The 57,058-nt window shown below is 53.2% G+C and carries 59 protein-coding genes (1 of these 59 cut by a window edge); 14 read left to right on the plus strand and 45 right to left on the minus strand.

All coding sequences use genetic code 11. The features are described 5' to 3' along the window. Positions 1-2,834 (plus strand): excinuclease ABC subunit UvrA (gene uvrA / locus ABWP27_RS00005; RefSeq protein ID WP_353152141.1); only part of this gene is annotated, 2,834 nt, incomplete at its 5' end. Positions 2,835-2,913: 79 nt separating this feature from the next. Here the strand turns inward: uvrA and ABWP27_RS00010 are convergent. The 5 genes from ABWP27_RS00010 to ABWP27_RS00030 all read right to left on the minus strand — a co-directional run bounded on the left by ABWP27_RS00010 (position 2,914) and on the right by ABWP27_RS00030 (position 9,540). Continuing rightward, entirely contained in the window at positions 2,914-3,834 is a 921-nt protein-coding gene (locus tag ABWP27_RS00010; protein ID WP_353152143.1) for an AEC family transporter, read from the minus strand. Between the two features lie 112 nt (positions 3,835-3,946). Further along, complete coding sequence (locus ABWP27_RS00015) at positions 3,947-5,473, minus strand: glycosyltransferase family 39 protein (protein WP_353152145.1); 1,527 nt, start codon at positions 5,471-5,473, stop codon at positions 3,947-3,949. Between the two features lie 9 nt (positions 5,474-5,482). Further along, positions 5,483-5,860, minus strand: coding sequence for a DMT family transporter (locus ABWP27_RS00020; RefSeq protein WP_353152147.1), 378 nt, complete (start codon positions 5,858-5,860; stop codon positions 5,483-5,485). Continuing rightward, positions 5,857-7,371 carry a UbiA family prenyltransferase gene (locus ABWP27_RS00025; protein WP_353152149.1) on the minus strand — a complete coding sequence of 505 codons (1,515 nt, stop codon included), beginning with the start codon at positions 7,369-7,371 and terminating at the stop codon, positions 5,857-5,859. Before ABWP27_RS00025 ends, ABWP27_RS00020 begins: the two co-directional genes overlap by 4 nt. A 180-nt stretch (positions 7,372-7,551) precedes the next feature. Then, positions 7,552-9,540 carry a monovalent cation:proton antiporter family protein gene (locus ABWP27_RS00030; protein WP_353152151.1) on the minus strand — a complete coding sequence of 663 codons (1,989 nt, stop codon included), beginning with the start codon at positions 9,538-9,540 and terminating at the stop codon, positions 7,552-7,554. Between the two features lie 106 nt (positions 9,541-9,646). Between ABWP27_RS00030 and ABWP27_RS00035 the strand changes: the two genes are divergently transcribed. The 7 genes from ABWP27_RS00035 (at position 9,647) to hpf (ending at position 15,119) form a co-directional block, all read left to right on the plus strand. Then, positions 9,647-10,675: a KpsF/GutQ family sugar-phosphate isomerase gene (locus tag ABWP27_RS00035; RefSeq protein ID WP_353152153.1), complete on the plus strand. Its 1,029-nt coding sequence runs from the start codon at positions 9,647-9,649 to the stop codon at positions 10,673-10,675. Beyond that, positions 10,675-11,241 (plus strand): KdsC family phosphatase, encoded by a 567-nt coding sequence (locus tag ABWP27_RS00040; RefSeq protein WP_353152155.1) that lies wholly within the window; start codon positions 10,675-10,677, stop codon positions 11,239-11,241. The genes ABWP27_RS00035 and ABWP27_RS00040 overlap by 1 nt, the downstream gene beginning before the upstream one ends. Then, complete coding sequence (lptC, locus tag ABWP27_RS00045) at positions 11,238-11,837, plus strand: LPS export ABC transporter periplasmic protein LptC (RefSeq protein WP_353152157.1); 600 nt, start codon at positions 11,238-11,240, stop codon at positions 11,835-11,837. The genes ABWP27_RS00040 and lptC overlap by 4 nt, the downstream gene beginning before the upstream one ends. 45 nt (positions 11,838-11,882) lie before the next feature. Continuing rightward, positions 11,883-12,440, plus strand: a complete 558-nt coding sequence (lptA, locus tag ABWP27_RS00050) for a lipopolysaccharide transport periplasmic protein LptA (protein WP_353152159.1) — start codon at positions 11,883-11,885, stop codon at positions 12,438-12,440. A 1-nt stretch (position 12,441) separates the two neighbouring features. Then, positions 12,442-13,182, plus strand: coding sequence for an LPS export ABC transporter ATP-binding protein (lptB, locus tag ABWP27_RS00055; protein ID WP_353152161.1), 741 nt, complete (start codon positions 12,442-12,444; stop codon positions 13,180-13,182). Positions 13,183-13,205: 23 nt separating this feature from the next. Further along, complete coding sequence (locus tag ABWP27_RS00060) at positions 13,206-14,675, plus strand: RNA polymerase factor sigma-54 (protein ID WP_353152163.1); 1,470 nt, start codon at positions 13,206-13,208, stop codon at positions 14,673-14,675. A gap of 90 nt (positions 14,676-14,765) precedes the next feature. Continuing rightward, positions 14,766-15,119: a ribosome hibernation-promoting factor, HPF/YfiA family gene (hpf, locus tag ABWP27_RS00065; RefSeq protein ID WP_353152165.1), complete on the plus strand. Its 354-nt coding sequence runs from the start codon at positions 14,766-14,768 to the stop codon at positions 15,117-15,119. 102 nt (positions 15,120-15,221) lie between these two features. Here hpf and ABWP27_RS00070 read toward each other — a convergent pair whose 3' ends face one another. The 7 genes from ABWP27_RS00070 to ABWP27_RS00100 form a co-directional block, all read right to left on the minus strand. Beyond that, complete coding sequence (locus ABWP27_RS00070; protein ID WP_353152167.1) at positions 15,222-15,887, minus strand: cell envelope integrity TolA family protein; 666 nt, start codon at positions 15,885-15,887, stop codon at positions 15,222-15,224. 8 nt (positions 15,888-15,895) lie between these two features. Beyond that, on the minus strand, positions 15,896-19,633 hold the full coding sequence (locus tag ABWP27_RS00075) for a pilus assembly protein (protein ID WP_353152169.1): 3,738 nt from the start codon (positions 19,631-19,633) through the stop codon (positions 15,896-15,898). A gap of 73 nt (positions 19,634-19,706) precedes the next feature. Continuing rightward, entirely contained in the window at positions 19,707-20,399 is a 693-nt protein-coding gene (locus ABWP27_RS00080) for a pilus assembly PilX family protein (protein ID WP_353152171.1), read from the minus strand. Continuing rightward, entirely contained in the window at positions 20,396-21,523 is a 1,128-nt protein-coding gene (locus ABWP27_RS00085; protein WP_353152173.1) for a PilW family protein, read from the minus strand. The genes ABWP27_RS00080 and ABWP27_RS00085 overlap by 4 nt, the downstream gene beginning before the upstream one ends. A 15-nt stretch (positions 21,524-21,538) precedes the next feature. Continuing rightward, positions 21,539-21,943: a hypothetical protein gene (locus tag ABWP27_RS00090; RefSeq protein ID WP_353152175.1), complete on the minus strand. Its 405-nt coding sequence runs from the start codon at positions 21,941-21,943 to the stop codon at positions 21,539-21,541. A 43-nt stretch (positions 21,944-21,986) separates the two neighbouring features. After that, complete coding sequence (locus tag ABWP27_RS00095; RefSeq protein WP_353152177.1) at positions 21,987-22,595, minus strand: GspH/FimT family pseudopilin; 609 nt, start codon at positions 22,593-22,595, stop codon at positions 21,987-21,989. After that, a complete protein-coding gene (locus ABWP27_RS00100; protein WP_353152179.1) occupies positions 22,589-23,062 on the minus strand; it encodes a type IV pilin protein in 474 nt (157 codons plus the stop codon). Before ABWP27_RS00100 ends, ABWP27_RS00095 begins: the two co-directional genes overlap by 7 nt. A 161-nt stretch (positions 23,063-23,223) precedes the next feature. Here ABWP27_RS00100 and ABWP27_RS00105 point away from each other — a divergent pair, with 161 nt between their 5' ends. Then, positions 23,224-24,315: an enoyl-CoA hydratase/isomerase family protein gene (locus ABWP27_RS00105; RefSeq protein ID WP_353152181.1), complete on the plus strand. Its 1,092-nt coding sequence runs from the start codon at positions 23,224-23,226 to the stop codon at positions 24,313-24,315. Between the two features lie 65 nt (positions 24,316-24,380). On the opposite strand, the gene ABWP27_RS00110 is transcribed toward ABWP27_RS00105, so the two are convergent. The 7 genes from ABWP27_RS00110 to ABWP27_RS00140 all read right to left on the minus strand — a co-directional run bounded on the left by ABWP27_RS00110 (position 24,381) and on the right by ABWP27_RS00140 (position 32,344). Further along, on the minus strand, positions 24,381-25,529 hold the full coding sequence (locus tag ABWP27_RS00110; protein ID WP_353152310.1) for a deoxyguanosinetriphosphate triphosphohydrolase: 1,149 nt from the start codon (positions 25,527-25,529) through the stop codon (positions 24,381-24,383). Positions 25,530-25,571: 42 nt separating this feature from the next. After that, positions 25,572-27,236, minus strand: a complete 1,665-nt coding sequence (aroKB, locus tag ABWP27_RS00115) for a bifunctional shikimate kinase/3-dehydroquinate synthase AroKB (protein WP_353152183.1) — start codon at positions 27,234-27,236, stop codon at positions 25,572-25,574. Between the two features lie 62 nt (positions 27,237-27,298). Continuing rightward, the gene (locus tag ABWP27_RS00120; RefSeq protein ID WP_353152185.1) at positions 27,299-29,392 is read right to left on the minus strand and encodes a type IV pilus secretin PilQ; all 2,094 of its coding nucleotides are present in this window, start codon (positions 29,390-29,392) and stop codon (positions 27,299-27,301) included. Positions 29,393-29,430: 38 nt separating this feature from the next. Beyond that, positions 29,431-29,970 (minus strand): pilus assembly protein PilP, encoded by a 540-nt coding sequence (locus ABWP27_RS00125; protein WP_353152187.1) that lies wholly within the window; start codon positions 29,968-29,970, stop codon positions 29,431-29,433. After that, entirely contained in the window at positions 29,967-30,626 is a 660-nt protein-coding gene (locus ABWP27_RS00130) for a type IV pilus inner membrane component PilO (protein ID WP_353152189.1), read from the minus strand. The genes ABWP27_RS00125 and ABWP27_RS00130 overlap by 4 nt, the downstream gene beginning before the upstream one ends. 15 nt (positions 30,627-30,641) lie before the next feature. After that, a complete protein-coding gene (locus tag ABWP27_RS00135) occupies positions 30,642-31,265 on the minus strand; it encodes a PilN domain-containing protein (RefSeq protein WP_353152191.1) in 624 nt (207 codons plus the stop codon). Continuing rightward, positions 31,265-32,344: a pilus assembly protein PilM gene (locus ABWP27_RS00140; protein WP_353152193.1), complete on the minus strand. Its 1,080-nt coding sequence runs from the start codon at positions 32,342-32,344 to the stop codon at positions 31,265-31,267. The genes ABWP27_RS00135 and ABWP27_RS00140 overlap by 1 nt, the downstream gene beginning before the upstream one ends. Positions 32,345-32,673: 329 nt before the next feature. On the opposite strand from ABWP27_RS00140, the gene ABWP27_RS00145 reads away from it, so the two are divergent. Continuing rightward, entirely contained in the window at positions 32,674-35,025 is a 2,352-nt protein-coding gene (locus ABWP27_RS00145) for a penicillin-binding protein 1A (RefSeq protein WP_353152195.1), read from the plus strand. A gap of 78 nt (positions 35,026-35,103) precedes the next feature. Here the strand turns inward: ABWP27_RS00145 and cyaY are convergent, their stop codons facing one another. Next, positions 35,104-35,442 carry an iron donor protein CyaY gene (cyaY, locus tag ABWP27_RS00150; protein ID WP_353152197.1) on the minus strand — a complete coding sequence of 113 codons (339 nt, stop codon included), beginning with the start codon at positions 35,440-35,442 and terminating at the stop codon, positions 35,104-35,106. Between the two features lie 40 nt (positions 35,443-35,482). Between cyaY and lptM the strand changes: the two genes are divergently transcribed. Continuing rightward, on the plus strand, positions 35,483-35,704 hold the full coding sequence (gene lptM / locus ABWP27_RS00155; protein WP_353152199.1) for an LPS translocon maturation chaperone LptM: 222 nt from the start codon (positions 35,483-35,485) through the stop codon (positions 35,702-35,704). Positions 35,705-35,712: 8 nt separating this feature from the next. After that, a complete protein-coding gene (lysA, locus tag ABWP27_RS00160; RefSeq protein WP_353152201.1) occupies positions 35,713-36,996 on the plus strand; it encodes a diaminopimelate decarboxylase in 1,284 nt (427 codons plus the stop codon). Positions 36,997-37,022: 26 nt separating this feature from the next. Here the strand turns inward: lysA and msrQ are convergent, their stop codons facing one another. From msrQ to ABWP27_RS00185, 5 genes are all read right to left on the minus strand, one after another. Further along, positions 37,023-37,673 (minus strand): protein-methionine-sulfoxide reductase heme-binding subunit MsrQ, encoded by a 651-nt coding sequence (msrQ, locus tag ABWP27_RS00165; RefSeq protein WP_353152203.1) that lies wholly within the window; start codon positions 37,671-37,673, stop codon positions 37,023-37,025. A 58-nt stretch (positions 37,674-37,731) separates the two neighbouring features. Beyond that, positions 37,732-38,712, minus strand: coding sequence for a protein-methionine-sulfoxide reductase catalytic subunit MsrP (gene msrP, locus ABWP27_RS00170; protein WP_353152205.1), 981 nt, complete (start codon positions 38,710-38,712; stop codon positions 37,732-37,734). 120 nt (positions 38,713-38,832) lie between these two features. Next, a complete protein-coding gene (ccsB, locus tag ABWP27_RS00175; protein WP_353152207.1) occupies positions 38,833-39,984 on the minus strand; it encodes a c-type cytochrome biogenesis protein CcsB in 1,152 nt (383 codons plus the stop codon). Positions 39,985-40,110: 126 nt separating this feature from the next. After that, on the minus strand, positions 40,111-42,234 hold the full coding sequence (locus ABWP27_RS00180; protein ID WP_353152209.1) for a cytochrome c biogenesis protein ResB: 2,124 nt from the start codon (positions 42,232-42,234) through the stop codon (positions 40,111-40,113). Between the two features lie 145 nt (positions 42,235-42,379). Then, positions 42,380-43,036, minus strand: coding sequence for a c-type cytochrome (locus ABWP27_RS00185; RefSeq protein ID WP_353152211.1), 657 nt, complete (start codon positions 43,034-43,036; stop codon positions 42,380-42,382). Between the two features lie 161 nt (positions 43,037-43,197). Between ABWP27_RS00185 and yihA the strand changes: the two genes are divergently transcribed. Together yihA and hemB are read left to right on the plus strand one after the other, a co-directional pair. Further along, positions 43,198-43,917, plus strand: coding sequence for a ribosome biogenesis GTP-binding protein YihA/YsxC (yihA, locus tag ABWP27_RS00190; protein ID WP_353152213.1), 720 nt, complete (start codon positions 43,198-43,200; stop codon positions 43,915-43,917). A 195-nt stretch (positions 43,918-44,112) separates the two neighbouring features. After that, entirely contained in the window at positions 44,113-45,126 is a 1,014-nt protein-coding gene (hemB, locus tag ABWP27_RS00195; RefSeq protein WP_353152215.1) for a porphobilinogen synthase, read from the plus strand. Between the two features lie 99 nt (positions 45,127-45,225). Here the strand turns inward: hemB and ABWP27_RS00200 are convergent, their stop codons facing one another. The 20 genes from ABWP27_RS00200 to rplX all read right to left on the minus strand — a co-directional run. Beyond that, positions 45,226-45,864 carry a peroxiredoxin gene (locus tag ABWP27_RS00200; RefSeq protein ID WP_353152217.1) on the minus strand — a complete coding sequence of 213 codons (639 nt, stop codon included), beginning with the start codon at positions 45,862-45,864 and terminating at the stop codon, positions 45,226-45,228. Positions 45,865-45,998: 134 nt separating this feature from the next. After that, on the minus strand, positions 45,999-47,756 hold the full coding sequence (gene dsbD / locus ABWP27_RS00205; RefSeq protein ID WP_353152312.1) for a protein-disulfide reductase DsbD: 1,758 nt from the start codon (positions 47,754-47,756) through the stop codon (positions 45,999-46,001). 82 nt (positions 47,757-47,838) lie between these two features. Continuing rightward, positions 47,839-48,180, minus strand: coding sequence for a divalent-cation tolerance protein CutA (gene cutA, locus ABWP27_RS00210; protein ID WP_353152219.1), 342 nt, complete (start codon positions 48,178-48,180; stop codon positions 47,839-47,841). Positions 48,181-48,392: 212 nt separating this feature from the next. Further along, complete coding sequence (gene rplQ / locus ABWP27_RS00215) at positions 48,393-48,788, minus strand: 50S ribosomal protein L17 (RefSeq protein ID WP_353152221.1); 396 nt, start codon at positions 48,786-48,788, stop codon at positions 48,393-48,395. Positions 48,789-48,935: 147 nt separating this feature from the next. Beyond that, positions 48,936-49,913, minus strand: a complete 978-nt coding sequence (locus ABWP27_RS00220; RefSeq protein ID WP_011872505.1) for a DNA-directed RNA polymerase subunit alpha — start codon at positions 49,911-49,913, stop codon at positions 48,936-48,938. Positions 49,914-50,007: 94 nt separating this feature from the next. Next, complete coding sequence (rpsD, locus tag ABWP27_RS00225) at positions 50,008-50,631, minus strand: 30S ribosomal protein S4 (RefSeq protein WP_353152223.1); 624 nt, start codon at positions 50,629-50,631, stop codon at positions 50,008-50,010. Between the two features lie 176 nt (positions 50,632-50,807). After that, complete coding sequence (rpsK, locus tag ABWP27_RS00230; protein WP_112990613.1) at positions 50,808-51,212, minus strand: 30S ribosomal protein S11; 405 nt, start codon at positions 51,210-51,212, stop codon at positions 50,808-50,810. 43 nt (positions 51,213-51,255) lie between these two features. Beyond that, on the minus strand, positions 51,256-51,621 hold the full coding sequence (gene rpsM, locus ABWP27_RS00235) for a 30S ribosomal protein S13 (protein ID WP_353152226.1): 366 nt from the start codon (positions 51,619-51,621) through the stop codon (positions 51,256-51,258). Positions 51,622-51,649: 28 nt separating this feature from the next. Continuing rightward, on the minus strand, positions 51,650-51,763 hold the full coding sequence (gene rpmJ, locus ABWP27_RS00240; protein WP_012081231.1) for a 50S ribosomal protein L36: 114 nt from the start codon (positions 51,761-51,763) through the stop codon (positions 51,650-51,652). A gap of 39 nt (positions 51,764-51,802) precedes the next feature. After that, on the minus strand, positions 51,803-52,021 hold the full coding sequence (gene infA / locus ABWP27_RS00245) for a translation initiation factor IF-1 (RefSeq protein ID WP_005663428.1): 219 nt from the start codon (positions 52,019-52,021) through the stop codon (positions 51,803-51,805). A gap of 20 nt (positions 52,022-52,041) precedes the next feature. After that, positions 52,042-53,373: a preprotein translocase subunit SecY gene (gene secY, locus ABWP27_RS00250; protein ID WP_353152229.1), complete on the minus strand. Its 1,332-nt coding sequence runs from the start codon at positions 53,371-53,373 to the stop codon at positions 52,042-52,044. Positions 53,374-53,398: 25 nt separating this feature from the next. Further along, positions 53,399-53,830: a 50S ribosomal protein L15 gene (gene rplO / locus ABWP27_RS00255; RefSeq protein ID WP_011872510.1), complete on the minus strand. Its 432-nt coding sequence runs from the start codon at positions 53,828-53,830 to the stop codon at positions 53,399-53,401. Between the two features lie 26 nt (positions 53,831-53,856). Continuing rightward, positions 53,857-54,036, minus strand: a complete 180-nt coding sequence (gene rpmD / locus ABWP27_RS00260) for a 50S ribosomal protein L30 (RefSeq protein WP_011872511.1) — start codon at positions 54,034-54,036, stop codon at positions 53,857-53,859. A 10-nt stretch (positions 54,037-54,046) separates the two neighbouring features. Further along, complete coding sequence (rpsE, locus tag ABWP27_RS00265; protein ID WP_353152231.1) at positions 54,047-54,565, minus strand: 30S ribosomal protein S5; 519 nt, start codon at positions 54,563-54,565, stop codon at positions 54,047-54,049. A gap of 12 nt (positions 54,566-54,577) precedes the next feature. Next, the gene (gene rplR, locus ABWP27_RS00270) at positions 54,578-54,940 is read right to left on the minus strand and encodes a 50S ribosomal protein L18 (protein ID WP_011872513.1); all 363 of its coding nucleotides are present in this window, start codon (positions 54,938-54,940) and stop codon (positions 54,578-54,580) included. Between the two features lie 9 nt (positions 54,941-54,949). Then, positions 54,950-55,483 carry a 50S ribosomal protein L6 gene (gene rplF / locus ABWP27_RS00275; RefSeq protein ID WP_353152234.1) on the minus strand — a complete coding sequence of 178 codons (534 nt, stop codon included), beginning with the start codon at positions 55,481-55,483 and terminating at the stop codon, positions 54,950-54,952. 10 nt (positions 55,484-55,493) lie between these two features. Continuing rightward, positions 55,494-55,889, minus strand: a complete 396-nt coding sequence (rpsH, locus tag ABWP27_RS00280) for a 30S ribosomal protein S8 (RefSeq protein ID WP_353152236.1) — start codon at positions 55,887-55,889, stop codon at positions 55,494-55,496. 14 nt (positions 55,890-55,903) lie between these two features. After that, complete coding sequence (rpsN, locus tag ABWP27_RS00285; protein ID WP_353152238.1) at positions 55,904-56,209, minus strand: 30S ribosomal protein S14; 306 nt, start codon at positions 56,207-56,209, stop codon at positions 55,904-55,906. 7 nt (positions 56,210-56,216) lie between these two features. Further along, the gene (gene rplE / locus ABWP27_RS00290; RefSeq protein ID WP_353152240.1) at positions 56,217-56,756 is read right to left on the minus strand and encodes a 50S ribosomal protein L5; all 540 of its coding nucleotides are present in this window, start codon (positions 56,754-56,756) and stop codon (positions 56,217-56,219) included. A 6-nt stretch (positions 56,757-56,762) separates the two neighbouring features. Beyond that, positions 56,763-57,058: the 3' portion of a 50S ribosomal protein L24 gene (rplX, locus tag ABWP27_RS00295; protein WP_011872518.1), read on the minus strand. The gene runs 19 nt beyond the window's last position; only the last 296 of its 315 coding nucleotides appear in the window; its start codon lies beyond the right edge, outside the window; it ends in the stop codon at positions 56,763-56,765.

Genomic DNA, 57,058 nt, shown 5'->3' on the forward strand with positions numbered 1-57,058 from the left:
CGCACAACCTCAAAAACATCAATCTTGATTTGCCGCGCAACAAACTGATCGTGATCACCGGCCTGTCGGGTTCCGGCAAGTCTTCGCTCGCCTTCGATACACTGTACGCCGAGGGGCAGCGCCGCTACGTCGAATCGCTATCGGCCTACGCGCGCCAGTTTTTGCAGTTGATGGAAAAGCCCGATGTCGATTTGATCGAAGGTCTGTCGCCGGCCATCTCCATCGAGCAGAAAGCAACCTCGCACAATCCACGCTCTACAGTCGGCACCGTCACTGAAATCCACGATTACCTGCGTTTGCTGTACGCCCGCGTCGGCACGCCGTATTGCCCTGACCATCCGGAAAATCCGCTGGCCGCGCAATCGGTCTCGCAAATGGTCGATGCGGTACTGGCGATGCCGGAAGATACCAAGCTGATGATCATGGCGCCGGTTGTCGCCAATCGCAAAGGCGAGCATGTCGATCTGTTCGAGCAAATGCAGGCGCAGGGTTTCGTGCGCTTCCGCGTGCAGAGCGGCACCGGCAACGCGCATATCTACGATGTGGATGCGTTGCCAAAACTGAAGAAGGCGGAAAAACATACGATCGCGGTCGTCATCGACCGCATCAAGGTCAAGGCCGATATCAAGCAGCGGCTGGCAGAAAGTTTCGAGACCGCGCTGCGTCTGGCCGAAGGCCGCGCACTGGTGCTGGAAATGGATACCGGCGTCGAACATCTGTACTCGAACAAATTCGCCTGCCCTGTCTGCGGCTACTCGCTGCAGGAACTCGAACCGCGTCTGTTCTCGTTCAACAATCCGATGGGCGCCTGCCCGGAATGCGATGGCCTCGGCCATATCGAATTCTTCGATCCGAAGCGCATCGTCGCCTTCCCGAATCTGTCGCTGGCCAGCGGCGCCGTCAAAGGCTGGGACCGACGCAATCAGTTTTACTTCCAGATGCTGTCGAACCTGGCCGAGTTCTACGATTTCGATATCGACCTGCCGTTTGAAAAACTGCCGGAAGTCGCGCAGCAAGCAGTACTGTTCGGCTCCGGCAAGCAGAAAATTCCGTTTACCTACGTCAATGAAAAAGGCCGCACCGTCATTCGCGAACATGAATTCGAAGGCGTCGTGAATAATCTGCAGCGCCGTTATCGCGAAACCGATTCGATGGCCGTGAAGGAAGAACTGGCAAAGTTCATCAACGAAAAAGAATGCCCGAGCTGCCACGGTGCGCGCCTGCGCGTCGAAGCACGCAACGTTCTGGTCGGCAACGGCGAACAGAAGCGCGCCATTTATGAAGTCGCCGCCACGCCTTTGCGCCAAACGCTGGAATTTTTTGAAACGCTGACGCTGACCGGTGCGAAGAAGGAAATCGCCGACCGCATCGTCAAGGAAATCATCTCGCGCCTGAAGTTCCTCAACAACGTCGGTCTTGATTACCTGTCGCTGGAACGCAGCGCCGATACGCTGTCCGGCGGCGAAGCACAGCGCATTCGTCTCGCCTCGCAAATCGGCTCCGGTCTGACCGGCGTCATGTATGTGCTGGATGAACCGTCTATCGGTTTGCATCAGCGCGACAACGACAGATTGATCGAAACGCTCAAGCACTTGCGCGATATCGGCAACAGCGTGCTGGTGGTGGAACACGACGAAGACGCGATTCGCTGCGCCGACTATGTGGTCGATATGGGCATAGGCGCCGGCGTGCATGGCGGCGAAGTGATTGCCGAAGGTACGCTGAAAGATATCCTGAAAAGCAAGGCTTCGCTGACCGCGCAATATCTGAATGGCACGCTCGGTATCGCTGTGCCGAAGAAGCGCTCGCCGCCGAATCCGAAGAAACAGTTTGTGATCACGGGCGCCACCGGCAACAACCTTAAAAACGTCACGCTGGAATTGCCGGTCGGCTTGCTGACCTGCGTTACCGGCGTGTCCGGCTCGGGCAAATCGACACTGGTCAACGACACGCTGTATCACGCCGCCTCGCGCCATCTGTACGGCTCGCAAGCAGAACCGGCGGCGCATGACTCGATCAGCGGCTTCGAGCATTTCGACAAGGTGATCTCGGTCGATCAGGCGCCTATCGGTCGCACGCCGCGCTCGAACCCTGCTACCTACACAGGTCTGTTCACACCGATCCGCGATCTGTTTGCCACCGTGCCGACGTCGAAAGAGCGCGGCTACTCTGCCGGACGTTTTTCATTCAACGTCAAAGGCGGTCGTTGCGAAGCATGCCAGGGCGATGGCGTCATCAAGGTCGAGATGCACTTCCTGCCGGACGTCTATGTGCCCTGCGATGTCTGCCACGGCAATCGCTACAACCGCGAGACGATGGAAATTCAATACAAGGGCAAGAACATCACCGAAGTATTGAACATGACGGTCGAAGAGGCGCACGTCTTCTTCAAACCGGTGCCGCTGATTGCACGCAAACTGCAAACCCTGCTGGATGTCGGACTCGGCTACATTCGGCTTGGGCAAAGCGCAACCACGTTATCGGGCGGTGAAGCGCAACGCGTCAAGCTGTCGCTGGAATTATCCAAGCGCGACACCGGCCGCACCTTGTATATCCTGGACGAGCCGACCACCGGCCTGCATTTCCACGATATCGACCTGCTGCTGAAAGTGATACATCGATTGCGCGACCAGGGCAATACGGTCGTCATCATCGAGCACAATCTGGACGTCATCAAGACAGCCGACTGGCTGATCGACATGGGACCGGAAGGCGGCGCCGGCGGCGGCCAGATCATAGGCAGCGGCACACCGGAAGACCTGGCGAAAAATCCGGCCAGCTTTACCGGAAAATATCTGGCGCCGTTGCTGAAGCAGAAGAAATCGGCCGCTTGAATACATAGCAGCCCTGGTATTCAGCACCAATAAAAAAGGCGAACTTGAGTTCGCCTTTTTTATTTTCCGAATCCTGACTTCAGTTCGGCAAACCCATCCACAAACCCACGGGTACGAATACAAAAGCAGCCAGATTGCCCAGCAAGACGATGGAGGCGACCTTCTCCGGCTCCTGCTTGTACTGCTCCGCCACCATGAAACAGAAAACCGCCGGTGGCAGCGATGCAAACAGAAACATTTGCCCGCGCTGCTCAGGACTCAGGTTAATGACATGATCAAGCACCCACGCAACGATCAAACCGGCGACAGGACATACAATCGCACCGACCAAACCGATATGCCAGCTTTTCAAACTGACATCCATCATGCGCACACCCAAAGCGAACAGCATCAAGGGGATGCAGGCATCACCCATCATTTTCAGCGCGATAAACAAAGGGGCCGGCAACGGCACATGCACGATCGCAAACACCATCCCGACGAACATTGCAATCATCATCGGATTGGCGAGAAATTTCCACGGTGAGATACGTACACCGTTTGCCTTGCTGCGACCGCTTTCCATGATCTTGATACCGACCGAGAAATACATCAGATTGCACGCCATGAACAAGGCAACGGCAGAGCCCAGGCTATCAGCTCCGAATGCCAGGATCGCAAGAGGCAAGCCCATATTGCCGCAGTTGTTGTAAATCATGGGCGGCACAAAGCTGCGTACATCGTAGCCGAACAAACGCGCCACCGGCCACGCCAGCAAGCCCGAACCCAGAGAAATCAGCACCCCTGCCAGGATCAGCATGCCGTTGTTCGCCAGGTCAAAATCCTTGGCCGCCAGTGCGGTAAAGACCAGCAGCGGACATAGCACCTCCATGCTGATCCGATTGACCGGCGTGATATCGGACCGCACCGCTTCACCACGCAAGCGGGCATAGCCGTAACCCAGCGCAATGATGATGAAGACCGGCAGAATAATGCCGAGTATGCGTTCAAAAATTTCCATTTTTTCCAATTATTCTGACCGCAATAAAAATGCCGAACGGGATTGCTCCCATTCGGCACAGGCATCCTGAAGCGACTTTACTATAGCAAGCTTATGCCGCGCTTACAGAAGCCTATGGCCGCTTGATATCGTAGCGTTCAAGGAACTGGCAACCGTAGACCGGCAGGAACGACGGTATCCGGTAATACCGATCCGCAATGGTTTTCAAAATGCGCTCGCGATAGACCTCGTAGTTGAAGTCCTTGCCATCGGCGTACCAGAAGGTGACGCCATCCTTCTCCAGCGTATGCACAGTCACCGATGAAAAATACGGCGCCAGATCGTCAGGGTTAATCGCGCGGCGATCGAAAATACGTATCGTCTTGCCGGCGTATTGTTTGAAGTCGACATTCAAATCATCCTGACGCGCATGGAATTTCCCGGTACCGAAGGTCGGCCAGTATTCGCCGGCGTGATACGACAGCAAGGCAGCCGGCGTATAGGCGCGCGCCATGATCGCACCATCCGCTGGCAAACCCCTGCGCAATGTATTGACGATGCTTGGCGCTTGCTTGTGAAATACGATGTCGTCATGCAGCGCGTAATCCTTCCACAACGTGGTCGGCAGCAGAATGATCGCCGCCAGGAACAGGAAGTGCGGCACCGAGAACCAGGCAGTCCATTTTGCATACTTGCGCAAATCGTCTGCATTGCTGGTCGTGCCGATGAATAGAAACAGGAAGGGCATGAAGCCCAGCACCCAGTGCAAGCCTATGGTTTTTTCCATCGACAGCAGCAGGAACAGCAGGAAAGGCACCACGAACAGCACGACAATTGCGCCGCGCTGGATCATCATGCCGCCCGAACGTATCAGTTTGACGAAGACCCACGGCGTGATCAGGTAAATCATCATCAACACATATTCGCCAACGGTATAGAACGACAGCTGCGTGTTCTCGTTGCGATTGATCATGTTGAACATCACATTGGTCCAGCAGTTGTTTGCATTGAACGCCACGGTAATGGCGAACAGAGGCGCAGAACATGCAGCAATGATGATCAGCTTGAGCCAGCCGCGACGCGAGCGACACAGATACACAAAGTAGGCAATCGCCAGCAAGCCGGCAAAGTATTTCGACAGTAATGCGCAGCCAAGGAAGATGCCGGCGCCGAAAAACCAGGACAACCTGTCCGACATCGTGCCGCGAATGAAACAGTAGCCGCTCAGGAAAATGAAGAAAATCAGTGGTGTGTCGGTGGTGACCAGATTCAGCAGCAGCGTGAAAGGCAGCAGCAGGAACAAGGTGCCCAGTCTATAGGCAACAGCTTCCTGATACGGCGTCAGCCGGCGCAGCAAATCAACCAGGCCCAGAGCGATCAGGCTCCACATCAATACCGTGAAGAAGCGTAGCGACAGCGGATGAGCAGAAATACTGTTGAGCACGAACAGCAGCCAGCCCACCATAGGCGGATGATCGGAATAACCCCATGCCGGGAACACGCCCCACTGATAGAAAAACGCTTCATCGCCCGTCATCGGAAAATAAGCAGCCAGCCACATCTTGATCAGCAGCGTGATCACAAACGTCCACTTGAAAACCTGGCGCGCACGTACCGGATCGGCACCAGCGTACAGCGAACGTGTTGAATTAAAATTCATTCCAATTCCTTAACTCTTTACCGACAGGACGAGTACGCCTGCGATCACCAGCGATACGCCGAGCACTTTATAAATGCTGACCGATTCGCCCAAAATAAATATCCCCGCCAGCGTCGTCAATACAACGCCGAGCGAAATCAATGGATACGCCATGCTGACTTCCAGCTTGCCGAGCACCAGCAGCCACAAGCCCGCACTCGCACCGAAACAAATCATCCCGCCCCAGATCAGCGGACTGGTCAGCGCCAGCCAATAAACTGAGCGCATGCCATTCGACATCGCCTGCTGAAGGGCCGGCGCCGACATGCCCATCTTCAGCAATACCTGTGCTGCAGCGGTCAGGCATACGCAAAATAGCGCCAGCCCCAGAGCAGCCATCTGACTCATGCCATTTCCCCTATCGATGCCACCAATGCCACGCAGGCAACCAGCACGGCGATGATCCAGCTGGTGCGATCGGTAATCGCAAACAGCAGGGGATCGTCGTGAATTTCCATACGCGCAATTTTCAGCCACAAACGCATGATCCAGAACAGCATCAGCGGCAGGATCAGCCACAGTATTTCCGCATGTGGATACATAGCACCGCCGACCTGGCTATCGATATACAGGGCCAGCAGCATCACCGCGACAAAACCGCTGGCGATGCCCATCGAGATCAGGTACGACAAATCGCTGGTGCGATAACCGCGACCGGCCAGCGCTACCTTGCCGTCGCCGCTCATGAATTCCAGTTCAGCGCAACGCTTGACCAGCGCCAGACTCAGGAACATAAAGAGCGAAACCGCCAGCAACCAGTTGGAAATCACCACCTCGCTGACCAGGCCGCCGGCCAGAATCCGGTGCGTGTAGAGAGATGCGAGAACCAGTACATCGACAATCGCAATCTGTTTCAGGCGCGCCGAATACAGCAAAGTCACCACCACATATAAAACCATCAGGGCGAAAAACGGCAGTGAAATCGATGCCGCCAGCCACAGGGACAAGGGCAGCAATACAAGTACCAGCACGGCGCCGAATGGAATCGTCAGCGTCGCCGCTGCAAACGGCCGCGCCCGCTTGCGCGGATGCGCCCTGTCCGACGCCAGATCGAACAGATCGTTGATGACATACGTCGCCGATGCGCACATCCCGAACGCGATAAAAGCCAGCAGGGTTGCGAACCAGTTTTCACCATCCAGATCGTGCGCCGCCATCAAAGGCACGAACAGCAAGGCATTCTTGGCCCATTGATGCAAGCGCAATGCTTTCATCACCAGTCGCCATTTGAAGGGACGCGGCGGAATGATCAATGCAGGCGTTTGCAGTTTCTGTGCCTGGCTTGCAATACCGGGCGATGCATTGACGACGATGATTTCAGCCGCGCGCGCCCACACGGCAAGATCTGCCGCAGCATTACCGGCATAGGCAAAACCATGCCCGCCGGCATCGGCCTCAATCGCCTGCAGCTTGGCAGCCGATTTCAGATTGAGCGTCTCATCGCTGGCCAATACCGCGTCGAAGATGCCGAGATAATCGGCCACGCGCTGCACCAGCGTACGATCTGATGCACTTGCCAATATCAGGCGTCGCCCGGCCACGCGCTGATGCTGTAAATATTCCAGCAGCGCCATGTTATATGGCAGCAGGGACACATCCAGCTCAACCCGTCGCGCGATTTGCGATTTCAGATTGCCGCGTCCACGCAACAGCCAGACACAGCAAAGGAACAGGTAAAGCGGATTGCGCTTGATCAGCAGCAGGACCGATTCAAATAACAGATCGGTATATGTCAGCGTGCCATCGAGATCGACATACAAGGGCAGCAGCGAGACGGCAGGCGAGCTCGTCGCATCGTCGCGCCCGGAAACGGGCGACGCATGGGACGAACGAGGAAGACTGCCGGGGGAAACGCTCAAATCGCCACCTGGAAACAAGAGAACATTGATATTCTGGAAATGTCGCGTACTGGATCATCTCGATCACTTACGCAGACGAACTGCACCGCATTGATTTTACTGATACTTGCCGATCGCGGCAGGCGCCTGCATTACAGGTGCGCAATTTTCCGTCTTCATATGACGACCGTCAACCACTCTTCAGCCTTTTAGCAAGAGATTCTCTGCGCGCGCGAGCTCTTCCACCGCAGCGCACAGCACCAGGATATCGCCTGCCAGCAAAATCGTTTCCGGCGTCCAGTCCATGCGTATGCCGTCACGCCGCAGCGCAGTCACTTCCACACCCAGGGCATCCAGACCCAATTGCGCCAGCGTTTTACCGATCGCATGCGCGCGCTCAGTCAATTGCACAGAACGCAAGCGCACCTGCAAATGCTCATCCCCGTCCGACACATCGCTGACGCCATGAAAGAAGCCGCGCAAGGATGCATAGCGTTCGCCACGCGCAGTCTGGATACGGTGCACCACGCGACGCAAGGGCACGCCCAGCGTCAGCAAGGCATGCGATGCCAGCATCAGGCTGCCTTCGATTGCTTCCGGCACCACTTCGGTCGCACCGGCGGAGCGCAACTTGTCGAGATCGGAATCGTCGTAGCTGCGCACAATCACCGGCAGCGCGGGCGCAATCTGTTGTGTGTGATGCAGAATTTTCAAGGCGGAAGGTGTGCTGGCGTAGGTAATTACCAGCGCGGCGGCGCGATTGATACCGGCGGCCACCAGGCTTTCGCGCCGCCCGGCATCGCCGTACGAAACATTGGCCCCGGCCGCCTGCGCATCGCGCACGCGATCCGGGTCCAGATCCAGCGCCTGATACGGTATGCCTTCCTCGTCCAGCAATTTGGCCAGGCTCTGGCCGGTACGGCCGAAGCCGGCAATCACGACATGCTGTTGCGCCGCCATGGTGCGGCTGGCAATTTTTGTCAGCGCCAGCGATTGCACCATCCATTCATTGGCAGACATTTTCATCACGATCACATCGGATTTGGCGAGTATCAAGGGCGCGATCAGCATCGACAACACCATGGATGCCAGAATCAATTGCACAATCAGCGGCTCCAGCAAATTCAATCCGCCGATCTGGTTCAGCAGAACGAAACCGAATTCGCCGGCCTGCGCCAGCGCCAGCCCGGTACGCAGAGCCACGCCGAGCGGCGCGCCGAACCAGCGCGCCAGTATCGTCACCAGCCCGAACTTCAGGAGCACAGGCCCGATCAACAGCAACAGAACCAGCCACCAGTATTCGATGACCAGCCGCACATCCAGCAACATGCCTATGGTGATGAAGAACAAACCCAGCAACACATCGCGAAATGATTTGATGTCTTCTTCCACCTGATGCTTGAACTCGGTTTCGGAAATCAGCATGCCGGCGACGAAGGCACCCAGCGCCAGCGACAGTCCCGCCATCTCGGTAATCCACGCCGCACCGAGCGTGATCAGCAACAGGTTCAACATGAACAATTCCTGCGAACGCCGTTTGACGACGAGGCGGAACCAGCCGCGCATCACCTTGTGTCCGACAAACAGCAACAGCATCAGGACGACAACCGCCTTGCCGGCCGCCCATCCCAGCGTGACAACCAGATCGCCCTTGGGGTTGGCCAACGCCGGAATCAGGATCAGCAAAGGCACCAATGCGAGATCCTGAAACAGCAGGATGCCTATGCTGCGACGGCCATGCTCGCTCTCCAGCTCCAGCCGCTCCGTCAATACCTTGGAAACAATGGCGGTCGATGACATGGCCAGCGCGCCGCCGACTGCGAGCGCTGCCTGCCAGCTGATGCCGCTCAAACGACTGGAAAGATGCGCGACCAGCCAACCGAATATCATCGTCAGCACGATCGTCAGCAATACCTGCGCCATGCCGAGACCGAATACGGTACGGCGCATCGCAGACAATTTGGCCAGCGAAAATTCCAGTCCGATGGAAAACATCAGGAACACCACGCCGAATTCGCCGAGCGCATGGGTGGTTGAACTGTCTTCCGCCCAACCCAACGTATGCGGTCCGATCAAAATACCTGCCACCAGATAACCCAGCATCGGCGGCAAATGCATGCTGCGGAAGGCGACCACACCCAAAACCGCCGCAGCAAGCAATAGGAGTGTAAGTTCCAAAGGGGAGAACATAGTTGTGACCGGCTGGTTTATGCGGAAATGTGCGCAGAAGAATCAAAACATATTTTTGTTCTGTCTGGCAGGTTTTTTGCTTTGTGAATTCGTTTATACTTTCAACATGAGTGTACCCCATGCCAAAAACCCACCGGCAACTTTTGATGCCAAGAGCGCAACGCGCGCGCTGCAATTTGCACGCGACACCTTGCAAATCGAAGCAGATGCCATCCTTGCGCTGAAACAGCGCATCAGCAATGAAACCGGCGAACAATTCATTCAGGCCGTCTCGCTACTGCTGAACTGCAAAGGCCGCGTGGTGGTATCCGGCATCGGCAAGTCCGGCCATATCGCCCGCAAAATCGCCTCCACGCTGGCCTCGACCGGCACACCAGCCTTATTCGTTCATGCAGCGGAAGCCTCGCACGGCGATCTGGGCATGATCACAGCCGACGATGCGCTGATTGCGATTTCGTATTCCGGCGAAGCCGGTGAACTGGTTGGCATCGTTCCCATCATCAAACGCATGGGCGCAACCCTGATCACGATCACCGGCAATGACGATTCCACGCTGGCGCAACTGGCCGACGTACATCTGAACGTCAGGGTCGACAAGGAAGCCTGTCCCCTGAACCTGGCGCCAACTGCCAGCACCACGGCGACGCTGGCCATCGGCGATGCACTCGCGGTCGCCCTGCTCGACGCGCGCGGTTTCGGCGAAGAGGATTTCGCACGCTCGCATCCGGGCGGCGCACTGGGTCGTCGCTTGCTGACGCACGTACGCGATGTGATGCGCACCGGCGACGCGATTCCAACCGTAGCCGAAGATGCCAGCCTGTATGCCGCACTGCTGGAAATCAGTAAAAAAGGCATGGCGATGACAGCCGTGGTCGATAGCAACGGTCGCGCCATCGGCGTCTTCACCGACGGTGATTTGCGCCGCCTGATCGAGAACCAGCGCGACTTTTCCACACTGTCGATTGCGGAAGTCATGCATGCGAACCCGCGCAGTGTCCAGCCGGAACAGCTGGCGGTGGATGCAGTCGAAATGATGGAAGAATTCCGCATCAACCAGCTGCTGGTAACGAATGCTGACGGCAAACTGGTGGGCGCCTTGCATATTCACGATTTGACCCGCGCGAAAGTAATCTGATGAATTCACCTACAGATTCTGCCGCCGACTCTGCAACTGCGGTATCCGCCGCATCAGCCCGCGCCGCGAATGTGCGGCTGATGATTTTCGACGTGGACGGCATTCTGACGGATGGCAGCCTGCATTTCGGCGCCGATGGCGAAGTCATCAAAACCTTCAATGTGCTCGATGGCCACGGCATCAAGCTGCTGCAGCAATCCGGCGTCGCTACCGCCATCATCAGCGCACGCCAGTCGCCCATAGTGCTGCGCCGCGCCACCGATCTCGGCATCCATCATGTGTTCCAGGGCATACACGACAAGCGCACTGCATTTGAACAATTGCTGACGCAAACCGGGGTAGCCGCTGATGCCTGCGGCTTTGTCGGCGACGATGTCATCGATTTGCCGATTCTGTCGCGCGTCGGCTTCGCCGCCAGCGTACCGAATGCGCACCCTGAAGTACGTACACGCGTGCATTACGTGACGCAAGCAGGCGGCGGCCGTGGCGCAGCACGCGAATTATGCGATTTCATCCTGCGCGCACAAGGCAACTACGAGGCGGCACTGGCGCCGTACCTATCGTGAAAAGTGCCAGTTCCGCCAACGGCGTGCGGCTGATTGTACTGATTGCACTCAGCGCAGCCCTGGCGCTCGGCAGTTTCTGGCTGGTTGAAGTCATGCAGCGGCAAACCGAGGATTCGCTGCCCGCACGTACGCGTACGGAACCGGATTTTTATGTGGAAAAATTCAATTTCGTCCGCATGGGAAAAACCGGCGACGCCCGCTACAACCTGACAGGAACCGAGATGAAGCATTATCCTCAGGACGATTCCTATCAGATACAGAATCCGGTCATGCACAGCTACAGCCTGAACAAGCCACCCATGGTGAGTCGCTCCCTGCGCGCCACCATTACCAACAACAACAGCGAAGTGCATATGTACGATAACGTGCATATCGACAGACCCGCATCCGCCACTTCCAGACACTTCCAGCTCAAGACTTCGTATCTGCTGCTGCTGCCGGATGACGATGTGATGAAAACGCCGAAACCGGTTGAAATAAAAGTAGGTGAATCGGTATTAACCGGCGCCGGCATGTTCGCCAACAACGCCAGTGGTGAATTCAGTCTATCCAGCAATGTAAAAGGCCAGTATCAGTCGCCCATCGTCACTCGTTGATGATGTGACCCGGCTTTTAATCGATCGATTTTTTAGAAAACGCTCATGAAACGATTACTACCTGCACTGCTGCTTCTCTCAGGCATCTGCGCCATGCCTGCCGCGCATGCCGAAAAAGCCGACGCGACCAAACCGACCAACGTCGAAGCCGATCAAATGCAGTACGACGACGTCAAGCAGATCAACACCTTTATCGGCAACGTCGTATTGACGCGCGGCTCGATCCTGATGAAATCCAACAAGATGGTCGTTACACAAGATCCTGCCGGCTATCAGTTTGTCGTCATGTACGCCGCCCCCGGCACGCTTGCCAGCTTTCGCCAGAAGCGCGATGGCGGCCCGGACCAATGGATAGACGGCCAGGCCGAGCGCATCGAATACGACGACAAGAATGAAATCATGAAACTGTTTTCCAAGGCACGCATGCGCCGCCTGGAAAACGGCAAGACCACGGATGAAGTCAACGGCGAATACATTTCCTACGATACGCGCGCCGAATTCTTTACCGTCCATAACACTGCAAGCGGCGACAGCAAACCCGGTGCCGGCCGCATCAAGGCCATCATCCAGCCGCGTGCAACAGATACGACAAAGGCCCCATAAGATGTCGAGTACGTTGATAGTCAGCGGCCTGCAAAAAAGCTATGGCGCACGCCAGGTGGTGCGCGATGTCGCACTACAGGTTGAGAGCGGTGAAGTGATCGGTTTGCTGGGCCCGAACGGCGCCGGCAAAACCACTTCCTTTTACATGATCGTCGGACTGGTGCCATCCGACGCCGGCCGCATCGAACTGGATGGCGTCGATATTTCACGCCAGCCCATCCACAAACGCGCCCAGCTCGGCTTGTCCTATCTGCCGCAGGAAGCCTCGGTATTTCGCAAACTGAGCGTGGAAGACAATATTCGCGCAGTACTTGAGTTGCAGCGCCCTAATGGAAAAGCCTTAGGTAAAGAGCAGATTGAGCAACGTCTGGATACCCTGCTGGCAGATCTGCAAATTGAAAAGCTGCGCGAAAATCAGGCCCTGTCCCTGTCCGGTGGTGAACGCCGTCGCGTCGAAATTGCCCGCGCACTGGCAACCAATCCGCGCTTTGTTTTGCTGGATGAACCGTTTGCCGGCGTCGATCCGATTGCCGTGATTGAAATTCAGCGCATCGTGCGCTTTCTGAAAGAGCGCGGCATCGGCGTCCTGATCACCGATCACAATGTACGCGAAACCTTGGGCATCTGCGACCGCGCCTACATCATCAACCAGGGCGCCGTGCTGGCCAGCGGCCGGCCGGACGACATCATTGCCGACGAATCGGTACGCCGTGTCTACCTGGGCGAACACTTCCGCATGTAACTGCGGAAACAAGACAAAGCCCTATGAAGCAATCCCTGCAATTACGCGTTTCGCAACATCTGGCATTGACGCCGCAATTGCAGCAATCGATACGCCTGCTGCAATTATCCACACTGGAATTGCATCAGGAACTCGAACAGATCCTGGCCGACAATCCGCTGCTGGAACGCACCGACGACCCACTGGACCACGCCATTCGCCTGCTGGCTGATGGCGCGATCGGCGCTGCCGGCACTACGCCGGAAGGCGCCAGCGTCGAAGCGAATGCGCAAACGCCGGAAAGCGACACCAGCTTCGATACTCCCGAGCCGGCAGAAGCATCCAACGGCGATGCGGAATGGAGTTTCGACGATGTGGCGCGCACCTCGAAAGCGCCGGAAGACGACGATGCGCGCCCGCAACTGGAAGCGCACGAAACCACGCTGCGCGAACACTTGCTGGAACAGATGCGCGTCACCGTGCGCGAACGACGCGATCGGGCATTGCTGGAACTCATCATCGATGCGCTGAACGACAACGGTTATCTGGAAGAAGAGCTGGAAGAAATTCACGCACGCCTGCCGGAAGAACTCGAAATCGAACTGGAAGAATTGCAGATTGCCTTGAATCTGCTGCAAAGTTTCGATCCACCTGGCGTCGGCGCACGCAATGCATCCGAATGCCTGGCATTGCAAATCAAGCGCATGCCCAAAGTAGCGATGGTCACGCGCCGCATGGCGCTCGCCATTGTCGAACATCATCTCGGTCTTTTCGCGCAGCGCGATTTCAACAAACTGCGCAAGGCGCTCGATTGCGACGATGAAGACCTGCGCGAAGCACAAGTCATCATCAAGCAATGCAATCCGCATCCAGGCTCCACCTTTGCCACCGACACTTCCGATTACGTGGTGCCCGACGTGATCGTCAAGCGCACACGCAACGGCTGGCAAGTCATGCTCAATCACGACGTCATGCCGCGTCTGCGCGTCAACAGCATGTATGCCAATATTTTGAAGCAAAGCAAGGGCGAAGGCTCGCTGGGCTCGCAGTTGCAGGAAGCCAAGTGGCTGATCAAAAACATGCGCCAGCGCTTCGACACAATCTTGCGTGTATCACAAGCAATTGTGGAACGTCAGCGCAATTTTTTCTCGCACGGCGCCGTGGCGATGCGACCGCTTGTGTTGCGCGAAATAGCTGATACACTAGGTTTACACGAGAGCACCATTTCTCGTGTAACGACGCAGAAATACATGCTCACCCCGCATGGCATGTTTGAACTGAAATATTTTTTCGGCAGCCATGTTGCAACAGAAACAGGTGGTGAAGCATCGTCAACTGCGATACGCGCACTGATCAAGCAACTGATAGGAGCTGAAAACCAGAAAACGCCATTCTCTGATAGCAAGATCGCAGAAATGCTGGCGGAACAAGGTATGGTAGTGGCGCGACGTACCGTTGCAAAATACCGTGAAGCCTTGAAAATCCCACCAGTCAATTTGCGCAAGTCGTTGTAGAGCTCGTCCTTAGTAGTTTTTGTTATACCTTGCTGTGTTCATGGCCAGGTAAAGGCATGAACCTCCAGTGAATTATCATAGGAGCACTGTATGAATCTCACAATCAGTGGACATCACCTCGAATTAACCCCAGCCATCCGCGAATATGTACAAGGAAAACTGGAGCGCATCAAACGACATTTCGATAACGTCATCGATATCGCAGTCATTCTGACTGTAGACAATCTCCCGGAAAAAGAAAAACGCCAAAGAGCAGAAATAAACTTGCGTGTGAGAGGCAAGGATTTGCATGCGGAAAGCATTGCAGATAATTTATATGCGGCGATTGATACCTTGATCGACAAACTCGATCGACAAGTCATCAAATACAAAACCAAACAGCAGGATCATCAACATGATGCAATCAAACGATTGCCGGATGAATCGGATGCTGTTGCGTCTTAAGGCGCAATAATCAGACTGAGAGAATCGGTCGCTAAAAATGAAGGGCGCAAATTGCGCCCTTTTTTATTCTTTCAAGAATAGTGCATATCACGATAATGATTCTTACTTTTCGCCGCCAACTTCTTCCAACATAATTTCAATTCTCAGCTGGCTTTTAACCGGAATGCCATCAACTTCTCCCGGATTAAATTTTAACTTTGAAAATTCATCAACAACAGTTTTTTGGGCCACTTCCGGCAACAATGAATTTTCTACAATCACTCTATCCACATCACCATATTCACTAATCAACATGAGTAATGTAGCTGCCTGCGATGGTACGTCCGGCACAATCAACATAAAGTCAGCAGGAACATCACGAGCGACTAACGGTCTTTGCGTCAAATCTTTTACTGCAAAATAATAAGGCCTGACAGTCTTCAACAGAGGGGAAATCGAATCCTCTCTAGGTATCTTCTGATGATGTTGAGAAGAGCTCAAGCGTACGGCTTTGTCAGCTACAGGTATCGCCCTACGTTCCGTGTCATCGACTGCTTGTGCCACTGAAAATGCGGCATCTTTTATGTTCATGTCGACAACCATCACTCGCCCGACAGGAGCAGAAACTGTTAAACCGGCCTGCTCCGATTCAACCACTCCTCCGAAAAAAATTACAACGATCAGGCCGCAATGCACCAACAACGACAATCCCAACGCCAGCATCTGACAAGGTGAATACCGCAGCGCGTGTATTTTTACCAGAAGAGGATATTCACCCAATCCATGCATTGCACTCTCTAATCAATAATCAACTCGCGCCATGAAACACGCCGGGCGCCATTCCCGCTTCCAGGGTTGGATGAAGGATCATCAAAAACGGTAATGTTGCCACCTGTATCCGTTACCAAGGTAATTGTTTTTCCTGTGGTCAGTTTCAGTGTTTTCAAACCTGCAACCAATCCCGAAGATCGCCGCCCCGCCACATTGCCGCTCGCACCTTCGACATATTGTCCAGTCTTGAAATCCAGCGAATAAATCCATGCATTACCACCAGGCGTACACGCGTTACCTTTAGGGACATTACCCGCCACTGTCAACAAACCCAGTTGCTGCTGCATGTCGACATTCACACGCTCACCGGGAGACTTGTTACCAGGGTTAAGATCCATGTACCAGCCTGATTTAGCAGCCCAATCGACTGGATTAGTTGACGTCGTACGCGTAGAGCCGTCTGCACTGGTAGTCAATGTCTGCTCTACCAGCACTCCGGCCGTACGAACCTTACCCAAACCGGTCTCAGTCAGGTTGTCTTTCAGCGAATAAATCGACTGAATCGAGTAATCAGTTACATCGGAAATACCCAGATAACGTCCAGTTGCGATGTTCACCACGGCATGGTTAACACCAGCCGTAGTAATTTCGGTCAGCTCCGGTTTGATCGTGACAGGCTGTATACCGATCGGAGACACATTGCCCAACTCTGCCAGCAAGGTGACCTTGTTCCCAGCCGGCGCTATCCGGTCATCGGGATCGAAGCGCCACACATTGCCGAGCAAATCACCGCCGTAGAAACGCTTGGCACTGTTATCGCTGGTACTGTCAATCCATGCGTTTATTTTTGCCAGCCCGCTTGGCGTACTTGTGTCCCCTGCCGTGGTATCGAGTTTTGAAAGAAGTACCCCGGTATTGGCATTCAAAACATACAGATGGCCTTTTCCATCGCCACCGTCCGCATGATTGTTGTAGCCTGACGTGAATACCACCACCCATGTACCATCAAGACGCTTGGTGATCACCGGATTACCGAAACTGTATCCAATATCCGCATCATTACTCACGGTAAAATTCCACAGTGCTTTCGGATTGGCAGGGTCTGTAATATCAAGCGCGTAATAACCCTTACCGCCGGCGTTCAGGCCACCGACCAGAATGCTTTTCCAGTCATTTTTCCCGCATGCCGCCGTTGGTGCGTTAGGGCAGATATCTCCTGCAGTAGGCGCTCCATCCACATAATATTGATGATTGGCGGCATAGTTCTTGTCTGCCAATTTATAAAGATTGGGCAATACCATAGGCGGGATGTACGCCCACTTTTCCGTTCCTGAGTTGGTCTGGCCAATCGTCGCATCGAATGCATGCAACATGCCATCATTTGCTGCCACATAGACCATAGCCAGACGATCCTTCATCCCGGCTTTGAAAGCGTCGTAGTTGTCGTCAACATAGGCAAAGGGCGGCGCCTTCACATAGACAGGTTGCGAACCAATCATGTCGCCCAAAACATGTTCGCGATCTCGATATATCGGATTGGCATTCCCGGCCTGATCTTCATAACCGGTCTGACCGCGGATGAACTTCAACAGATTTTCCCCAGGGATCAAATTTTTCTGACCTTCGCTCAAATTCGGACCGTTGATCGAATCGCTGCACTGCGACAGCTTCACTGCAGGTGAGCAGATATCATTGAAATAGGCTTTTTCATCCGCGGTCAAATTGGCCCAGGCAAATGTTTTCAGCTTGTTCGATGCAGACCCATTGAATGTATAGATGGTTCGTGTATCGGTAGTAAGATCTACTTTCAAATCCAGTTTTTGCTGTGCTGACCAGCTAGCCTCATCCGCGATTGCGCCGGTACTCGGATCGATCGTTTTCGCTTTGAGATCGCCATCCCAGAACGATGTGCGATACATCGCAAGGAAGAGGAAATTATCGGCTTCAACCGGTTCCAGGTTACTGGTCGCTGCTGCTGCACCGGAACCATCTCGTACCTTTGCACTCGTCAGCGCCTTGGTAATGCCTTTCACCAGAGAGTTGGGTGTTTGTGCGCTGAAATAGGTGCCGCGGCCATTGACAGCGGCATGCCACAGGTCGTCGATTCGCGACGGCCCATCATCACTGATCGGATCGGGCCAGTTATCAGGGCCAGTTTTGATTGCATTAAAGCGCGTCGAACCGCCGCTCAGATAATCTTCCGAATAATCAAGCACCCCGTTTACTCCCAAACCGAGCGTAAAGGTCGTCATGTGCTGCGAACCCTTGTTGTCCGCACCGGAACCGAGCACATTGTTTTCACATACATCGGTACCCGCGCCCAATGCACCCGTGCAGTTCCCCAGCGCAGAAGTACGCAGGTCGGTGTTGTAATAGTATGCCGCCACGTCAGCTAGCGAATTGGAAACCCCTCCAGTCGTCACGGAATTGGTGGCGCTGCTGAAGGCGGTTGCCGTGATGCTCATTCCGCCGGATTTCGCTACAACCGGTGTGTAGGTAATAGCGCCGGCGCTTGTGGGCGCCTTGATCGTAACAACGCTGCCAGAAACCGTAGCCGTATAACCATTCTTGCTGATCTTGTCTGCGATTCTGGATGCCACATCCCGAGTGCGATCATCGGAGTTAGTGGCACCTGACATGATTTCCTGACCATTCACCTTAATGCTGGTCACCTTCGTATCGCCAGAGCCGCTAACGGTGAGTGTAGTCGTTGTATATGTGACGCTTGAAGTAACGGTACCGTCATACATGGGGCGCAACTCACTTGCATCCTGATTACCCACACTGTTGCCGTCCAGATCTTTCGGTACATAGCTACCTGTTTCCTCGTTATTATTCCAATAACCATCCGTCGACAGAATCGTAAAATTCTGCTGGCACGAGTACTGCACCGGATCATCTGCACCTGTCAGTAGTTTGCCTGCATAAATCAACCCGGCCTTCGACAAGGCTGCACGCAAGGGCGTCCAATGCGTAGGATTTGCCTTGTACAGCTTTGAGTAAAAACTGGCTTTTTGCGTAACGTCGAAATCGGCAATTTTCAGGAAATCATTACTGGTCGAACTGGTGCCGGTATAACCGATTGTCGAATAACCGACACGATAACTGTCACTCACATTTTTAAAAGCCAAACCGGCCGAGGTTTTCATCGTCAGCATGCGGGTACGGTAATAGCTGTACCAGTTGGCGAAATTTGTCCTTTCGTCCGAATTACCAGCACCTGAATTACTGTTCACCGTATGCTTGGTAAATACGCTTGATGTAGTACTGGTACTGGTATTGCACTCTGTATAGAAAGTAGAACCAGTTGTTTTTACATTACCCGAATTATCATATTCAAAACCAAGATCACTGGTTGTACCGGAATACGTGTAATAAACGCTATTAGTCAAATTGCTTGTGCCATTCGAAGTATTAAAACCATCGTCCCAAGCGTTAGTAAAACTGGCATCAGGAAAACTGGTGCCATCCGCTTTTACTGGCGGAGCATAGGGAGTAGCCGGGTTGTAATACATGCCATTGCAATGCTTGCTCTTCGCGCCGTATCTGCTACTACTGAAATTTGCAACATCCGGGGAATAAGTAGAATCCATACTTCCCGAATCGTCGAGAATGAACATGACGTTTGGCTTGACCACATCGGTCGACGAAGATGCCAACGGTGCATTGGCGATATCTGTTTCGGCAGCATGAACTACATGCCCGAAAAACATCAATGCCATCAACATTATTGCGGATCGAACGCTACAGGAACGGTATTTCATTTTAATCTCCGGATATTGCTATCGGCTTGTAATCTGGCCCACTTCTTTCCTGCCTTCCACAAAAATGGAAGTGCTAGAAATGGATCATCGTTTCGACAAAACTGACCGTATTTCTCGGCCCCTTTACCCGCGAAATAATGCGATAGTAAGGACCTGGCAATGGCTCAAACCGCTTGTCGTCGCCATACTTCAGCTCCCCTCTTTTAGGGCTGGTGGAACTGCCGGATTGATAAGTCACGCAAGTGTTTCCCACATTATTGGGATCAGTCTCGGTCTGACATAGCCGATGAATGATGTAAGCAACGGAGTTGTCGCCCACCGTTATTGCCGGCGCTGGTTTGACACATACAGAAAACGCAAGGCCGCTGCAATTGTTGTCATCCCAGTCGACAGCAGGTACAGTCGCGGCGCTGTGACTATTGGTTGGATCAAGCGTAGCCTGGCTCGTTGCGTAATATCCTGCGGCGGCATTATTCACGTACAAAGCGGCGTCGCCATTCAACGGCGTCAACCAGCCAATTGCGGCCTCTGCTCCCGCATCGCCAGCCAGAGTTGCCCCTTGCTTGAATGCCAGGTTGCCGGCGACCATATTGCCGGTATTGACTGAACGTACCAGACCTATGCCGGCGAGGGTCATCGCAACCAGAACGATCAATGCAATCAAAAGAACGACGCCTTGCTGACGATGATGCGTACGTCCTCCGGAGGAGGTGCGCGACACAATACGAGAAGCGGTGCTGCGCTCGGAAGGAGAATTCAATTTCATGTACGCCCCCAAAGCAGGTTCCGCAAAGGAATCACGTTCTCAAATGTTTTGTATCGATAGCATTGCCAGTTTGCATTGGCCGTTCCATCCGCGTTTTTGCTGACATCAATCGCACCACCTGCCCATGTCGGTGCATTTGCCGAACGCCCTCCGGCAGCTGCGGCAATCGTGATATCGCATACGCCATTTGCATTCGGTTTTTCCATCAATGGGCTGCGTGCAACTACCGCGATACGTACTGCGATTACTCGAGCGATATCGCCTGCATCGTTGACTGTGCCATTAGCGTCCGCATCTATCATGGTGGCACTCCATGTATCGACTCTCGGATCGTTTTGCAAACCGGCACGCGTGTCAAAACCATATTCGGCCTGCATGTTCACGATATCGGAAATCACCGCACGCGTCGTATTGGTGTTGCTGGTACTGTCCAACTCTGCGAGCATCAAATTGCTGCTCGCATCCAGCGAGTAGGTATGATCGATCAGCGCGCCCATATTCAATACCATTGCACCGACGCTATAACCACTTGCAGGAAAGATATTTGCCCCGCCCGGTGGGTTCCATGCACTGGTGTTTTGATGATGAATTTGTACATTGCCGTTCGGTATACCGGTCGTCTGCATTAGCGTGCACGTTTTACCCGGCTCGTATGCAATCAGTAAATCGCCTACCTCTATGCCTAGAGTGGTATTCAAGAAAATATTTGTAGCCTGCGGGGGATGATCTACTGTTATCCGGCTCGGAATACTCCAGTTGCCTTTGGAACTGGCAAGTATGCGGATGCTATCCGGCCCACCGTTTGCACCGGGGGTGATGACAACAGGCGCCAATGACAAACTGGGAAGTTCGACACCACTGTAATACTGTCGTATCGTGCATCCCAAGGCCCCTGGCAAACTCAAACCATACCCGGCTCTGCGCACATCCCGGTCTACGGTATAGAGTGCAGTGACGGCATTTGTCTGTGCGTCGGAACCTGTGGTCGTCGTACGTTTTTGCCCTTCGAACACGACCGATACCTGCATGATGATCAACACACCCAGCAGACCGATTGCAATACCGACCATGATTTCGACCAAGCTGAAACCCTGATTGCGCCGCGTTGAAAACGAATGATGCATTACGAACTCTCCCGGCTAATCGTGAATACGCGTAATCGCAACATAATTGTGTGGCCCCGACTCGCCCGGCGCCTGCCAGAATACGGTCACCGTCACCATATTGTCCCCGTCGATCGTTATGGTCGGCAGATTCTGCCCAGCCACAGGCGGAGCTACGACGGCATCAACGATACCCGGTAGCGTTTGCGTTACTTTGTCTTTCCAGCTCTGATACTGTTCCCCAGCCTCACCATAATTGGCGACCAAGGTCGCATTTGTCTTGTCGCCAGTCCACATTTCACCGATCACCTGATTAGCCAGCAAGCTGGCTTCGGTCCGATACTTCGCACTGGCAGTATCCTTTACCGATGCTCCAAGCAACGCAACCAGGGAAAGAATCCCCAAAGAAAAAATCAGGATTGCAATCAAGCTTTCCAGCATGATTGATCCGCGCTGCCTGAGGATAGGAGTTTTCATAATCATATTAAGAACAACCCTGTGGATTGCTTGCCAATGCGTGCAGCGGGTCGCACATACGGACCAGTCCGCCTGTGCCAACAACAATTACCAACCTGCGGGCATCGTTTGCAAGGGCATTGATAATATCGATGCGTGTAATGTCTGTCCCGATATTGGCGGTCGGTATGCTGCCCACCCCATTGAACGTCACGCCCGCCCCGCCAGCCTCAGACAACCCGGCACCAGCTGCAAGCGCAGTAGAATATTGCGTACTTGGCACAGGCACAGGCGGCGCATCTGTACTAACGCCAACACGCGCATTCGCCCCACCCTCTGCTGCCGAACGTTGCTGTATCACTTCGCCACATACAGCGCCCGCAACAATACAGACGTTCCACGTCACCAATCCCGTCGCACTGGTCAAATTGAAACGCACATTGGTATTGCGTCGCACTGCTTCGTTACGTGCAGTCTGCAAACCATTCTGGATCGACTCAGCTGCAGTACGAACCTGCGTATTTTGTATCCACAACCCGAATGTAGGCATGCCGACAGCCAGCAGGATCGCCACTATGACGATACCTATCATCAGCTCAATCAAGCTGAAGCCGCGCTGACGGCGAAGCATTAACATCCGCCACCTTTCTTGACAACCCAGCAGGCTATTGCTGGCGGAGCCGTTCCCCACGCAGGCGGCAATTTTGTTGTACTACGATTGCCGGCCTGATCAATGGTGTAGATAAAGTCACTCATTCCGCGACCCGCCTGCCCAGTCGCAGTGATGGTATATGACTGGCTTGTTCCGCCTGCCCCCCAATTACACGTATAGGAAAAATTTGCTGCTGCAGGATTCGGCACCCCGCAATTGGCATCATCAGATCCATAGTTCCGGTTATCCTGGTAATACTGCTCAAGCCGTATGCGCATACTCGCCAATGCACTGGTTGCCTCGGGAATCTTGCCACGCGTGACGTAATCGGAATACGCCGGAATTGCTACCGCCGCCAGAATGCCGATAACAGCAACCGTAATCATGAGTTCAATCAGCGTAAATCCAGCCGATTTGCGCTGATTGGGTGAAGAGGAAAAAATATGTGTCATGGCATGTTCCCTTTAAGTAACATTAATTTAAACCAATCAAGCCGTATTACCAGACGCATCCGATAAACGGTGCAATTCCCGCCTCCAGCGGTTTGCCTCATATCGCTACCTGTCGCAAAGAAGCCGCTAAAATGCTTAGCTTCGCCAAACAAATTTCATATATGTCCGCAGATATTCGCATCACCCACGACCACGGCTTAGGCTGTCTGACACTGGATCGCCCTCAGGCCATGAATTCTCTTTCGCTGGACATGATCCGCACGATGACGCAAGCGCTGGCCGCATGGCGGGTGGATGAAAACGTCCGCGCTGTGCTGATCAACTCCAGCACGCCCAAGGCATTCTGTGCAGGTGGCGATATTCGTTTTTTTTACGATGTCGGCACCACCGGATTGCACGGTGGCAGCGCCTTGCTGGAAGATTTTTTTACTGAAGAATATGCATTGAACCACCTGATTCACCACTATCCAAAGCCCTACATCGCACTGATGGATGGCATCGTGATGGGTGGCGGTATGGGGATTACGCAAAGCAGTGCCGCAGCGCGAATACGCATTGTGACCGAACGCACGCGCATGGCGATGCCGGAGGTGAATATCGGTTTGTTCCCGGATGTAGGCGGCGGTTATTTCCTGTCGCGCCTGCCTGGAGAAATCGGCACTTATCTCGGCTTGACCGGAGAAATCGCTGGTGCCGCAGATGCCTTGTACGCCGATCTGGCTGATGTATTTGTTCCGCGCAAGGAATTGCCTGCCTTGTTGACCATGCTTGAATCTGTCAAGGGTCACCAATTCCGCCATGCCATCGATGAATTTGCAGCACCGTTTGCCGAACAAGTCGATCCCGCAAATAGCGTACTCGCCAAGCAGCGTGGCTTGATCGACCGTCATTTTGCACACGACAATGTAGAAACTATCGTCACATCCCTGAAACAGGACGACGATCCCTTCGCGAAAAAAACACTGGATTCGCTGCTGCAGCGCTCGCCCTTGATGGTCTGTGTTTCGCTGGAGCAGATTCGTCGTTCAGCCAACATGGAGTTGGCAGATTGCCTGCGCCTGGAGCGCACAATGGTACGGCGTTGCTTTGAACATGGAGAAGTACTGGAAGGTATACGTGCGCTCGCGATCGACAAAGACCACGCGCCGCAATGGCGGCCGGCATCGCTGGCAGAAGTAAGTCAGGAAATGATTGCGCCATTCTTTGAATCGGCCTGGCCGGCCTATGCGCATCCGCTGCGCGCACTTGACTAGAACAGAATCAAATCCAAACCAATCCTGCACAGCATCAAATAAAAATCAGGTGCGCAGGATTGCGTTCACATCTCATCGATGAGGAACAAGCGCTTATGCTCGCGTATCGCATAGCGATCCGTCATGCCGGCGATGTAATCCGACACCTTGCGCGCCTGCACTGTCCTTGCCTGCGGCGTATCGCTGACAGCGTGCTGATAATCGGACGGTAATAGATTCGGTTCGCGCATGAAAGTATCGAACAATTCCGTCACGATACGACGCGCCTTGCTCGTCATGCGGTTGACTTGATAATGCTGGTACAGGTTTTCTCGCAGGAAGCGCTTGAGCAACACTGCATCGGCACGCATGCTGTCGGAGAAGGCGATCAGTGCCGGTGCATTGCGCACGTCGTCTATCGTTTTGACTTGTGCCGATTGTATGCGTTGCCGTGACGTGTCGATCACGTCGACAATCAAGGCATTGATCATGCGCCGTATCGTTTCATTGATGGCGCGCCGCCCGTTAATGCCGGGAAATGCCAGCTCGACCTGATGCCGGTGTCGCGCATAAAAATCGACTTCATCCAATTGCGAAGTTGTCAGCAAACCCGAACGCAAGCCATCATCGATATCGTGATTGTTGTAGGCGATTTCATCGGCCAGATTGGCCAGTTGCGCTTCCAGCGATGGCTGCTTTTTCTCGATGAAGCGCAGGCCGATTGCATCCAGTTTTTTTGCATTCGCCAGCGAACAATGCTTGAGAATACCTTCGCGCGTTTCAAACATCAGGTTCAAGCCGTCGAAAGCACCGTAGCGCTGTTCAAGTGCATCGACCACCCGCAGGCTTTGCAGATTGTGTTCGAAGCCGCCGTACTCGCTCATGCAGGCATTCAAGGCATCCTGGCCGGCGTGACCGAAGGGTGTGTGGCCGAGATCGTGCGCCAGTGAAATTGCCTCGACCAGATCTTCATTCAACTGCAGATTACGCGCGATGGAGCGTGCAATCTGTGCCACCTCGATACTGTGCGTCAGACGCGTACGAAACAGATCGCCTTCATGATTGACGAACACCTGGGTCTTGTATTCCAGTCGTCGAAATGCGGCGGAGTGGATGATGCGATCGCGATCGCGTTGAAATTCGGTACGCGATGAAGTGGATGGTTCGGAGAAACGGCGGCCCGCCGATTGCTCCGAGCGCGCCGCATAAGTGGCGAGATGAACTTCGATATTCATGTCAGGTGACAGCATGCAAAGCTGCGTGCGCCGGATGGTGCATCAGGCGACGCATGCATTCAATGTTTGCAGCAACAGATCTTGCGGCACGGTCATGATGATGGATGTTCCCAAGGGTTTGAGCAAAATGAACTTGATTGCACCGCCTTCATTTTTCTTGTCGACTTCCATCAGCTCCAGCCAGCGCGCAATGCCCAGATCCGGCGCAACCGTCGGCAATCCTGCCGCCTTCACGACAGCGACGATGCGTTCTTTTGACTGCGTATCAATGAAGCCCATGCGATGCGACAAATCTGCCGCCATCACCATGCCGCAACCGACCGCTTCACCGTGCAGCCAGACGCCATAGCCCATGCCGGCTTCAATCGCGTGACCGAAGGTGTGGCCAAAATTCAGGATCGCGCGCAAACCGCCTTCGCGTTCATCCTGGCGCACCACATCGGCCTTGATTTCGCACGAACGCTTGATCGCATATGCCAATGCCTCTGCGTCTTTTGCAACGAGTTTCGCGATATTCGCTTCTATCCAGTCAAAAAACGGCGCATCGATGATCGCACCATGCTTGATCACTTCCGACAAGCCGGCCGACAATTCACGCGGTGGCAAGGTATTCAAGGTCGAGGTATCGGCGATCACTGCTTGCGGCTGATAAAACGCGCCGATCATGTTCTTGCCGAGCGGATGATTGATCCCGGTCTTGCCGCCGACGGATGAATCGACTTGTGACAGCAAAGTGGTTGGCACCTGGATAAATGGCACGCCGCGCATGTACGCTGCTGCCGCAAACCCGGTCATGTCGCCAATCACGCCACCGCCCAAGGCAACCAGCGTGGTTTTCCGATCGCATTTTTCTGCCAGCAGGACATCGAACACTTTCATCAGGTTGGCCCAGTTCTTTTCTTCCTCGCCATCCGGCAGAATAATCTGCGTCACATGCTTGCCGGCCGCTTCCAGCGTAGCCGTCAAGCGGTCGAGATACAAGGGAGCAACAACCGTGTTGGTGACAATAGCGACACGTGCACCCGGGATGTGCGCGGCCACTACCGCCTGGTCGTCGAGCAGGGCCTGCCCGATACTGATGGGGTAACTGCGCGCGCCTAAATCAACGTGCAGGGTATGAGAAGCGGAAAGCTGTGACATGGGGTGCTTTGGTAGTAAATCCTGTTGCAATGATACCGCGCTACCGCCTTGCGTATGTTCCGGCCCCAACTGCGCCAGTATCGACTGCATCAGAAATTGCACGTTGGGCCGGCCGGTATCGATCACGATGTCGGCAACTTCATTGTAGAGAGGTTCGCGGATACGCGACAATTCCTCGAGGGTTTTGCGGGGATCGGCCGTTTGCAGCAGCGGGCGATTCTTGTCGTGACTGGTGCGCTGCAAAAGGTTGTTGACGCTGGCACGCAGATAAATGACTGTGCCGCGCGATTTGAGATATGCACGATTTTCCGCATTCAGGACTACGCCACCGCCGGTAGCGAGCACGATATCCTGTTGCGCCGTCAGGTCGCGAATGACTTCCGCTTCACGCTGCCGGAAGCTGGCTTCGCCCTCGATTTCAAAGATCAAGGGGATAGTTGCACCGGTGCGCGCCTCGATTTCATGGTCGGAATCGATGAACTGTTTGTTCAGCCTTTTTGCCAGCGCGCGACCGACCGTCGTTTTGCCGGCACCCATCAGGCCGACCAGAAAAATATTTCCACCCACGTTTTACAAACTCTTTCTAAGCAGGTGCAGCAGCCGGAATGGCTCTGCCCACACCCGGCATCCTACCTGATTGACACCTTGTCGTTGAGGATTTTAGGCGTCAGGAAAATCAGCAATTCCGTTTTGTCATTGGTACGGCCTGTCGTTTTGAACAGATTGCCAAGTACGGGAATATCGCCAAAGAACGGTACTTTGGAAACCGAATCACGTTCGGTCTGCTGGAAAATACCGCCGATTACTACCGTGCCGCCGTTATCGATCAACACCTGGGTTTTGACATGCTTGGTATCGATGGCAAAACCCGAGCGTGTTTCTACACCGACACTGTCTTTATTGACATCAACGTCCAGGATGACATTGCCATCCGGCGTGATTTGCGGCGTAACTTCCAGTTTCAAGTTTGCCTTCCTGAATGAAACACTGGTTGCACCGCTGCTGGTCGCCTGTTGATACGGCAGCTCGGTTCCCTGCTCAATCAGGGCTTTTAACTGATCGGCAGTAATCACGCGCGGACTGGAAATAATTTTCCCTTTGCCATCCGCTTCCAATGCCGACAATTCCAGCCCGATAAACCTTGTCGCCGCTGCATTAAACAAGGTCAAGGCAACCGAACCTGGCGTATTGCCGTTGAGAGGCGAGGCCGGCAAATTAACTGCGTTGCCATTTACTGTTTGCAAATTAGTCAAATTGAGGCCAGGCGCACTTGCATCAGCATTTTGCTGGCCGCCTATTTCAAGAATATTGCCGCGTGTACGTTGCAGGCCGAAACCCAGCTTGACACCCAGGCTGCTGCTGAATTTATCATCCGCTTCCACGATACGCGCCTCAATCATGACTTGACGGCTTGCAACGTCGGTTTTCTGCACCAGAGCACGAATTTCTTCCAGCTTGGATGGAATATCGGTAATGAACAATTGATTGGTGCGCGGGTCGACGACTGCGCTACCGCGCTTGCTCAGAATACTGCGGCTGCCGCCACCGCTGTTATCGATGCCAAACACCTGTTTGAACGACTCCGCCTTTTGATAGTTCAGCTGGAATGTCTCCGTTCTTACCGGCTCCAGTTCGGCAATTTGCGCACGCTGTTCCAGCTCCAGTTTTTCCTTGGTCAATAATTCATCGCGCGGTGCGATCCAGATCACCGTGCCATTTTTACGCATGTCCAGACCCTTGGCCTGCATCACGATATCGAGCGCCTGATCCCACGGCACATCTTTCAAACGCAAAGTCAGATTGCCGCTGACGGTGTCGCTGGTAATGATATTCAAACCGGTAAAGTCCGCAATCACCTGCAGCACTGCCCGCACTTCCACGTTCTGGAAATTCAGCGATAGCTTTTCACCGCGATAATCACGCACGCCCAGACCCAGCTTGTTCGGCTCTTCCTTCAGCGGTTTGACTTCAATCACCAATTGCGTATCGCTTTGATAGGCGCTGTGCTCCCACGCGCCTTTTGGTTCTATCGTCATCCGCACGTTCTCACCCTGCTGCTGCGTCGTGACAAGATTAACCGGCGTACCGAAATCGGCAACATCCAGGCGACGGCGCAACACATCCGGCAGCGTGGCCTTCATGAAATCAACTTCGAGTTTCTTGCCCTGCTGACGCACGTCTACTGCAATTTGATTGTTTGGCAAATCGACCACGATCCGCCCCTCGCCATTATTGCCGCGACGGAAATCGATATCGCGCAAGGCCTGGCTGCCAGCACCGGCATTCGCTTGCGCATTTGCAACGGGAAGCCCGGCTGCGTTGACTGCAGTCGCCACGCCGCCAGTACCGTCTATCGTCACAATCACGGTATTGCCATCTATCGCGGTGGCGTAATTCAATGTGCGCGTCAAATTGAAAACCAGACGGGAACGATCGCCAGCCTGCACTACATTGACATTGCGTACATCGCCCAGGCCGATATCCTGCGCGCCCTTGCCGGTTGCATTTGCCGTCCCGGCAAAATCCAGCGCGATACGTGCAGGATTGGTGATGGAAAATCCGATTGGCGCCTTGGCCGGCGGATTTTTCAGCGCCACTTTCACGACGACATTCGAGCCTTGCTGCTGGGCTGTAATGGATTGAATCGCATTTTCCTGTGCAGTTGCGGCACCGCACATCATGATGAAATAGATGAACGCACACGTACGCTGTATTTTTTGCATGATTCCCTGCGAGCTTTTGAATTGTTTATGATGCGCCATCATTTTTGAGTCTCCTGCAACTCCAGCTTGGCTTCACGTTCGACCCATTCGCCGGACGCGTCTTGAACGATTTCCTTCAGTTCCACTTCGGTATCGGTAATCTTGACGACCATCCCGAGATTCTGTCCGATGTAGTTCCCCACCTTGACTTGAAACACGGATTTGTCGGCTTGCAACAAGGCAAAGGTCAAACCCGGCTTGGCCAGCGTACCGACCATGCGCAGGTTATCGAGCGGATAGCTTTCAAGGGCTTCGCGACGGCGATCCAGGTCGGGGCGGATAGTGCCCGTGTCTTTCCTTGCCTTGGCCAAAGCGACTGCCAGCTTGTTTGTGCTGTAGGGGTCTTCGCGTCCCTTGGCGTCATAAGTGAAGGGCGTAAATTTTTTCGGCTCGGACAAAGGCTTGATCGACACTCTGGTTTGCTGCCTGACCTCTTTCATCCACTGGCTGACATCCTGTATCCCGCCATCGCCACAACCGGACAGGCTGATCAAAAGCAGAGCTGGCAAGCCGAAACGAATCAAATGAATGTTCTTCATTTTTTGCCACCTTTTTTCGCTCCTGCAGCCGCTTTTCTTTGTGCGGCAACTTCCTCGTCATCCAGATAACGGAACGTCTTGGCCACGGCATCCAGCGTCAAGCTGTTGTCTTTTGCCACCACCAGATTCATTTTGTTCAAGGTTACGATACGTGGCAGATTGGCAATATCGCTGGTGAATGCGCCAACATCATGATAGTGACCGCTCACCTTGATACTAATAGGCAATTCTGCGTAGTAATTCCTGACGATTACCTGCCCCGGTTTGAAGAGCTCAAATTGCAAACCGCGACCCAAGCCCGCCTGATTGATGTCGGACAGCAAGGCATCCATTTCCGCCTTGCTTGGCAATTGCTTTTCCAGGGTCGCGACATACTCGTTCACCTGTTCTTTTTGCTTGCGCAAACCGTCCAGATTGACCGCCTGCTGCACCTTTATCTTGTAGGCGTCTTTCAAGGTCAACTCTTCTGCTGCCGCACGGTCCAGCTCTTCCAGTTGCTCGCTCCAATAGAAAAACCAGCCCAAACCGAGCACTGCAACCAACGCACCCAATGCGCACAGCATGCGCGGGAAAATCGGCCATTGTCCTGGATGCAAGCCATTCAGGTCGCGAAACTGCGCACTGACCGACTCGCCGATATTTTTCAGATCTGCCATGGTGCTGGTCTCATATCAGGGTTTCTTCGGAATGGCATTCGGTGCGGGCACCTTTGCATCTGCCGCAGGCACGTCGTTATCGCGCGGACGCTTGATGCCGGCATTGATGGTGAATTCAAATACCCTTTTGGCATCCTTGCCCTGCCCAACGCCAGTCGAACGAATTTCGATCAGGTCGGGACGCTCCAGCCACGGCGAATGATTGCCAAGATTGCGCAACAATTCGGAAACCCGTTCATTGGATTGCGCATAGCCGTTGAGCAACACGCGCTGCCCATCCTGCTTGAAGGATTTGAGGTAGACGCCTTCCGGAACCTGTTGCGCCAACTCATCCATCAGATAGACCGGCTGATTGCGATCACTCTGCAAATCCTCTACCGCCTGCTGGCGCGCCTTCAGCGCTTCGATTTCCTGCTTCAGGCTGGCAACTTCCTTGATCTCGCCATCCAGTCGCGCATTTTCATTTTTAATGAAAGTATTGCGTTGTTCCTGATCGGAAAGCGCACTGGCAAAATAAGCGCCAACGGCGATCACGATCAATGCGCCGACAATTGCACTTAACAACAGCAGGCCAACAAAATCCTTTTTACGCTGCTTGCGTTTTTCCTCCCGGTGCGGGAGCAGATTGATTTTGATCATCAGTCAAACCTCCGCATCGCCAGCCCGCATGCAACCAGATAGGCCGGCGCCTCGATGCGCAACTGCTTTTCGCGCACGTTCGGGCCGAGTTGCATACCCTTGAATGGGCTCACGACAGAAGTCGACAATTTGGTGCGATTGGCAATCATGTCCACCATGCCGGGAATAATGGCGCAGCCGCCAGCGAGGAACAGTTGATCTATGCGCGTATAAGGTGTGGAGGTAAAGAAAAACTGAATCGCGCGCGTCACTTCGAGCGCCGCATTTTCCAGAAATGGCTCCAGAATGTCTGTCTGATAACCATCCGGCAAATCACCCATCTTCTTCTTGATTTCAGCTTCTTCGTACGACAAACCGTAAGTGCGCACGATATCTTGCGTCAGCTGATGGCCGCCGAAGGGCTGTTCACGCTCGTAAATCAATTGTCCATCCAGCAAAATGGAAATGTGCGTCACCTGCGCGCCGATCTGGAACAAACCCAGAATCTGGCCTCTGCCAGCGTTCGGCAATTGCCGGGTAATACGTTCGATTGCAGCACGCGCCGCATACGATTCGATGTCCATGACGGTCGGTGTGATGCCTGCAGCTTCGGCGACCGCTACGCGATCCTCAACTTTTTCCTTGCGTGTTGCCGCCAGCATCACCTCGACGTCTTCCGGCGAATTCTCCACCAGACCGATGACATCAAAGTCCAAACGTACTTCATCCAGCGCAAAGGGAATGTATTGACTGGCTTCGGTTTCTACCTGCAGTTCCAGGCCTTCTTCGGACAGACCGCTGGGAAGAATGATTTTCTTGGTGATAACGGAAGCCGGAGGCATGCCCATCGCCGCCAACTTGGCGCGGGTGCCACTCTTTTTCCACACCCGATGAACCGCATCAGAAACCTGATCGATATTTTCAATATTGCCGTCCACCACCGCGCCACGTGCCAGCGGTTCGGAAGCAAAGCATTCGAGGCGCAATTCGCCTTTGCCGACCTCGGAAAGCTCAACGAGTTTTACCCCGGAACTACTAATGTCCAGGCCAATCAGCGGCGGATTCTTTTTGCCGAATAAGGAGCCAAAATCTAAAGCCAAGGGCAGTTCTCCCCAAAAACGTTATTAGTATATGAACGCGACGCCGTTTAGCTTGTCAAAAACCCGAGCAATTAAAATATGGAGCTGCTTGATAAAAATGTGTTTAAAAACGTGCATTTAGGACACATTGATAAAACGTTACATTAAATCGTAGCAACAAGCCTCCAAAAGTGTAAAGCAATTTCCACAAAGTAATTTGCAAATCCGTTGCCAAAAATCCACGCGACGTACCGGACGCTGCAATTACTGCTGTTTCTTGGTTACAAACATGCCCGCATGCAGCAGACAGCTATAATGGCGCGGATATTTACCCTCACTTTTCTTTCTGCATGGCTTCCAAACAACCCTCGTCCGGCAACACCTCTTCCAAGCCCTCCAAACGCATTTCCAGCACCGTCTTAAGAGTCGGACTTGGTTTTGTCGGCCTGCTTTTCGGCTTGGGTGTGATCGGCGCCCTGATCCTGTTTTTTGCGCTGGCCATGGCGTATCCGAATTTGCCGGCACTGGATTCGCTGACGGACTATCGGCCGAAAATACCGCTGCGCATTTTCTCTGCCGACAATGTACTGATAGGCGAATTCGGTGAGGAGCGCCGCAATCTGGTGCACATCAAGGAAATTCCGGACATCATGAAGAAAGCCGTGCTGGCGATTGAGGATGATCGCTTTTTCGAGCATGGCGGCGTCGATTATGTGGGCATCGTGCGGGCCGCCGTGCATAACCTGAGCGGCGGCGCACGGCAAGGCGCGTCCACCATTACGCAGCAAGTCGCGCGGAATTTTTTCCTGTCCAGCGAACAAACCCTCAAGCGCAAGATCTACGAAGTGCTGCTGGCATGGAAGATAGAAAAAAACCTGTCCAAGGATCAGATCCTCGAGGTGTACATGAACCAGATCTATCTGGGTCAGCGCGCATACGGCTTCTCTTCGGCGGCACAAATCTATTACGGCAAAAAACTGCAGAACATCACCATCGCCGAAGCAGCGATGCTGGCCGGTTTGCCGAAAGCACCATCCGCCTACAATCCGGTCGTCAATCCGAAGCGCGCACGCGCGCGCCAGCAATATATTCTGCAGCGCATGTACCAGCTTGGCTATATCAGCGAAGCGGAATTCAAGCAGGCCAAGGATGAAGAGCTCAAAATCAAGACCAACAGCAGCGAGTTCGGCGTGCATGCGGAATACGTCGCTGAAATGACGCGCCAGCTGGTGTACGACCAGTTCAAGGAAGAAACCTACACACGCGGCTTGAACGTTTTCACCACCATTACCAAGGCCGATCAGGATGCTGCCTATCTCGCCGTGCGCAAAGGTGTGATGGATTACGAAAAACGCCACGGCTATCGCGGCCCGGAAAATTACATCGAGATTCCGGACAACAAGGAAGAAGCAGAAGACGCCATCGAAGTTGAACTGGCCAACCACCCTGATAGCGACGATCTGGTTGCCGCAGTCGTATTGGACGCCACACCGCAATTGATCACCGCCGTTTTAGTGTCGGGCGAAGAAATCAAGATTGAAGGTGCAGGCCTGACCTTCGCAGCCAACTTGCTCAGCGCAAAAGCGCCACCGAATAAGCGCGTCAAACGTGGCGCCGTCATTCGTGTCATGCAGGAAGGAAAAACCTGGAGCGTGATTCAAATGCCGGAGGTGCAATCCGCATTTGTGGCGGCGAATACCGATGACGGCGCGATCCGTGCATTGGTCGGCGGCTTCGACTTCAACCGCAACAAGTTCAACCACGTTACACAGGCATGGCGCCAGCCAGGATCGTCGTTCAAGCCCTTCATCTATTCCGCATCGCTGGAAAAAGGCTTGTCGCCATCAACCATCATCAACGACGCGCCTATCAGTTTCGATGCAGGCCAAACCGGTGGTCAGCCATGGGAGCCAAAAAATTACGATAGCAAATACGATGGGCCGATGACCATGCGCAAAGGCTTGATGAAATCGAAAAACATGATTTCGATCCGGATTTTGCACAAGATAGGCGCCAAATACGGGCAGGAATACATCACCCGCTTCGGCTTCGACGCAGATAAAAACCCGCCTTATCTGACACTGGCGCTCGGCGCAGGTGCGGTCACGCCTTTGCAAATGGCGGGCGCCTTCGCCGTATTTGCCAATGGCGGTTACAAGGTCAACCCTTACCTGATTTCCAAAATTACCGATGCCAGCGGCAAACCCTTATCGGAAGTCAAACCCGACAAGGCCGGCGATGAAGCCAATCGCGTCATTGACGCCCGCAATGCCTTCTTGATGGACAGCATGCTGAAAGATGTGGTCAAGGGCGGTACAGCCGTCAAAGCCATGGCCTTGAAGCGCACCGATCTGGCAGGCAAAACCGGCACCACCAATGACTCCTTCGATGCCTGGTTTGCCGGCTATCACCCGGAACTTGTCGGCATCGCGTGGATAGGTTTCGACCAGCCGAAAAACCTGGGCAATCGCGAAACCGGCGGCGGTCTGGCATTGCCGATCTGGATCAATTACATGCAAAAAGCGCTGAAAGACGTGCCGATGGTCGAGCGCACGGTCCCCGAAGGCATCATTTCGGCCAATGGCGACTATTTTTATGCCGAGAATCCACCCGGCCTGGGAGTTCGCAATCTGGGCCTGAGCGACTCACCTGCTCAAGTCAACGAGCCGACCAGGGATGAAGTGAAGAACGAATTGTTCTAAATGCGGCTGTAAATAACCGAGGTCAAATAAAAAGCCGGGAAGCAGCGAATGCTTCCCGGCTTTTTTGATGTTGCAGCATTAATTCACGTCGCGCAAGACAACTTCGACGCCACCCTGCTGGCTCACCATCTGCGACAAGGCGGCAAACAACTCGGTGGCATCCCGTGTATTCATCCATTGCTCGCCTTGCGCCTTGAAGTGGAAGCCGCCGGATTTCGCCGCTACCCACAGCTCCTGCATGGGCGCCTGGCTATTGACGATGATCTTTGTCCCGTTATCGATAAATTCGATTTCCAGTACATTGCCGCTGCGCGTGCACTCGACATCAAGGTCGCTGGTATTGGCCAACTCTTCCAGAGTCGCCTCGATTTGGTCCAAAGTTGCTTCCGCCTGCTTCAGGAATTCTGATTCGGTCATGCTACACTCCACCACGTTTCGTTAAACAGTGATTCTAATCGTGAAGTCCCATTCTGGTTTGTCGCGCTTCGTCGCTTTTTTTGCCACCCTTGCCGGCGCCCTGTGCATCAGCCTGCTGGCCGGCTGCGGCCAGAAAGGCCCTTTGTACATGCCGCAAGGCCAGCAAGGCTACGGCCTCCCGCCCGTTCAATCGACCGGGACTGCACCTGCGAGCAGTGCGCCGACCAATACTGCGCCTGCCGGTTCGTCTGATTCCAAATAAATTCCATCATGTCGCATTTTTCCTATCAAGACGGCGTCCTGTGCGCGGAGCACACGCCGCTGACGCACATCGCCCGGCAATTCGGTTCGCCAACCTACATTTACTCCAAAGCTGCCCTGGTCGAGAATTTCTCGTCCTATGCAGACGCCTGCAAGAAACATGGCCGTAGCGACGACACTGCGCTGGTTTGCTATTCGGTTAAATCCAACTCGAACCTGGCAGTGTTGCAACTGCTGGACACACTAGGTTCCGGCTTCGACATTGTCTCTGGCGGTGAATTATTGCGCGTGCTGGCGGCGGGCGGCTCACCGCGCAAGGTCATTTTTTCCGGCGTCGGAAAATCGCGTGAGGAAATGCAGCTCGCCTTGTCGCATGACATCCTGTGCTTCAACGTCGAATCGATTCCAGAATTGCACAGACTCAATGCGGTCGCCGGCGAAATGGGCAAGCGCGCCTCGGTTTCACTGCGCGTCAATCCGAATGTCGATGCAAAAACCCATCCGTATATCTCAACCGGATTGAAAGACAATAAATTCGGCGTCGCCTATGAAGATGCGCTGACGACATATCGCGTGGCCAGCGCACTGCCCAATATCAGTGTCATCGGCATCGATTGCCATATCGGTTCGCAATTGCTGGACGATGCGCCCTTGCTGGAAGCCGTCGATAAATTGATCGAACTGATCGATACGCTCGCAGCAGAAGGAATCGTGATTCATCACCTGGATATCGGCGGCGGCATCGGCATCAATTACGACAACGACCAACCAGTCGCAGTCGGTGATTACCTGGCGCGCGTGTTTACCAAGATTGATGCCTGGCGCGCGAAGAATCATGCAGGCGCACCGATCAAGGTATTGTTTGAACCGGGCCGCTCGATTGTCGGCAATGCCGGCATCCTGTTGACTGAAGTGCAGTACATCAAACACGGTGAGACGAAAAATTTTGCGATCGTCGATGCCGCCATGAACGACTTGATGCGTCCTGCGATGTATGAAGCCTGGCATGGTGTGCAGCCGGTGCTGCAACGCGATGTTGCTGCGCAAACCTACGATGTGGTGGGTCCGGTATGCGAATCCGGTGACTGGCTGGCGCGTTCGCGCGAACTGGCCATTCAGGAAGGCGATCTGCTGGCCATCATGTCGGCCGGTGCCTACGGCATGACCATGTCGTCCAACTACAATACACGCGGCCGTGCGGCCGAAGTCATGGTCGATGGTGCAGCGGTCCACCTCATTCGCAAACGCGAAGCGGCAGGCGATCTGTTCGCGCTGGAAACACTACTCCCGTAATTTTCTGGAACCGGATAGCGCCACCGCTATCCGGCCTCGGATGCCGTGCCAGCAAGCGCATTGTTTTTTGAGCGTTTTTGCCACGCCCAGAATACGCGCACCAACAACAATACAGCGACGATAGTGCCGAAAATAATCGGTTGCTCGAAATCGTGCTTGCCCGCTTTCATCCACCAGTAATGCAAAATGCCCAGCGCTGCAATGACGTAAATAAGTCTATGCAGCCATTGCCAGCGTTTGCCGCCCAAGCGTTTCACCATGCCGTTCGTACTGGTGACTGCCAACGGAATCAGTAACACGAAGGCGCTAAAACCCACGGTGATAAACGGCCGCTTGACCACGTCCTTCCACATTTCGCTCACGTCAAAGAAATGATCGAACCAGAGGAAAGTGGTGAAATGCAGACTGACATAGAAGAAGGCAAACAGGCCCAGCATGCGGCGCAGTTTGATCAGCCAATTCCATTTGCTCAAACGTCGCAACGGTGTGATCGCCAGCGTCATGCACAAAAAATAGAGCGTCCAGTCGCCGGTATTACGCGTGATGAATTCGATCGGATTGGCGCCAAGCTGGTCCGTCAACGTGAACAAAACCAGCCTGCCGAATGGCAGCAAGGCAGCAACGAACAGCAGACTTTTTAGCAACGTCAGCTGAGGTGGCGAAGGATGAAACGTCATCATTATCTATCCATGATCAATCGATCGCCGGTGCGGCCATCAATCGGCATTTTGAAGATCAGAAAAATTTCTTCAAATCCATGCCCGTATACAAGGAAGCAACCTGGTTATACCCGTTGAACATCAGGGTCGGACGCTTCTTGGTAAACAAGCCGTCTTCTCCTATGCGACGTTCGCTGGCCTGCGACCAGCGCGGGTGATCGACCTGCGGATTGACGTTGGAATAAAAACCGTATTCGCGCGGCGCGGCCAGATTCCATGCCGTGCGCGGCTGGTCTTTGACAAAGCGGATCTTGACAATGGATTTGGCCGATTTGAAACCATACTTCCAGGGCACGATCACACGCACCGGACCACCATTCTGATTTGGCAATACCTCGCCATACATACCCAGGGTCAGCAGCGTCAGCGGATGATTCGCTTCGTCGATGCGCAAGCCTTCGACATACGGCCAGTCCAGCACGGGGCGGCGCAGGCCGTGCATCGCTTCCTTGTCCTCAACCGTGACGAATTCGACGTATTTCGCATTCGAGGTAGGCTCAACTTTCTTGATCAGCTCGGCGAGTGAATAACCGCTCCACGGAATCACCATCGACCAGCCCTCGACGCAACGCAAGCGATAAATGCGTTCTTCCAACGGCGCCAGCTTCAGCAGGCTATCGATATCCAGCGTCATCGGTTTCTTGACTTCGCCTTCGATCGTTAGCGTCCATGGCCGCGTTTTCATCGCAGCGGCGTAGCGCGACGGACTTTCCTTGTCGGTACCGAATTCGTAGAAATTATTGTAACTAGTGGCGTCTTTATAAGACGTAGGCTTGTCGAGCACGACATAGGCCGGATTGGCTGTGGCGGCAAGCTTTTGCGCTGCGGGAGTTGCTGCGAACGCTTCGCGTGTCGCCATTTCCAGCAATGCGCCGCCGGCAATGGAGCCAAGCGCTATTTTTTGTATGAATGCACGACGCGATTCGAATACGGCGCGTGGCGTGATTTCAGATGCAAACGGAAGATCGATCCCGTTCTGATTACGTTTTATCAACATGGCAACTCCGTAAAAATGGTAATCCTTGTCTGTTCAGACCTGACAACCTTACAGGAGTTTCGCTATAAAAACCGAGGCTGCAAATATTGCGGATTTGCAGCCTCCATCCCGTGACCTTGCTTACAATTCGCCGTAGGAATGCAAGCCGGACAGGAACATATTCACGCCCAGGAAAGCAAACGTCGTGACCAGCAAACCGATGACTGCCCACCATGCTGCTACCTTGCCGCGCAAACCCTTCATCAAACGCATGTGCAGCCAGGACGCATAGTTGAGCCAGACAATCAGCGCCCAGGTTTCCTTCGGATCCCACGACCAGTAGCCGCCCCATGCTTCCGCTGCCCACAAGGCACCGAGAATCGTGGCAATGGTGAAGAATGCAAAACCGACTGCAATCGCCTTGTACATCACATCATCCAGCACTTCCAGTGCGGGCAGGCGATCAGCCAGTATGCCATGCGATTTCAGCAAGTAAGCGACCGCCACCATCGCCGCCAGTGAGAACGTGCCATAACCGATGAAGTTGGCGGGCACATGAATTTTCATCCACCAGCTTTGCAAGGCCGGCACCAGCGGTTGAATATCTGCGGCATCGCGGCTGACCGTATACCAGAGCAGGAAGCCGACCGCTGCACTAATCACCAGCAATACGAACGGCCCCAGCTGGCGGGTGGCGTAAATCTGTTCGTAGTACAAATAAAACAATGCCGTAATCATGCAAAAGAGGATGAACACTTCATACAGATTCGACACCGGAATATGCCCGACATCGGCGCCGATCAAATACGATTCGTACCAGCGCACCAGCATGCCGGCGAAGCCCATGATGACGGCCGCCCAACACAACTTGCTGCCGATAGAACCGCCTGTTTCCGAGCGTGTAATCAAGCCGCCCCAATAGAACAGCGTGGACAAAAGAAACAGCGTGCTCATCCACAGAATCGCCGACTGACTGGAAAGCAGATATTTCAGGAAAAATTTCTGCTCACCCATCGCCAGCACACCGCCGTACATGGATACCGCAGACAGGGCCAGCACTGCCAGTACAGCCATCAGCCAGCGCACCGATTTCCAGTACCAACCCAGCCACGCAAACGTCGGCGCGGCCAGCACGAGAATCGCTTCCTCGTAGATATCCATGTGATGACCGAAACGATTCAGCGCAAACAGCGACGCTGCCAGCAAGGCCAAACCGTACAGCCAGTCGATTATCGACAGCCGCTTAAAGAAACCCGGAGGTTGCGTATACATCTGCTCTTGTACAAGATCCATGACTATTCTCCGTAATGACTGCAACCGCTTGCAATAGCGCCTTCAATACGCATGCAAAATACGGTTTTCATTCCTTGTGCGAACCTGCAGGCAGGAAAAGGAACTCAGTATAATTGAGTCCACTTGTTAGCGTTGCTCCGGTCCTGATTGCTGCAGTTGCTGCTTCAATGCCTCAACTTCTTTCTCGAAATCCAGCGTCTTGCGCTGCGAACTCACAGCCATCAATGCCCGCGCACCGCCATCGTCTTCCGACTTGATCCAGATCCAGAGTCGGCGCTCACGAATATAAAACATTGAGAACACGCCGATGACAAGCAGAAGACAACCGAAATAAACGATATTTTTTCCCGGCGAACGGGTTACCTGCAACACCGATGCCTTGACTTCCTCAAAGCCCTGCAACTGCAGATAGACCGGGGAACCGTAAAAGAATGCATCGGAAAATGCATTCGCCGCCAGTTGCAAAAACCGGCCATGTTTTTCGTCCGGCTCTATCGTCTTCAATCCATCCTTTTCACGTGCAACCTGCCACAAATCCCACAAACTGCCATTCAGTATTTTCATGAAAATATCTGCCGCCTGTTCCTGCTCTTGTGGCGGGATTTTTTCGAGAAACCTGGAAACCGCCATATAACCGGCCTCGTCCGCATCGCCACCAAAAATCGTCAAACCTTTCAGCGACGAAGCCTGCAATTGTCCGCGCAATGCAGATGCATCTGTGCGGCCAGCCGGTAACGCACGGTTTGCATAACGCTGGGCCGCCAGCAGACGCAATTCCGGATTCAAAATGGCAGCGCGCAAGCGCATCCACTCATCCACCGTGTCATTATCATCAGCCGGAATTCGCAGGAAACGGAAAGGTTCGGCCGGAGATTCCCGCATACCGGCAAGGAAAACATAGGCACCATCAATCAGCATAGGCTGCATGTAATTGTTATATTCGCGCGCCTGCCCGTTCTTGTCGCGCAATTTGTATTGCACGCTCGGGCCGACGTTTTTCAGATCCTTGCTGTTGGCATTCTTGGCTGCCGAACCCAGGTGCTTGTCCAGGCTGGACGACATGAAACCTTTGGCCGGATTGACGGCACGCAGATCCTGCCCGGTCTGCGCCATGTTTTCGACGTTGAAGGCGCGGAAACCCGACCATTCAACCGTGTAATCACCACCCTTGCCGGTGCCCAGCGTAGACGTGTTGCCAACCTCACCCTGCATGGGAAACGCGACATGCCCCGCGCCCTGCATCGGATAAGCCGCCAGCTTCAGCTTGCTGCCGCCGTCCTCGAAACTCGATTGATACACGGCCACACCGCGATAGATCAACGGCTCGTTAACCTTGATGGTAGCCGGAAATACTTTTCCATTTTCGTGATCGGTCACAACCACATCGCTGGCAAACAACTTCGGCATGCCCGTCGAGTAATAATCGATGACGAATCTTTTCAGTTGTATCGTGAAGGGCAAATCCTGAATCAGCACGCCATCCTGCTGCGGAATAATGGCTGTACTGCTGCTGCTGCCTTCCGGAATCAGCGTATTGCCACGGAAAGTCGGATTACCCAACCCAAGTCGATGCTGCTCGGGAATTTGCGCAATGACACCACTGCCGGAAAACGGTGTTTTATCGAAAATAACTTTTTGTATGCGTATCGGCAATTCGGAGTCCAGCAAGCCGCCAATACAAATGATGACGATGGAGCTATGCGCAAAAATATAGCCCCATTTGTTGGCCGCACCTTGCCGGCCGGCGATCAGCGTTGCGCCCTCTTTCTCCACAACCTTGGTTTTATAGCCGTTGGCTGCAACGCGCGCCAGACTTTGCGCAGTCAATGCGGCGCGTGAAAACGGCACCCGCCACTCGGCCTTGTGGTGAAAATTGCGCAACGATTGCTCTCGCACATTTTCGCGCCAGCTGCGCATGTCCTTCAACATTTTCGGTGTATTGCGAATCAGGCATAACGAGGTCGAAATCACCAAAAACGCCATGATCAGCAAAAACCACCATGTCGAATACAGCGCATAAAGATTGAGTTTGGCGAATACCTCAAACCAGAATGGACCGAACTGATTAACGTAATTCGTCATCGGCTCGTTTTGCTTGAGCACCGTACCGATAATCGAGGCAATCGAAATCAATGTCAGCAAGCTGATGGCAAAACGCATCGAAGACAGCAATTCCACCGTATCCGCCAGCCAGCGACGGCTGGTTTTCAGTTCCCATCCACCCGTACTTGTTTCTGTTTCGCTCGTCATTCGCTCATCCTAAAACCGCATCTGCAACAACAACCCGTTGCCGTACAGGCAAGATACGGGGCGATTTCCCCGCACTAGCGCCGAAAAAGAAAAGGGGCAGCCCTTGGCTACCCCTTCGTTCATACTCTGGCAATTATTTTTATTATTATTTCAAACCAGCGACGTAGTCAGCAACCGCTTTGATCTCTTCGTCCGACATGCGTTTAACGATCTTGCTCATCTGATCGTTTTTACGTGCGCCGGTACGAAAGGCAATCAGCTGCGCTTCCGTATAAGTCTGGTGCTGACCAGCCAGGCGTGGGAATTGTGCCGGCAGACCGGCGCCGTTTGCACTGTGGCAGGCTGCGCAGGCAGGAACACTTTTCTCGGCAATACCGCCGCGGAAAATATGTTTGCCGAGTTCAACCGTATCCTTGTTTCTGGCCGCGCCCGGAGTCGGTTTCGACTTGTCGATATAGGCGATCAGGTTGCGGATGTCTTCTTCCGTCATGCCTTTGGCAATCGGCCCCATGATCGCGTTGTTGCGTGCGCCACTTTTAAAATCGAGCAATTGCTTGTGGATATACGCACCGTGCTGGCCGGACAGTTTCGGATTCTCTGCAATGGAAGAATTACCGGCAGCGCCATGACAAGCGATACAGGCAATAACGTTACGTGTTGCATCGCCGGTGTTATACAGTGCTTCGCCCTTGGCTGGATCGGCTTTGGCGACTTTCTTCTCTTCGGAAGCATGGCCAATAGAAGCGACCGCCAGCAATGCAACGAACAAGGATTTTACGATTGGTAAATAAACACGATTCATTCACACACCCTGAGACTTAATATTGAAATCTGCCCTATTGGCGACGTTTTTTACTGCAACCGCGTACGAGTTGGCCACTGCAGCCCAACAATGCGTAACCCCTTATTGTACAATAGCTTTCCGGCATTTTTGCCACCTCTTACGCATTTTCTGCTCATCCTATGTCCTTACTTTGGCAAGCCCGCTTCTTCACCACGGTGAATCATCTCCGTGATTTGCCAAATACGCAAGTCCCTGAAATCGCCTTTGCCGGCCGTTCTAACGCCGGCAAATCTACTGCAATCAACATTTTATCCAACCAGAAAAAGCTGTGTTTTGCCTCCAAAACACCAGGTCGTACGCAGCATATCAACTATTTTTCGATCGGCGGCGCGCATGTCGGCCAGCATCGCAAAGATGAAACAAAGGTTGAGGAAATCCGTGCCATGCTGGTCGATTTGCCAGGTTATGGCTATGCGGAAGTCTCCGGCTCCGCCAAGCATCACTGGCAGGAACTGCTGGGTGATTATGTGCAGCGTCGCGAACAACTCGCCGCATTAGTGCTGATTGTGGACTCGCGCCGACCGTTTACCGATCTCGATATCCAGATGCTGGAATGGTTTGCACCGACCGGCAAGCCGATACACTGCATCCTGACGAAATCGGACAAGCTGAATCGCAACGAATCCACGAATGCGCTGCGCACGGCCAATACCCTGCTGGCAAGTTACGTAGATGAATACGGCCAACCGTTTCCGTTTACTGCCCAATTGTTTTCCGCTCTCAAACGCACCGGCATCGACGAGGCCAACGACAAGATTCTGGAATTGCTGGGATTGAACGATGATGTGAACGAGGAATCACATAGCGAAACGGCAGGCGATGCCGGAAAAACTGAATAAAAAGATAAAAAAAAGCCCTGGAGAAAGGGGAGTATCTCCAGGGCAATAACGCCATATCGCATAGTACGACCTGGCCCCGCTCAGGGAGGAGAAGCGGGAGATGCAAAGCATCTGCTACTAGGACGAGCACGCGATCAAAAAGTTTCATTTATTTTGAGCGCTTTTTTAACCACACTCATCTTGCTGAAGACTGCCATGTCCAAACTTTTATCTAATGCACAATTTCCCGCCGTACGGATGCGTCGCATGCGCAAGGATGCATTCTCGCGCGCGATGATGCGTGAAAACGTATTAACACCGGCCGATCTGATTTATCCGGTATTTATTACCGAAGGCGTCAACCAGCGCGAGAAAATCGCCTCCATGCCAGGAGTCGAACGCTTGTCTGTCGATTTGCTGCTCAGCGTCGCCGAAGAATGCGTCGGCTTGCATATCCCGGTGCTGGCGCTCTTCCCCGTCATCAATGCATCGCTGAAAACGCCGGACGGTATCGAAGCCGGCAATCCGGATGGACTGGTGCCGCGCGCAGTACGTGAATTGAAAAAGCGTTTTCCGGAACTCGGCATTCTGACCGACGTCGCACTTGATCCCTACACCAGCCACGGCCAGGATGGCGTGCTGGATGCGCACGGTTACGTATTGAATGATGAAACCTGCTCCATTCTTACCAAACAGGCATTGGTCCATGCCGAAGCCGGCGTGGATATCGTCGCACCATCCGACATGATGGATGGCCGCATAGGCGCGATTCGCAATGCGCTGGAAGCCCATCACCATATCTACACGCGCATCATGGCGTATTCGGCCAAATACGCATCGGCATTTTACGGTCCGTTCCGCGATGCAGTCGGTTCCTCAGCCACGCTGGGGAAAAGCAACAAGGCAACCTACCAGATGGATCCAGCCAACAGCGATGAAGCCTTGCGGGAAGTTGCACTCGATCTCGCCGAAGGCGCCGACATGGTCATGGTCAAACCGGGCATGCCGTATCTGGATATCGTGCGTCGCGTCAAGGATGAGTTCAAGGTGCCTACCTTTGCCTATCAAGTCAGCGGCGAGTACGCAATGATCAAGGCCGCCGCACAACATGGCTGGCTCGATCATGACAAAACCATGATGGAAGCCATGATTGCCTTCAAGCGCGCCGGCGCCGACGGGGTACTGACTTACTTTGCACGCGATATTGCACGACGCCTGAAACTGGGCTGATCGCCCACTATTCGACATCCGGCAACAAGCACACTGAAATTCGGCATGCAAAAAAAAAAGCGTCCGCAAACGGACGCTTTTTTACTTGTCGCTATCGCCTTATTTATTCGGCTGCGGCGTCACGCGCAAATATGGACGCTCTGCCGTATAGCCTTTAGGGAATTTCTGCTTGATGACTGCTTCATCCTGTATCGACAAGGGAATAATCACGTCATCACCATCACGCCAGTTACCCGGTGTGGCAACGGTATAACCATCGGTCAATTGCAAGGCATCGATGGCGCGCAAAATCTCATCGAAATTACGTCCTACGCTCATAGGATAGGTCAGCGTCAAACGGATTTTCTTTTGTGGATCAATGATGAATACCGAACGCACGGTCGCAGTGACAGATTGGTTCGGATGAATCATGTCATACAAGACCGAAACGGATTTGTCTGCATCCGCCACAATAGGAAAACCAACTACCGTTTTTTGCGTGGCCTCGATATCCTTGATCCACGCCAGATGCTGGTCAGCCGGATCGACCGACAAGGCAATCGCCTTCACATTACGTTTGTCGAATTGCGGCTTCAATTTGGCGGTCAAGCCGAGTTCCGTTGTGCACACGGGCGTGAAATCGGCGGGATGTGAAAACAGGACAACCCACGAATTACCGGCCCATTCATGAAATTTGATTTTCCCGATCGAGCTATCCTGCTCGAAATCAGGGGCGATATCACCCAAACGTAATGTCATCATTTTCTCCTTTGTTGTGCAATCACAAGAATCTGACTATATCTGTGCCAGACAGTTTTCCCAACGACAAATATCGACTATACAAATAACGGGAAGCTATGATCATAGCGCAATGTGGCCCGCTATCGCATCTATCAAAGCTGCTTGATAAGCGCCAGCGATTGCGTGAACTTGTCGGCTTTTTGAAAACCGATTACACGACCGCCGCGAATTTCCTGTCCGCGCTTATCAAAGAAAATAATCGCCGGCGGGCCGAATAAATTGAAACGCCGCAACAATTCCTTATCGTACGCATTATTTTCCGTCACATCGATTTGCAGCAAGACCATGTCGGCGAATTGCACGCGTACCCGCGGATCGGTAAAGGTCAGTTTTTCCATTTCTATACACGAGACGCACCAGTCGGCATAGAAATCCAGCATCACGTTTTTACCACCAGCCTGTGCAATCGCCGCATCCAGCTCGGCACTGGTTTTTACACGCACAAAGGCTGGCTTGTGCACGCCATCTGCGCTCAAATGCGCCAACGGTGCCCATGCATCACGGCCGCCGGTGCTCACTCCCACCAATTGCGTCGCACCCAGAATGACAAACACCAATCCCAGTGCCTTGGCAAACCATTTGCCTTTACCCCACAATAAATAAGCGCCATAGGCAATTCCCAACGCTGCTGCAGCCAGCATTTGTGCGACCGCAGGAATAATCGGCGCAACCATCCAGACGGCAAGTGCCAGCATCAATACGCCGAAGAAGCGCTTGACGTCACTCATCCATGCACCGGTGCGCGGCAGCAGGGTTCCGGCCGAGGCGCCGACCAGCAGCAAGGGTACACTCATGCCAACCGCCATCGAAAACAATGCACTGCCGCCTATGGTGAGATCGCGCGTCTGGCTGATATAAACCAGGGCGCCTGCCAGCGGTGCAGCCACGCACGGGCCAACGATCAAGGCCGATAGTGCGCCCATGACAAATACGCCGATCAGCCTGCCCGTACTCTGCCGCTCTGAAACACGCGTCAGTCTGTGTTGCACAAATGCCGGCATCTGCAGGTGATACACATCAAACATCGACAATGCCAGGCCAACCATCAAAATAGCGAAGCCACTCAAAACCCAGGGGTTCTGCAATGCAGCCGACAATCCTTCACCAATCCATCCGGCCGCAAGACCCAGACAGGTATACACCAAAGCCATCCCGAGCGAATACACGGCAGCCAGCAACAAGCCGCGACTCCGTTTTGCCTGCGTGCCTTCGCCGATAATAATGCTGGATAAAATTGGCACCATAGGCAACACGCAAGGCGTAAATGCAAGGCCCAGACCCAGCAGAAAAAACAGCGGCAGTATCGTCAGCAATTTCCCGCTTTGCAACGTACGCTCTATGCGTCCCGTTTCCGAATCAAGCACAACATTTTTTATCGCATCATCGCTATCAGCAAGAATTTGCAAACCTTGATCCGATGCCCCGCTTTTCACTCCATCGCCTTGTGCAAACAAGCTTGCCTGTGAATCCATAGGGGAATAGCACAAACCTTTATCCGAGCATCCCTGACTGCTGGCCGTCAGCATAAAGCGCCCCGATGCCTGAACCGGGATACGTATCGTCACGCTGTTGCGATAGGTTTCCACATCCTTTTGAAATGTCTGATCGAATTTTATTTTCCCGGCAGGAATGACTGCATCGCCCAAAGTAGCGCCGCTGGCCTTGAATGCAAAACGCTCGCGGTACATATAATATTCATCGGCGATGGCATACGTGACAGCGATCGTTTTCGCATCAACCATGCGGGCCGAAAATTGAAAGGCGACTTCAGGCGCAAGGAAATCTTCATCAGCATGCGCCAGCAAAGGCAAGGTACACAGCAAGGCCAGCAAAACAAAAAAGCGAGGCATAACAGCCATTTTTCCAAACCCGCATCCAGCCTGCAGCAGAGAATGTGCACGAGGCGAGATCTGCGATATCAACAGCCATTTCTTAAACATTCCTATCCTTATTCGTTTCCTGCACAATCCAGTCGAGGTAAGCGGGCAAGCCATCGACAATCGGAATCGCAATGATCTCCGGCACAACATATGGATGTACCGCCTTGATCGCCGCCTCTAACGCCGCGTAATGCGCCGGGATCGTCTTGATTTGCAACGTTACTTCATTCGCCTCTTCCAGCGCACCTTGCCAATGATAGAGAGAGCGAACCGTCGGCAGGATATTGACACATGCTGCCAGGCGCGCTTCAAGCAGCGCACGCGCCAAGCGTCCTGCCACCTCTGCATCGGGCACATTCGTCAATACCAACAGGGTTTGATGAGAGAGGGGCATGAAGAAGCTGAACCCTTTGAGTGTAGCGAATGGATTTGATTCAATAGAACGTGATTCAGTCGCGATGGATCAGCGAAAAGCATGCAAGCGTCCCTTACCAGCGGCCTCTATCTTGCCACAAACATGCTTTTCTTGAAGGCGCGCAGAAAAAACAAAAGCCAGGCATCGCCTGGCTTTTATCATTTGTGCAACCGCATACTGCGGCGGCCGGCTTATTCGCCGCTATTGTCTTCTACAGCTTCCGTTGTTTCCGGACGATCGACCAATTCGATGAAAGCCATCGGTGCGTTGTCGCCAGCACGGAAACCCATTTTCAGGATACGCAGGTAGCCGCCGTTACGATTTGCGTAACGTGGGCCCAGTTCAGCGAACAGTTTGACAACCATTTCACGGTCGCGCAGACGGTTGAACGCCAAACGCTTGTTAGCCAGGCTGTCGGTTTTGCCGAGGGTCAGGATCGGTTCGATCACGCGACGCAGCTCTTTAGCTTTTGGCAATGTGGTTTTGATTGCTTCATGACGCAGCAGCGAAACAGTCATGTTGCGCAACATTGCGAGACGGTGGGAAGAAGTACGATTTAACTTACGAAGGCCGTGACGGTGACGCATGGTAATTCCTTTCAGTTTTTGAGTTTAAATCCAGTTCTTCTATCGGCATTGCAGCTAGCAATGGCGCGGACCGGTATCTATAATTTTTACGACGACGGATTCTACTACAAATTCATCGGGACAGAGTTGTCTCTGTCCCGGCAAAAATTACTTCTCCAAACCGGCTGGCGGCCAGTTTTCGAGTTTCATGCCCAGTGTCAAACCACGGGATGCCAGTACTTCCTTGATTTCATTCAGGGATTTACGGCCGAGGTTAGGCGTTTTGAGCAGTTCGTTTTCGCTACGCTGGATCAGATCGCCAATGTAGTAAATGTTTTCTGCTTTGAGGCAGTTAGCCGAACGAACTGTGAGTTCCAGATCATCCACTGGGCGTAACAGGATAGGATCGACTGCTGGTGCACGTGAAGGTGCATCTGCAGGTGCTTCTGTGCCTTCCAGCGCAGCGAATACATTCAACTGATCAACCAGAACACGAGCCGATTGACGAATCGCTTCTTCAGGTGTGATCACGCCGTTGGTTTCGATGTTGATGACCAGCTTGTCCAGATCGGTACGTTGCTCAACGCGAGCCGATTCAACAGCGTACGAAACGCGGCGAACTGGCGAGAACGAAGCGTCCAGAATGATACGACCAATGGTCTTGTTGGTATCTTCGGACAAACGACGCACGTTACCTGGCACATAGCCACGGCCTTTTTCGACTTTGATCTGCATGTCGAGTTTGCCGCCGGCGGTCAGGTGAGCAATCACGTGATCCGGATTAACGAGTTCTACGTCGTGTGGCAATTCGATATCGGAAGCCAGCACAGCGCCTTCGCCTTCTTTTTTCAAAGTCAGCGTGACATCGTCGCGGTTGTGCAACTTGAACACAACGCCCTTCAGATTCAACAGCAGGTCCACGACGTCTTCCTGCACGCCGTCGAGTGACGAATATTCGTGCACGACGCCAGCGATCGTGACTTCTGTCGGCGCGTAGCCAACCATCGAAGACAACAGGACGCGACGCAGCGCGTTACCCAGCGTATGACCGTAACCGCGTTCAAACGGCTCCATGACGACTTTGGCGTGACCTGCACCGAGTACTTCGACTTCAATAATACGTGGCTTCAACAAACTGTTTTGCATGAAATGTCCTTTTCAATACCCTCGGCTCATTACACCGATAAGGCTGATGGCATTACGAGAAAAGCCCACCAGAAGGTGGGCCGGGGATTCAGTATTAACGGGAATACAATTCGACGATCAGCGATTCGTTGACGTCGTTAGCGATTTCGCTGCGATCTGGAGCGGACTTGAAAGTACCTTCCATTTTTTTCGCATCAACAGCAACCCACGATGGCAGACCGATTTGTTCTGCCAGCGACAGTGCTTCAACGATACGCACTTGCTTTTTCGCTTTTTCACGAACGGCGATGATATCGCCTGGTTTAACTTGATACGAAGCGATGTTGACAACGATACCGTTGACGGTGAACGCCTTGTGCGAGACCAATTGACGGCCTTCAGCACGTGTCGAACCGAAACCCATACGATATACAACGTTGTCCAGGCGCGCTTCCAGCAACTTCAACAGTGTTTCACCGGTGTTGCCTTTACGACGATCAGCTTCAGCAAAGTAACGGCGGAATTGACGTTCCAGAATGCCGTACATGCGTTTTACTTTTTGCTTCTCACGCAATTGATTGCCGTAGTCAGAGGTACGAGCACCGGAAGTGCGACCATGTTGACCAGGTTTCGAATCAAGTTTGCATTTCGAGTCCAGCGAACGACGTGCGCTTTTCAGGAAAAGGTCGGTACCTTCACGACGAGAGAGTTTTGCTTTAGGTCCAATATAACGTGCCACGAGAATTTCCTTTAAATGTATGACGCCCCGAATGAATTTCTGAAGATCAAATTCAAATTCATTGAGCGCTAGTCTGGTCGACTTGCAATCAGACAGTGGGCTTACTTAAGAACAAAACCCGCCAAGGTCATTGGCGGGCAAATTACGGTACAACAGACTACCGTTGCAACGAATACTTAGATACGACGACGCTTTGGTGGGCGGCAACCGTTATGCGGCACTGGTGTGACGTCTTGAATCTGGGTAATTTTGATACCGAGATTGTTCAACGCACGAACCGAAGATTCGCGACCTGGACCTGGGCCCTTGATGCGCACTTCCAGATTCTTGATACCGCATTCGATCGCGACCTTGCCGGCGGCTTCAGCTGCAACCTGCGCTGCAAACGGGGTCGATTTACGCGAACCCTTGAAACCTGCACCGCCAGACGTTGCCCATGACAGCGCATTGCCTTGACGATCGGTGATCGTGATGATGGTGTTGTTGAAAGACGCGTGGATGTGCGCGATGCCTTCAGCAACGTTCTTTTTAACTTTCTTACGCACGCGTGCTGATGCGGCGTTATTAGGTGCTTTTGCCATAATTCTTTCCTTGAATCCGACGACTAGTCAAACTGCGCTAGGATTATTTTTTCAGCGATTGCGCTGCTTTACGCGGACCCTTGCGAGTACGAGCATTTGTACGTGTGCGTTGACCACGGCAAGGCAAGCCTTTGCGGTGACGCATACCACGATAGCAACCCAAGTCCATCAGGCGCTTGATGTTCATCGAGATTTCACGACGCAGATCGCCTTCTACGATGAATTTTGCAATTTCATCGCGCAGCTTTTCCAGTTCGCTATCGTCCAGATCTTTGACCTTTTTAGTGGTCAGAACACCAGTTGTGTCGCAAATTTTTTGCGCACGTGGGCGGCCAATACCATAAATAGCGGTCAGACCGATTACGGTATGTTGATGATTGGGTACGTTTACCCCTGCGATACGTGCCATTCGTTATTCCTCAATCAATAACGTTAAATTAACCTTGGCGCTGCTTATGACGCGGTTCGATGCAAATTACTCGAACGACGCCCTTGCGCTTGATGATCTTACAGTTGCGGCAGATCCGCTTGACTGATGCGAGCACTTTCATTTTTGCCCTCTTCCTTACAGTTCTTGATTCGTTTTAAAGTTACTTAGTACGGAACACGATTCGTGCCCTGCTTAGATCATAAGGCGTCAACTCTACCGTCACCTTGTCGCCAGGCAGAATGCGAATATAGTTCATGCGCATTTTCCCTGAAATATGACCAAGCACTACGTGCCCATTTTCCAACTTGACTCGAAATGTTGCGTTTGGGAGATTTTCTAGAATCTCCCCCTGCATTTGGATTACGTCGTCTTTTGCCATTCGTTTCGTTTTCCTCGCGCTTAACGCGTCGGAATTCCGCCCTTGAAGTTTGCCTTGCGGAGTAACGACTCATACTGTTGGGACATCACGTAGTTTTGTACTTGCGCCATGAAATCCATCGTTACCACTACAATAATCAGAAGCGATGTTCCACCGAAGTAGAACGGCACCTTCCAACGAGCAATCAGGAACTCAGGCAACAAACAAACCAGCGTAATGTAGACCGCGCCAGCCAACGTCAACCGAGTCAAAATCTTGTCAATGTACCGAGCGGTTTGATCGCCAGGACGAATACCCGGAACAAACGCACCACTCTTCTTCAAATTATCGGCTGTTTCTTTGCTGTTGAATACCAGTGCGGTATAGAAGAAGCAGAAGAAAACAATCGCAGCAGCATACAACAGTGCATGTATCGGTTCACCAGGCGCCATCGATGCAGCCAAATCTTTCAGGAAACGAACAACCGGGCTGGTCGTTTCGCCTGATGTGAACCAACTCGTAATCGTCGCCGGAAACAGAATGATCGACGAAGCGAAAATTGGAGGAATCACACCAGCCATATTCAGCTTCAGTGGCAAATGACTGCTTTGACCACCGTAAATCTTGTTACCAACTTGACGCTTGGCGTAGTTCACCAGAATCTTGCGCTGACCGCGTTCAATGAACACAACCAGATAGGTAACCGCTGCAACTACCAGACAGATCAGAATCGCCGACAATGCATTCATCGAACCGGTACGTACCAATTCAAACAAACCGGCAACTGCTGTTGGCAAACCTGCCGCAATACCTGCAAAAATGATGATCGAGATACCGTTGCCCAAACCGCGCTCGGTAATTTGCTCGCCCAACCACATCAAGAACATCGTGCCGGTAACCAGCGTAATTACTGTTGTCAGACGGAACGCCATACCTGGATCAATGACCAGATTAGCTTGCGACTCCAATGCAACAGCAATACCCAAACCCTGGAAAGTCGCCAGCAACAACGTGCCGTAGCGCGTGTACTGCGTAATCTTTCGACGGCCGGCTTCGCCTTCTTTCTTCAACGCTTCCATCTGCGGCGACACTACCGACATTAACTGCATGATGATCGATGCAGAAATGTAAGGCATGATGCCGAGCGCAAATACTGTAAAGCGGGACAACGCGCCACCGGAGAACATGTTGAACATGCCCAGGATGCCGCCTTGATTCTGCTTGAACAACTGCGCCAATTCGTCCGGATTGATCCCCGGGACAGGAATGTGCGCGCCAATGCGGAATACGATCAACGCACCAAGCAAAAACCACAGGCGATTCCATGGAAAACCACTGGATGCACCCTTAGCAAGCTGAGGAGTAGTTGCCACTATTTACTCCGTTATCAGACTAAACTTAAGCAACCGAACCGCCAGCGGCTTCGATCGCTGCTTTTGCGCCTTTTGTCGCGATCAGGCCTTTGAGTGTCACTTTTTTAGTGAGCTCACCGGACAGGATCACGCGAACGACACGTGCCAGTTCACCGATAACGCCAGCTTGTTTCAATGCCAGGATATCGATTTCCGTTACTGGCAATGCTTCCAGGTCGGACAAGCGAACTTCTGCTTTGTATGGCGTTGCCAGCGATTTGAAACCGCGCTTAGGCAAACGACGTTGCAAAGGCATTTGACCGCCTTCGAAACCGACTTTATGAAAACCGCCTGAACGGGATTTTTGACCTTTGTGACCACGGCCGGCTGTCTTGCCCAGGCCGGAGCCGATACCGCGACCGACGCGACGCTTGTAGTGCTTGGCGCCGTCTGCTGGTTGAATAGTATTCAATTCCATGATGTTCTCCGTGTGCAAGCCGAAGCTTACGACACCACTTTCACAAGGTACGATACTTTATTAATCATGCCGCGAACTGCCGGCGTATCTTCCAACTCGGAAACCGAATTGATACCGCGCAAGCCAAGGCCGCGAACGGTAGCACGATGTGTTTCGCGTGTGCCGATCAGACCTTTGACCAATTTAACTTTGACTGTATTTGCCATAGTGCTCACCTTAGCCCAGAATTTCTTCGACAGATTTGCCGCGTTTCGCTGCAATTTCCGAAGCTGTATTCATTTTTGCCAAGCCTTCCAGCGTCGCACGAACCATGTTGTAAGGGTTGGTCGAGCCAGTGGATTTCGCCACTACGTTCGTTACACCCATTACTTCAAAAATTGCGCGCATTGGACCGCCGGCAATCACACCGGTACCGTCTTTGGCTGGCAGCATCAAAACTGACGACGCGCCGTGCTTGCCGGTAACCGTATGTTGCAAAGTACCGTTTTTCAACGTGACTTTGATCATTTTGCGGCGTGCTTCTTCCATAGCTTTCTGTACGGCTACTGGCACTTCTTTCGACTTGCCTTTACCCATACCGATGCGGCCATCGCCATCACCAACGACTGCGAGTGCTGCGAAACCCATGATACGACCACCCTTGACCACTTTGGTCACACGGTTGACCGCGATCATTTTTTCGCGCATGCCGTCGTCCGGCTTCTCGCTTTGCATTTTCGATTGCATTTTTGCCATGACGATTCTTCCTTAGAACTTCAGACCAGCTTCACGCGCAGCTTCAGCAACTGCTTTAACGCGGCCGTGGTAACGGAAACCGGAGCGATCGAACGCAACTTCGGCGATTCCTGCTTTCAGTGCTTTTTCTGCAACGCGCTTACCGACCAGTGCAGCTGCGGCAACGTTACCGCCTGCGCCCGATTGGCCAGCCAACTCTTTACGCACTTCAGCTTCAGCGGTCGAAGCAGAAGCCAGTATTTTGGCATCCGGTCCGATGATGCTCGCGTAGATGTGCAAGTTGGTGCGATGCACTGCCAGGCGGATAACCTTCAACTCGGCGATCTTGGCCCGAGTTTGGCGTCCGCGGCGCAGACGTGATTGTTTCTTATCCATCGTCAACCCTTACTTCTTCTTGGTTTCTTTAATCACAACCACTTCGTCCGAATAACGAACGCCCTTGCCTTTATATGGCTCAGGCGGACGGTAAGCACGGACTTCAGCAGCTACCTGACCAACGCTTTGGCGATCAATCCCTTTAATCAGGATCTCGGTCTGGGTCGGCGTCTCAACCTTGATACCAGCTGGCATCGAGTGAACGACCGGATGCGAGAAGCCCAAGGAAAGATTCAACTTGTCGCCTTGCGCTGCAGCACGGAAACCAACACCAACCAGCGTCAATTTCTTTTCAAAGCCTTTGGTTACGCCATTGACCATGTTATTGACCAATGCGCGCAAGGTACCCGACATCGCATTTGCTTCGCGGCTGTCGTTAGCTGGCTTGAAATTCAATGTACCGCTAGCGTTCTCGATTTGCACCAGGCCATTCAATGCCTGGGACAAGGAGCCCAACGGGCCTTTAACTGTAATTTGCGCTGCAGTAATGGTCGCTTCCGCGCCACTAGGCAGTGCAATCGGCATTTTACCTACACGAGACATATTGCACTCCTTAGGCGACGTAGCAAATAACTTCGCCACCGACACCGGTTGCGCGCGCTTTGCGGTCAGTCATGACACCCTTAGGTGTCGACACAATCGCCACACCCAAACCGTTCATGACGTTTGGAATGTCATCTTTGCCTTTGTAGACGCGCAACCCTGGACGGGACACACGCTCCAAACGCTCGATAACTGGACGACCGGCATAATATTTCAAACCGATTTTCAGTTCTGCCTTACCAGCATCTTCTGTCACGGCGTAGTCTTCAATGTAACCCTCGTCACGCAGGACGTTGGCGATGGCAATTTTGACTTTCGACGATGGCATTGCCACCGACGTTTTTTGCACAACTTGCGCATTGCGGATACGGGTCAGCATATCGGCGATAGGATCGCTCATACTCATTGCTTATTCTCCTATTACCAGCTGGCTTTAGTCATACCCGGAATTTCACCACGCATGGCGATTTCACGGAGCTTAATACGGCCCAAACCGAACTTACGGAAAGTGCCACGCGGGCGACCAGTCAAAGCGCAACGGTTACGTTGACGAGTAGGAGCCGAGTTACGTGGCAACGCCTGCAATTTCAGGCGCGCTTCGTAGCGCTCTTCTTCCGACTTCGATTGGTCATCAATGATTGCCTTCAACTCAGCGCGTTTGCCGGCGTATTTCTTCACCAGGTCTGCACGCTTTTGTTCACGGTTAATCAGTGCCAGTTTTGCCATGGCAACCTCAGTTTCTGAACGGAAATTTAAATGCGGCGAGAAGCGCTTTTGCTTCATCGTCGGTCTTTGCAGTTGTCGTGATACTGATATTCATACCACGCAATGCATCAATTTTGTCGTATTCAATTTCGGGGAAAATGATCTGCTCTTTCACACCGATATTGTAGTTACCACGACCATCGAATGCCTTACCCGAAATACCACGGAAATCGCGCACACGTGGCAACGCAACCGTAATAAAGCGATCAAGGAATTCGTACATCTGAGCGCCACGCAAAGTCACCATACAACCGATTGGATAACCTTCACGGATTTTGAAACCCGCAATCGCTTTACGCGCCTTGGTCACAACCGGTTTCTGACCTGCAATCTTGGTCAAGTCGCCAACTGCGTGCTCGATGATCTTTTTGTCCGCAATCGCTTCCGACAGACCCATGTTCAGGGTGATCTTCAGGATGCGCGGAACTTCCATTACCGACTTGTACGCGAATTTCGCGGTCAAATCGCCAACGACTTTTTCTTTATAGAATTCTTGGAGACGGGCCATGATCTCTTAAACCTTCACTGCTTCGCCGCTTGACTTGTAAACGCGGACTTTTTTACCGTCCACATCTTTAAAGCCAGCACGATCTGCCTTGCCGGTTGCTGCATTGAACAACGCAACATTCGACACATGAATTGGCATCAGCTTATCGACGATGCCGCCAGTTGCACCTGTCATCGGGTTAGGCTTGGTCGCTTTTTTAGCAACGTTCACACCCTCGACAACCAGGTAATTAGCGTCAACGCGACGTTGCACAACGCCACGCTTACCCTTGTCTTTGCCAGTCAGCACAATGACTTCGTCGC

The organism is Herminiimonas fonticola (assembly GCF_040395855.1).
Taxonomy (GTDB): domain Bacteria; phylum Pseudomonadota; class Gammaproteobacteria; order Burkholderiales; family Burkholderiaceae_D; genus Oxalicibacterium; species Oxalicibacterium fonticola_A.

Excerpts from the sequence above, each read along its gene's own strand:
- ABWP27_RS00010 (WP_353152143.1), bottom strand. The coding sequence starts at position 3,834 with ATGGAAATTTTTGAACGCATACTCGGCATTATTCTGCCGGTCTTCATC.
- ABWP27_RS00015 (WP_353152145.1), bottom strand. The coding sequence starts at position 5,473 with ATGAATTTTAATTCAACACGTTCGCTGTACGCTGGTGCCGATCCGGTA.
- ABWP27_RS00020 (WP_353152147.1), bottom strand. The coding sequence starts at position 5,860 with ATGAGTCAGATGGCTGCTCTGGGGCTGGCGCTATTTTGCGTATGCCTG.
- ABWP27_RS00030 (WP_353152151.1), bottom strand. The coding sequence starts at position 9,540 with ATGTTCTCCCCTTTGGAACTTACACTCCTATTGCTTGCTGCGGCGGTT.
- ABWP27_RS00035 (WP_353152153.1), top strand. The coding sequence starts at position 9,647 with ATGAGTGTACCCCATGCCAAAAACCCACCGGCAACTTTTGATGCCAAG.
- ABWP27_RS00040 (WP_353152155.1), top strand. The coding sequence starts at position 10,675 with ATGAATTCACCTACAGATTCTGCCGCCGACTCTGCAACTGCGGTATCC.
- lptA (WP_353152159.1), top strand. The coding sequence starts at position 11,883 with ATGAAACGATTACTACCTGCACTGCTGCTTCTCTCAGGCATCTGCGCC.
- lptB (WP_353152161.1), top strand. The coding sequence starts at position 12,442 with ATGTCGAGTACGTTGATAGTCAGCGGCCTGCAAAAAAGCTATGGCGCA.
- ABWP27_RS00060 (WP_353152163.1), top strand. The coding sequence starts at position 13,206 with ATGAAGCAATCCCTGCAATTACGCGTTTCGCAACATCTGGCATTGACG.
- hpf (WP_353152165.1), top strand. The coding sequence starts at position 14,766 with ATGAATCTCACAATCAGTGGACATCACCTCGAATTAACCCCAGCCATC.
- ABWP27_RS00070 (WP_353152167.1), bottom strand. The coding sequence starts at position 15,887 with ATGCATGGATTGGGTGAATATCCTCTTCTGGTAAAAATACACGCGCTG.
- ABWP27_RS00075 (WP_353152169.1), bottom strand. The coding sequence starts at position 19,633 with ATGAAATACCGTTCCTGTAGCGTTCGATCCGCAATAATGTTGATGGCA.
- ABWP27_RS00080 (WP_353152171.1), bottom strand. The coding sequence starts at position 20,399 with ATGAAATTGAATTCTCCTTCCGAGCGCAGCACCGCTTCTCGTATTGTG.
- ABWP27_RS00085 (WP_353152173.1), bottom strand. The coding sequence starts at position 21,523 with ATGCATCATTCGTTTTCAACGCGGCGCAATCAGGGTTTCAGCTTGGTC.
- ABWP27_RS00090 (WP_353152175.1), bottom strand. The coding sequence starts at position 21,943 with ATGCTGGAAAGCTTGATTGCAATCCTGATTTTTTCTTTGGGGATTCTT.
- ABWP27_RS00095 (WP_353152177.1), bottom strand. The coding sequence starts at position 22,595 with ATGTTAATGCTTCGCCGTCAGCGCGGCTTCAGCTTGATTGAGCTGATG.
- ABWP27_RS00100 (WP_353152179.1), bottom strand. The coding sequence starts at position 23,062 with ATGACACATATTTTTTCCTCTTCACCCAATCAGCGCAAATCGGCTGGA.
- ABWP27_RS00105 (WP_353152181.1), top strand. The coding sequence starts at position 23,224 with ATGTCCGCAGATATTCGCATCACCCACGACCACGGCTTAGGCTGTCTG.
- ABWP27_RS00110 (WP_353152310.1), bottom strand. The coding sequence starts at position 25,529 with ATGAATATCGAAGTTCATCTCGCCACTTATGCGGCGCGCTCGGAGCAA.
- ABWP27_RS00120 (WP_353152185.1), bottom strand. The coding sequence starts at position 29,392 with ATGCAAAAAATACAGCGTACGTGTGCGTTCATCTATTTCATCATGATG.
- ABWP27_RS00125 (WP_353152187.1), bottom strand. The coding sequence starts at position 29,970 with ATGAAGAACATTCATTTGATTCGTTTCGGCTTGCCAGCTCTGCTTTTG.
- ABWP27_RS00130 (WP_353152189.1), bottom strand. The coding sequence starts at position 30,626 with ATGGCAGATCTGAAAAATATCGGCGAGTCGGTCAGTGCGCAGTTTCGC.
- ABWP27_RS00135 (WP_353152191.1), bottom strand. The coding sequence starts at position 31,265 with ATGATCAAAATCAATCTGCTCCCGCACCGGGAGGAAAAACGCAAGCAG.
- ABWP27_RS00145 (WP_353152195.1), top strand. The coding sequence starts at position 32,674 with ATGGCTTCCAAACAACCCTCGTCCGGCAACACCTCTTCCAAGCCCTCC.
- cyaY (WP_353152197.1), bottom strand. The coding sequence starts at position 35,442 with ATGACCGAATCAGAATTCCTGAAGCAGGCGGAAGCAACTTTGGACCAA.
- lysA (WP_353152201.1), top strand. The coding sequence starts at position 35,713 with ATGTCGCATTTTTCCTATCAAGACGGCGTCCTGTGCGCGGAGCACACG.
- msrQ (WP_353152203.1), bottom strand. The coding sequence starts at position 37,673 with ATGACGTTTCATCCTTCGCCACCTCAGCTGACGTTGCTAAAAAGTCTG.
- msrP (WP_353152205.1), bottom strand. The coding sequence starts at position 38,712 with ATGTTGATAAAACGTAATCAGAACGGGATCGATCTTCCGTTTGCATCT.
- ccsB (WP_353152207.1), bottom strand. The coding sequence starts at position 39,984 with ATGGATCTTGTACAAGAGCAGATGTATACGCAACCTCCGGGTTTCTTT.
- ABWP27_RS00180 (WP_353152209.1), bottom strand. The coding sequence starts at position 42,234 with ATGACGAGCGAAACAGAAACAAGTACGGGTGGATGGGAACTGAAAACC.
- ABWP27_RS00185 (WP_353152211.1), bottom strand. The coding sequence starts at position 43,036 with ATGAATCGTGTTTATTTACCAATCGTAAAATCCTTGTTCGTTGCATTG.
- yihA (WP_353152213.1), top strand. The coding sequence starts at position 43,198 with ATGTCCTTACTTTGGCAAGCCCGCTTCTTCACCACGGTGAATCATCTC.
- hemB (WP_353152215.1), top strand. The coding sequence starts at position 44,113 with ATGTCCAAACTTTTATCTAATGCACAATTTCCCGCCGTACGGATGCGT.
- ABWP27_RS00200 (WP_353152217.1), bottom strand. The coding sequence starts at position 45,864 with ATGACATTACGTTTGGGTGATATCGCCCCTGATTTCGAGCAGGATAGC.
- dsbD (WP_353152312.1), bottom strand. The coding sequence starts at position 47,756 with ATGCCTCGCTTTTTTGTTTTGCTGGCCTTGCTGTGTACCTTGCCTTTG.
- cutA (WP_353152219.1), bottom strand. The coding sequence starts at position 48,180 with ATGCCCCTCTCTCATCAAACCCTGTTGGTATTGACGAATGTGCCCGAT.
- rplQ (WP_353152221.1), bottom strand. The coding sequence starts at position 48,788 with ATGCGTCACCGTCACGGCCTTCGTAAGTTAAATCGTACTTCTTCCCAC.
- ABWP27_RS00220 (WP_011872505.1), bottom strand. The coding sequence starts at position 49,913 with ATGCAAAACAGTTTGTTGAAGCCACGTATTATTGAAGTCGAAGTACTC.
- rpsK (WP_112990613.1), bottom strand. The coding sequence starts at position 51,212 with ATGGCAAAAGCACCTAATAACGCCGCATCAGCACGCGTGCGTAAGAAA.
- rpsM (WP_353152226.1), bottom strand. The coding sequence starts at position 51,621 with ATGGCACGTATCGCAGGGGTAAACGTACCCAATCATCAACATACCGTA.
- rpmJ (WP_012081231.1), bottom strand. The coding sequence starts at position 51,763 with ATGAAAGTGCTCGCATCAGTCAAGCGGATCTGCCGCAACTGTAAGATC.
- infA (WP_005663428.1), bottom strand. The coding sequence starts at position 52,021 with ATGGCAAAAGACGACGTAATCCAAATGCAGGGGGAGATTCTAGAAAAT.
- rplO (WP_011872510.1), bottom strand. The coding sequence starts at position 53,830 with ATGGAATTGAATACTATTCAACCAGCAGACGGCGCCAAGCACTACAAG.
- rpmD (WP_011872511.1), bottom strand. The coding sequence starts at position 54,036 with ATGGCAAATACAGTCAAAGTTAAATTGGTCAAAGGTCTGATCGGCACA.
- rpsE (WP_353152231.1), bottom strand. The coding sequence starts at position 54,565 with ATGGCAAAAATGCAATCGAAAATGCAAAGCGAGAAGCCGGACGACGGC.
- rplR (WP_011872513.1), bottom strand. The coding sequence starts at position 54,940 with ATGGATAAGAAACAATCACGTCTGCGCCGCGGACGCCAAACTCGGGCC.
- rplF (WP_353152234.1), bottom strand. The coding sequence starts at position 55,483 with ATGTCTCGTGTAGGTAAAATGCCGATTGCACTGCCTAGTGGCGCGGAA.
- rpsH (WP_353152236.1), bottom strand. The coding sequence starts at position 55,889 with ATGAGTATGAGCGATCCTATCGCCGATATGCTGACCCGTATCCGCAAT.
- rpsN (WP_353152238.1), bottom strand. The coding sequence starts at position 56,209 with ATGGCAAAACTGGCACTGATTAACCGTGAACAAAAGCGTGCAGACCTG.
- rplE (WP_353152240.1), bottom strand. The coding sequence starts at position 56,756 with ATGGCCCGTCTCCAAGAATTCTATAAAGAAAAAGTCGTTGGCGATTTG.